Origin of the sequence: Pseudomonas sp. HMWF032, assembly GCF_003060885.1 — a bacterium.
Classification (GTDB): Bacteria; Pseudomonadota; Gammaproteobacteria; order Pseudomonadales; family Pseudomonadaceae; genus Aquipseudomonas.
In genome coordinates, this window is sequence record NZ_QAIG01000007.1 from 115344 (window position 1) to 171412 (window position 56069).

Genomic DNA, 56069 nt, shown 5'->3' on the forward strand with positions numbered 1-56069 from the left:
GTAATGAAATCACCATGCTCGGCGTGAAGAAGGCTCTTGGTGCGCGTGTCGACATGCAGTCCAAGGTGGTCGCTAGGCTAGAAAACCAGATTGCAGAAGCACGGGTTACGCCATGAACACCGTACGCGCCTCTCCCGGGGTTCGCTGACCCCATCTGTTCCAACCATCCCAGAATCCCTACCCATTCGCTGCGCCTGGCGCGGCGGGAGATTGTCATGTCCGAAATAGCCGTCAAACAAACCTTCAGCCTGATGCCGCAGAACATCGACGAGGCCCTGCGCTTCGCTGATCACCTGTCACAGGCTGACATTGTCCCGAAGGACTACCAGCGCAAGCCGGGCAACGTCCTGGTTGCCATTCAGTGGGGCATGGAGCTCGGCCTGCAACCGATGCAGGCCATGCAGAACATCGCCGTCATCAACGGTCGGCCATCGCTTTGGGGTGACGCCGTTATCGCCCTGGTTCGCAGCTCGCCGCTGTGTGAGTACGTGTACGAGAGCGACGATGGCGAGACAGCTAAGTGCCGGGTCAAACGCCGCGGCGAAGAAGAGCAGGAACGCACGTTCAGCATGGCCGACGCCAAGCTGGCTGGTTTGGCTGGCAAGCAAGGCCCCTGGAGCCAGTACCCCAAGCGCATGCGTCAGATGCGTGCCCGCGCCTTCGCCCTTCGTGACGTGTTCCCCGACGTGCTGCGCGGCATGCCCGTCGCCGAAGAGCTGATGGACACCCCTAACGAGCGTGAAGTCGGCCCGGCTCGCCAGCCGGAAGCGCCCAAAGAGCTGCCTGCCTACCCCGACAGCAAGCTCGATGAATCGGCTGACAAGTGGCGCGGAATGATCGCGCAGAACAAAACCAGCCCTGAGCACCTGATGGCAACCATCAGCAGCAAGTACACCCTCAGCGAGGCGCAAAAGGATCGCATCCGCGCACTTGCCCCCATCGACGGAGAAGTCACCAATGAAAGTGCATAACGTCCAACAGGGCACCGCCGAGTGGCACGCCCTACGAAGCAGCTACTTCACCGCTTCCGAGGCACCCGCGATGATGGGCGCTTCGAAGTACCAGAGCCGCACCGACCTGCTCACCATGAAGAAAACCGGCATTGTTCCGGAGGTAACGCCGCAGCAGCAGGTTGTCTTTGACCGTGGCCATGCGGCAGAGGAAATGGCGCGCCCATTGGTTGAAGAGCTGATCGGCGAAGAGCTGTACCCAATCGTTGGCACCAGCGGCAATCTGCTGGCCAGCATGGATGGCGCCACGATGCTGGGCGACACGCTGTTCGAACACAAACTGTGGAACGAGCGCGTCGTAGCCAGCATCCGTACCGGCGAGCTGGAGCCGCACTACTACTGGCAGTTGGAACAGCAACTGCTGGTCAGCGGTGCAGATCGCGTGATTTTCGTGTGCTCAGACGGCACCCGCGAGAAGTTCGCTCACATGGAATACCAGTCAGTCCCTGAGCGGCGCGAACAGCTAATTGCGGGCTGGAAGCAGTTCGAAGAAGAGCTGGTCGAGTTCGCCCCGCAAGAAACCAAGGTTGAAGCGGTCGGCCTGGCACCAGAGCAGCTGCCAGCTCTGCGCGTTGAAGTGACCGGCATGGTTAAGGCTTCCAACCTGGAAGACTTCAAGCGTCACGCCTTGGCCGTGCTGGGCGATATCAAAACCGATCTGCAGGACGATCAAGATTTCGCCGACGCTGACAAAACCGTGAAATGGTGCGGCGACGTTGAAGAGCGGTTGGAAATGGTGAAGAAGCAGATTCTTGGCCAAACCGCTGACATTGATCAGGTGTTCCGCACCATCGACGAAATCAGCGCCCAGACCCGCGCCAAGCGCCTGGAACTGAACAAGCTGGTTGAAAGCCGCAAGAAGTCGATCCGCGAAGACATTGTCATTGATGCAGCCAAAGCCCTGCAGACGCACATTGACCAGATCAACAGCACCCTTGGCGGGAAGATCCGTCTGCCACGGATTGCTGCTGACTTCGCCGGTGCAATCAAGGGCAAGAAGACAGTTTCAAGCCTTCAAGAAGCCGCCGACAGTGAACTGGCCCGGGCAAAAATCGAGGCCAGCCAGATCGGCGATGGCATCCGCGCCAACCTGAAAAGCCTGAACGAGCTGGCCATCAGACACCCTTTCCTGTTCCACGATGCGCCTGAGCTGGTGTTGAAAGCGAATGACGACCTGGTTGCGCTGATCAAGGTTCGCATCAGTGAGCATGAGCAGGCCGAGCAGGTGCGCCGCGAAGAGGAACTGGCCGCCCAGCAGCAGGCAGCTAAACCAGCGGAAGAGCCTCAGCAGGTAGCACCAACGCCTGCGCCTGTTGCCGCTGCTCCAGTTGTGACAGCAGCGCCGGTTACTCAGGTTGTGCAACCAGAACCCCAGCAAGCCGCTGACAACGGCCAGCGTATCAAGTTGGGCGACATTGGTTCGCGCCTCGGCTTCACCCTGACGGCTGACTTCCTGCGTTCGCTTGGCTTTGAGCCTATCGATCGTGAGCGCTCCGCGATGCTGTACCGGGAAAGCGACTTCCCGCGCATCTGCGGTGCCCTGGTCGCGCACATCCAGGGCGTGCAGCTGAATCAGGCTGCAGCCTAAGGCGGTGTTCCATGGCTATCGGCGCTCGCCAGGCATTTGTCCGCACCCTGGTCTGCGCCGAGCTAAATGCCAGCAACGACCAGGAATTCAAATTTACCAACAGCATCCGCGAACGCTTCGAGCGTGCCGGCGAGCCACCAAAACTCAGCCGGCATGAGAAGCGCGCGCTTTACCGCCTTGCCACCCACGATTAGGAAGACCCCCGATGAAAATCGAACATCGCGATGCAATAGAACGCGCCCGCCTGCACGGCGTGGAACCCATGGTGCTAGCTCACCAACTGATGGTGCACGACCTAGTAGAGGCGGCGCTTTTCGAGCTGCGCAACATCAAGACCCCGTTCAGCAAGTTGAACGAGGAAAACCAGCAGGAAGTGATTGACCGCATCACCGAGCAGGCAAACGAAGTGGTGCACACCGCCATCGGCATCATCAGCTCGCGCAGCGTCGACACCATCCCAATCAAGATTGCCGACTCGAAATTCAAGGAAAAGAGCATCACCGTCACCGGCTCGGTGGATGCCCAAGACCCGAACCGTCATGGCCTGATTGATCTGTCCGGCAAGCTGGCCTTGCTGGTGTTGGCACCGAACGACTACGCGGAAGGCGTCGACGGCATCCGGGGGGAGCGTGATCAGCGCGAGCTGCCGCTGTCTGCCGCCGAGCTGGCCGCAGGCATGGGCCTGGACCGTGAACCGGAAGAAGGCACCTGGGGAACAGCTGCTGACCCGCTCTACCAGGAAGCGGTCGCCTTCGTGATCGAGAGCCAGCGCGCCAGCATTTCCGCTGTGCAACGCAAACTCAAGATCGGCTACAACCGCGCCGCCCGCCTGATCGAGGCGCTTGAGGAAGGCGGCATTGTCACTGCGATGAACAGCAACGGCTCGCGTGACGTGTTGGTGCAGACGCCTCCTAGCGTTGTAGTGGACGAAGAACAGCCGCAATCTGCGCCAACTAGTCCACTGTCCGGAGAAGCATTTGGCGGCCACACCATCGACGACATAACCGTCATGGTGCTGCGCAAGGACAGCATCGATCTGCCCTGGCTGCAGTCGCGCTTTGCCCTGGACAGCGATCAGGTCAACAGCGTGGCCATCCAGCTGCTTGATGCCAACGTGATTGCCCTTGAAACCGAGGGCGACACACCAGACCAGAACGTCTACCGCGTCACCGCTGCCAGCCAGTAAGCAACCGGCTGACGAGTAACCAACTTCCAAGGCCGCGTAAAGCGGCCTTTCTTTTGCCCCACCAGGTACACACCATGTCCGAACTTATTTGCGTATTCGATACAGAGACAACTGGCCTTCCAAACTTCAAAGACCGCAGCGACCACCCCGATCAGCCGCATATCGTCGACATTTGCGCCCAGCTCTACACGCCTGAGGGCGAACTGTTGGACAGCTTTGAAGCGCTGGTGCGCCCTGATGGCTGGGTGATCCCTGAGGAAGTGGCCGCCATCCATGGCATCACCACTGAAATGGCACTAGCCGAAGGCATACCGGAAGCGGAGGCGCTGCTGGGGTTCCTGGCCATCTGGCGTCAAGCAGGCCTGCGTGTTGCGCACAACGTGTCGTTCGATGACCGCATTCTGCGCATCGGCTTGATGCGCTTCTTCGGCGAAGAGATTGCCGACGACTTCAAGGCCGGTCCCAACTACTGCACATGCCAGACCAGCAAGAACCTGGTGAAGTGCCCGCCCACTGAAAAGATGATCCGCGCAGGCTTCGGCAACCAGTACAAGGTGCCGACCGTGGCCGAGGCCCTGTTGCACTTCACTGGCGAAGAGCTGGTAGGTGGCCACCGCGCCCGTCCCGACACCGAAGCATGCGCCCGCATCTACTTCGCGATGAACCCCGCCGCTGCAGCCTGACCAATAGCGCCCCGCCCGGGGCGCTAATTCCCGCCGATACCGGAAAGCGCCTTGCACCAGGGCGATTTCCCGTGCCTGCAATCCAAGGAATCAACCAATGACTTCACTGAAAAAGCCTGCACCTTTTGACTTCCATACCCAGTACGGCCTGGCGCTGGACGAGATCGACGACGAGATCAACGTTGACCTGTTCGCCGGCGGCGGCGGTGCCAGTACCGGGCTTGAGATGGGCCTGGGGCGGCCAGTGCATATCGCCATCAACCACAACCCTGCGGCCATCAGCATGCATGAAGCCAACCACCCGGGCGCACTGCACCTGCAGACGGACGTGTGGGCAGTTGACCCTGTTCAGGTGCTGGCCGGTCGGCGCATTGGCTGGTTCCACGCATCGCCGGATTGCACTCACCACAGCCAGGCGGCCGGCGGGCAACCGCGCAAGAAGGAAGTGCGCGACCTGTCCTGGGTGGTGGTCAAGTGGGCTGGCATCGGGCAGCCGCGCATCATCAGCCTGGAGAACGTGAAGCAGATCCGCCAGTGGGGCCCGCTTATCGCCAAGCGCTGCAAGAAGACTGGCCGCGTGATGAAGTTGGACGGCACTGTTGCAGCACCAGGTGAACGCACCCCACGCGGTGAGCAGTTCTTGGTGCCTGACCCTAAACGTAAAGGCACTACCTGGCTCAAGTTCCTCGGCTGCCTACGGGCGTTGGGCTATACCGTTGAGCACAACATCATCAAGGCATGCGACTTCGGAGCTCCAACTAGCCGCGAACGCCTGTTCCTGGTGGCGCGGCGTGACGGCAAGCCAATTGTATGGCCAAAGCCAACCCATGCCGCTAAGCCAGGCAAGGGCCAGAAGCCCTACCGCACGGCAGCTGAGTGCATTGATTTCAGCCTGCCGAGCCAGAGCATCTTCGACCGCAAGAAGCCGCTGGCAGATGCAACAGAGCGCCGCATCGCAAAGGGCATCAAGCGCGAGGTGCTGCAGAAGGCCAAGCCTTTTATCGTGCCAATCGCCAACTGGTCACGCGATGCCATGCATCCAGTGGATCAACCGCTGAACACTGTCACAGCCTGGCCGCGCGGTGGATCGTTTGCACTGGCCTCGCCAACGCTGGTTGGCGTTGGTGGACGGGCCGGGCAAACCGAGCCGCGCAGCGCAGACAGCCCCATGTACACGATCACCAGCAAAGGCGACGCGGCTGTTGCCACCTGCTTTCTTGAGCAAGCCAATGGCGGCTTCAACACCATGCTGTCACGCGGCATGGACCAGACAGTCTCAACGGTGACGAACAGCGGCAGTCAGCAGCGGCTAGTGACTGCCAACCTTGTGCACCTGCGCGGCAACTGTGATGTACGCGATGTAGAAGACCCACTGCACACTGTTAGCGCAGGTGGCACGCACCACGCACTGGCAACGGCCTTCCTGTCTCGGCAGTTTGGTGCAAGCGTAGGCCAGGGCCTGGACGAACCTTCGCCGACGATCACCGCCGGCGGTGGCGGAAAGTCGGCGCTGGTTGAGCTGAAGCTTTCGCCGGATGCTGAAGAGGGTGCGCTGCGCTGTGCAGCCTTCCTGATGAAGTACCACGGCATCGGCGAGAACGTGATCGGCATGGATGAGCCAGTCAGCACCGTGACCACCAAGGACCGGCTGGCCCTGGTCACAGTCTGGATCGGTGGCGACCCCTACGTCATTGTGGATATCTGCCTGCGGATGCTACAGCCGCATGAGCTGTACGCCGCGCAGGGCTTCCCGCCCAGCTACATCATCACCCGCGGGCACGATGGTCGGAAGTTCACGAAGTCGGAGCAGGTGTTCATGTGCGGCAACAGCGTCAGCCCACCGCCAATGGCTGCAATCGCAGCAGCCAACGACACCTGGTCACCGCAACCACGCCAAGCGCTGGCCGCATAAACCACCACCCTACCCGCCCACTCCCTGCCTGATGCTCGGGCGGGAGGGTGGCAGGGGCATTTTAGACGGCAAGCTAAGGCGTCGCGCGGTCATTGAAGATTGCTTGCATTTTCTCGCACCAGAGCCGGCGCTTTTCGGGATCTTCCTCAGCAAAGGACTCAAGATCGCCCAACACTTCTTCGATCCTGCTTCTTGCTGGGCTTTGACCTTGCGCTAAAAAACTACTTCCGGCTGTTATGTAAGCCGCTTCGGTTATTAGCTTGGTTACAGAGCGAAGGTTGTCGCGTATCTGCTCTGCCTCTTCCTTTGCATCCCTGGCCGACTGAACGTCGCGCTTAATTGATGCGACCCCAATCGAAAGCTCTGAAATGCTTTCAGGGCCAACGATTAATAAAACTGAAACCACAAGCCAAATTGCAGTAGTCGCAGCAAATTCCGGCAAGGCAACGCACCCAAAAAAAAGCGCAATTGGCATACCAGCGCCTGCGGCAAATAAAAATGCATAGCCAAGGCTTCTAGAAACAAGCGTCCAAAATGTCTGCCTCATAAGCAATCCCTTAATCCGGCCCCATGCCGGGCCTGAACAAATACCCCACTTCCAACTTTCACGCCACTGGCGAGGGATAAGTCATGCCTGCAGTCCGACATAACCGTAAGCCAAAGCCACCACCAGCTGCCAAGTTTGCCGTTGTTCTCAACCCCGGCACCCTGTTTGAACAGGTCGATGTTTACTGCGGAACACTTCAAAGCGCAGAAGCGTGGGCGAGAGAAACCAGAGAGCCAGGCCTTGAAGTTGACGTGATGAAAGTAATGCCAAACGGCTCACTGACCACGGAGTTTTGATGCATCAGCCCCGCCCCACCTTCTGCCGCACCACCCTCAAGCCTGTCATCGAATGCCGCTGCTTGCGGTGCAGGACCATCACGCCGGAGTAACCCATGAACTGCACAGCTTTCAAACCCGCAGAACGCAAACAACTGCGCAACATGGCCAAAGACTTGGTGCGCAAGCCAACCAGCGAGCCAATCAACAAGGTGATGTTCAACGAGGGCAAGCGCGATGCCGTGGATATCGTCAACGCCTGCAAGTCCCTGCTGCGTTCGCCGGTAGGCCGTGAATCGTTGATCAACAAACTGCGGGCAGCCAGCAAAGGCCGCCCGCTAAGCATCGTAAAAGGCTTCGACCACATCATCACCATGATCGAAAACGCCCCGCTCTAACCCGCCAGCAACCAACCACCGCCAACTAATCACAGCGCCGGCCATTCCGGCGCGGAGGAATCCCCATGGCTGCCGCCGAAAAGCTTCAACCACTGATCAACCCGGCCGACTGGTTCCGGGGCAACCTCTTACCAGCTGTGTTCGGCATCACCAGTGAAGCCGCACGCAAGTACCGCGAGCGCGGTGTATGGCTGGAAGGAAAGCACTACCGTAAAGACCCCATGGGGCAGTATGTCTACAGCCGACCTGCAATTACTGATTGGATGGGGGGCAAGCCTTGAGCAAGGACAAGCTGCCGCGAGGGGTTGAAAGCCTCCCTCGCGGCGTTGAAATCAACGGTAATCAGCTGCGCATATCGTTCTATCTGCATGGCCAGCGCTGCCGCGAGCCAATTCCAGGCGTGTCGAACATCACCAAGGCATCGATTGCCTATGCGGACAACAAGCGCCGCACGATCCTTGCCGAAATCAAGGAAGGTCGATTCGACTACGCGCAGCATTTCCCTGAGTCGGCCCGCTCGGCGATGTTCTCCGGCGTGGGTGGACCCGACACCAAGCGCACTGTGGCGGATGGTGTGAAGCGCTGGCTTGAGGTGCAGCGAGCAAAGAAGGCGAAGAGCACCTACGACAACTACGCCAGCAAGGCAAAGCACGTCATAGAGTGGGCTGGACCTCGCCGCATCGTCGACACAGGCAAGACCGATCTGGAGCTATTCCAGGCCAAGCTGCTTAAGGCAGGGTTCGCGCCAAAGACTGTGAACGACATTTTCACCGTAGTGCGCGGCGTGTGGGGTGATGCTTTTCAAGACGGGATACTGCGCACCAACCCACTTGATCGCGTAAGCAACATTGAGCGCGACAGTGATGCAGAGTTCGCCAACCCGTTCAGCCGTGATGAAATCGACCTCATAGCCGCTGGTGATCCTGGGCGCATGGCTGATGTGCGCATGATCCTGTTCAACTGCTGGGCAGGCCTTTCGCTGTCGGAAATCATCGCACTGGCAGTAGAGGACGTTGATGTTGCAGCGGGTGGCGTGCACGTGCGTCGCGCCCGCGTTGGTGCTGAGTACAAGGTGCCAAAGGAGCGGTCACGCATTCGCTTCGTCGAACTGATAGCACCGGCCATGGGCCTGCTGCGGCAGATCCTGGTGGACGCCGAGTCATACCCGGCAGCAACCATCGAAATCATTCAGCGTGACAACGTGAGCCGCAAGAAAGAGCGGGTAACCCTGCTGTTTCGCAATGCTGTAAGCGGAGTTGCATGGAGTGGGCAGAACGTCAGCGAGTGGTTTACCGCTCACTTGAAGCGCAGCGGCGTACCCCACCGAGGGCCAAACCAGTGTCGGCACACCTTTGCCAGCCAGGCAATTTCGAGCTACGTGCCGCTGGAATGGGTGGCGCGGCAGCTTGGGCATGCCGACACGACAATGGTGAAGAAGCACTATGCGCGATGGATACCCACCAACACGAAGAGCATGGCCGGCATCGTTTCAGAAATGATGGGGTTTGCTGCGGACTCTGGCGGTCAATAACGGACTGCAAAACGCTGATTTGGTCCGAATTTAGTCCTAATCTTTACGCCAGAAATGAAAAAGCCCCTGAAATGTCTAATCATTTCAAGGGCTTAAGCGTGTTTCGATATGGCGGGAAGATAGGGATTTGAACCCTAGGTACCATCGCTGATACAACGGATTTCGAATCCGTCCCGTTCGGCCACTCCGGCATCTTCCCGTGGCGGCGCGCATGATAACAGCTGAAGTGCGTTTGGCGAACCCCAGTTTTGAAATTTTTCACATACTTTCAGATGCTTGCGATCAAAGGCGATGACCAGCGGCACATTCTGGCGGGTGGAGGCTAAACAATCGCCCACAAAAAGGGGCGCCGTAGCACCCCTCTGTATCGCGCTTACGCGCGCATTGCTGCGACTTAGACGGTCAGGCGCGTCAGGGCTTCGCGGTATTTGTCGGCGGTTTTCTGCGCGACGTCGGCAGGCACTGCTGGTGCTGGTGGTTCTTTGTTCCAGCCGGTGGATTCCAGCCAGTCACGCACAAACTGTTTGTCGAAGCTTGGCGGATTCTTGCCTTCTGCATAGCTGTCTGCCGGCCAGAAACGGCTGGAGTCTGGCGTCAGGGCTTCGTCCATCAGAGTTAGGGTGCCGTCTTCGTCCAGGCCGAATTCGAACTTGGTGTCGGCGATGATGATGCCGCGCGTGGCTGCGTATTCAACCGCTGCGCTGTACAGGGCAATCGAGGTGTCGCGCACTTTGGCGGCCAGCTCGGCGCCGATGATCGCTTCGCATTGCTCGAAACTGATGTTCTCGTCGTGGTCGCCCACGGCGGCCTTGGTGGAGGGGGTGAAGATCGGCTGCGGCAGTTTGGCCGCTTCTTTGAGGCCCGCAGGCAGTTGAATGCCGCAGACGGTGCCGCTCTTTTGATATTCCTTCCAACCGGAGCCAACGATGTAGCCACGAACGATGGCCTCTACCGCGACCGGCTTAAGACGCTTGGCGACGACTGCGCGGCCTTCCACCAGAGGCAGTTCGGCGGCGGGGACGATGTCTTCAACCTTGTCGCCGGTGAAGTGGTTGGGCACCAAATCCTTGAGTTTGTCGAACCAGAAGTTGGAGATGGCGGTGAGGATCTTGCCCTTTTCCGGAATCGGCTCGCTGAGGATCACGTCGAATGCCGAAAGGCGGTCGGTGGCGACCATCAGCATGCGTTTGTCGTCGATCTCGTAAAGATCACGGACTTTGCCCGAATAGATTTTCTTCAGGCTCAGGGTAGTGGCTGTGCTCATGTCGGAATTTCCGCCTTTGGTAAACAAAACAGGCGAAACCCGCCGGGTTTCGCCTATTGGTAGTGCCGGTGCAGCAGTTGCCTGCTGTCAGCCAAGGTTTTCCTGGATCAGGTCCAGCACCTTGCGCGCCACGTCGGCGGGAGCAATGGTGTTGAGGTCTTTTTCCACGGTGACCTGCACGCTGTCGCCAACAGCAGTCAGGCGTACCTGATAGCGCTCGGCACGGGCGTCGATCTCTTCCTTGCTCGGCGCGCTGCCAAACACGCTACCGAAGAAGCCAGGCTTGTCGTCCGGCTTCTGCGCACGCTCGGCCAGGTTGATGTAGTACACACCCAGGCTGCGGTTGATGTCGTCGATACGGACATCCGCCATTTCCAGTGAGCGCCCAACGCCGGACCAGGCGCGGTCGAAATCAGCACCCAGGCTCAACACCGGGTTGCCGTTGCCGTCTTCAGACAAGCTAACGCGGTTCGGTGCGTCGTAATCACGAGCAGCCAGCAAGGAGACCGAACCACCCTGCTCGGCGCTGCGCGCCAGGGTCACGAGCATTTCATCGAGCAGCGCGGCATCCAGGCTTGGGTTGCTGCTGCGGTTGGTGAACGCGACATCGGCAGTGCTGCCAGCTGGACGCTCGGCGCTGACCACGAAGATTTCGCTGGTATTGCGCTGCACACCCGGTTCGATACGCACCCGCACACGGGTTTCGGCATCCGGATTTACGCCAGATACACGGCTGCTCAGACGACGCGCCATGGATTCGGACAGTGCATCAAAACGCTGCCAAGCGGTGCTGAACTCGCCAGTCTGCGGACGCTCTTCTGCAATCTGGAAGCCGTTGTCAGCAAAGAACTGACGCGCCACAGGCCAGACTTCGGCCGGTACGCGCTGCGCCACAACCCAGCGCGACTCGCCGCTCTTCTGCAGACTGAACTCGCTGGCATCACCGGTCACAGCCAGGGCTTGCGGGCGCGGCACGATAAATTCGCCGGTATCGGTGGTGGTGGCAACCTGCTGCGGCACGGGCAACAGTGGGTCGATACGCTTGGCGTCGACGTTTGGCGGCATTTGCATCGTGGCCGTCTGACGGGCTTCGAGGTAGTCGCTACCACGGTCACGGAAATAGCCGTTTTCGCCATAGATCCAGCCGCAACCACTGGTACCAGCGATGATCAGGGCCAGGGTGGAGAGTCCGGTGAGTCGCTTCATGCGCAGTAATTCCTCAATTAAACCAATACGCCGGACTGGCGCAGGGCCTGACGCAGCGGTTCATGACAACGTGGGCTGAGCCAGGTCAGTGGCAGACGAATACCGTCTGGCATCAAACCCATTTCATGCAGAGCCCATTTCACCGGAATCGGGTTGGATTCGATAAACAGCGCCTTGTGCAGCGGCATCAGACGATCATTGATGGCGCGCGCGATGGCGGCTTCACCACGCATGGCTGCGGCGCACAGATCACTCATCGCACGCGGGGCGACGTTGGCGGTTACCGAGATATTGCCCTTGCCGCCCATCAGCATCAGTTCAACGGCAGTGGCGTCGTCACCGGAATAGACCAGGAAATCCTTGCTCACACGATCCAGTACTTCCTGGCCGCGTTGCAGGTCGCCAGTGGCTTCCTTGATACCGATGATGTTGTCGATCTTGGCCAGACGCTCAACCGTCTCCGGCAGCATGTCGCAGACGGTACGGCCTGGCACGTTGTAGAGAATCTGTGGGATGGCCACCGACTCGGCGATGTGGCGGAAGTGCAGGTACAGGCCTTCCTGGGTCGGCTTGTTGTAATACGGGGTCACCAGCAGGCAGGCATCGGCACCAACCTCTTTGGCAGCGCGGGTCAGTTCGACCGACTCGCGGGTGGAGTTGCCACCAGTACCGGCGATAACGGGGATGCGCCCGGCAACCTGATCGACCACGCGCCGGATCACTTCTACGTGTTCACCCACGTCAAGCGTGGCGGACTCACCCGTGGTGCCGACCGCGACGATGGCGTTGGTGCCCTCTTGCAGGTGGAAATCCACCAGTTTGCTCAGGCCGTCCCAATCAAGACCGCCTTGCGCATCCATGGGCGTAACCAGTGCCACCATACTGCCCGCAATCATGCAACCGCTCCTGCCGGAAAAAGAGAGCCGTAATGGTACTGGGGCCACCTGCCTTGCACAAGCGAAGTCCCGAGGCAACGCGTATACAATCTTTATCAGACAAACGCGGCAGATTCCTCATCACCAAGCCCCGCCGGCATTCCCCTTAGCGGTGCTTTTCGCTACCCTTCCGGCTTTGATCGACACTGTGCAAGCAGGTCGACCGCTTATCGTTTAGGAAGGCTGCATGTCCACCCCCCCAGTTCGCGAACAATTTCTGCTTATCAGCGCCCTTGGCCCCAATGCCATGGAGCTGACCAATGTGCTCTGCCGTACCAGTCACGAGAACCGTTGCGCCGTGGTCAGCACTCGCCTGAGCCGACACGGCGAGTACAGCGCGTTGGTCTTGCAGATATCCGGCAGCTGGGACGCACTGGCGCGCCTGGAATCGAGCCTGCCGGCACTGGCCAAGAAACACAGCTTCTCGGTCAACGTGATCCGCAGTTCCGCCTCGGATAGCCGCCCGCAGGCTCTGCCCTATGTGGCGTATGTCAGCTCGGCCTACCGTCCGGACATTCTCAACGAACTGTGCCAGTTCTTTATCGACCACCACGTCGAACTGGAGAACCTTACCTGTGACACCTACCTGGCCCCACAGACCGGCGGCACCATGCTCAACGCTACCCTGACTGTGACCCTGCCAGCCGGGACGCAGATCAGCTGGTTGCGCGATCAGTTTCTCGACTTCGCCGATGCGCTGAACCTCGATGCGTTGATTGAGCCCTGGCGTCCACAGAACCCATAAAGGAGCAGTAGATGATGGCTGTTGCACTCGACACCCCGGTTGCAGATTTCCAGGCAGAAGCCACCAGCGGTCAGACCGTCCAACTGTCCGCACTCAAAGGCCAGCAAGTGGTGATCTACTTCTACCCGAAGGACAGCACGCCAGGCTGCACCACCGAAGGTCAGGGATTTCGTGACCACTACCCGGCGTTTCAGGCTGCCAACACCCTGGTGTTTGGTGTATCCAGAGACAGCCTTAAGTCCCATGAGAACTTCAAGTGCAAACAGGCGTTTCCCTTCGAGCTGATCTCCGACAAGGACGAGGCCGTGTGCCAACTGTTCGATGTGATCAAACTGAAGAAGCTCTATGGCAAGGAGTACCTGGGCGTTGACCGCAGCACCTTCCTGATCGACAAAGACGGCGTATTGCGTCAGGAATGGCGAGCCGTCAAAGTGCCCGGCCATGTAGAGGCCGTGCTGGCCGCTGCCCAGGCACTGCACAAGGCCTGACAGTCACCAAACTAAAAAGCCGGTCACTCGACCGGCTTTTTTCTGCCTGCAATTTACGCAGCCTCAAGTGGCTCGCTGCGCGGCCAGGCATCGATCACCGCTTTAAACAGCGTGGCCAACGGAATGGCAAAGAACACGCCCCAACCCCCCCACATGCCGCCAAACAGCAACACGGCACAGATGATCGCCACCGGGTGCAGGTTGACCGCCTCGGAAAACAGCAACGGCACCAATACATTGCCATCCAGCGCCTGGATAATCCCGTAGACCACCATCAGGTAGATAAACTGGTCGCCAAAGCCCCACTGGAAGAGCCCGATCAGCGCCACCGGCACAGTGACCACCACAGCGCCGATATATGGCACTACCACCGACAGACCGACCAACAAGGCCAGCAGCGCGGCGTAGTTAAGCCCCAAGTAGGCAAACGCGATGTAGGTGACCACGCCACAGATAATGATTTCGATCACCTTGCCACGAATATAGTTGGCAATCTGCTGGTTCATCTCCTCTGCCACTTGAGTGATCAACGCACGTTCACGCGGCAGATAACCACGAAACCACGCACTGATCAGCTCGCGATCCTTGAGGAAGAAGAACACCAGAATCGGCACCAGCACGAGGTAGATCATGATGCTGACCAGCATCGGCAAGCTCGATAAGGAAAACGACAGTGCCCACTGGCCAAACTTGCCAACCTCACCCCGCACGCCCTCAATTAACTGCAACACCTGCACATCAGTAATCAGCGTCGGGTAACGCTCCGGCAGCAACAGAAACAGCGACTGCCACTCGCCAAGCATGCGCGGCAGCTCATTGAACAAAGTGCTCAACTGCTGCCAAAGCAGTGGCATCAACACCAACAGAAACAGCCCTAGCATGCTTAAAAACAGAGTAAACACCAGCCACACCGCCACCACTTGCGGCAAACGCAGACGCTCAAAGGCATTCACCAACCCCTGCATCAGAAATGCCAACACCAAGCCGGTCAGCACTGGTGCCAGCATGCCGCCCAGGGTCAAAATCGCGGCAAACCCCACCACCAGCAGAAGGCCCAGCACCAAGGCTTGCTCATCGGAGAAATAGCGATGCAACCAATTCTGTAACACTTTGAACATCGTTATTCCTCAACCAAGCATTCGAGCAGGAGCTACGCCTTGCGTAGCCAATAGCGATACACCCCCCCATCAACCTCTTCATGCAACAGACTATGCCCCGCCAGGCTGGCGAAGGCACGAAAATCCCGCTGCGAGCCGGCATCAGTGGCTTCGACCTTGAGCACCGCGCCACTGGCCAGGCGATTGAGCTCCAGCTTGGCCTTGAGCAGAGGCAGCGGACAGTTAAGCCCGCAGGCATCCAGATGCGCATCGAAATCTTCGGCGCGCCATTGCATATCAGTCATTTATTCACTCCAAGAGGGCCGCAAGGATAACCAAGGCCGCACAACCCTGGCCAGCACCGTGGCCTGGCAGCTACAGTAGCGCCTTTGTTCGACAAGAGCTTTGTGCATGAGCCTTCTGCGCCCTACCCTGTTGACGCTAGCCAGCCTACTGGCAACCCCCGGCATGGCCAGTGATCTGCCGTCCCTTGGCGACGCCAGCTCCGCCATCGTATCCCCCCAACAAGAACATCAGCTCGGCCGTGCCTGGCTGAGCCTGCTGCGAGGCCAAGTCAGCCAACTCGATGATCCGCAACTCAAGGACTTCGTCGAAACCAGCGTGTATCGCCTCAGCGAAACCAGTCAATTGCAGGATCGACGCCTGGAGTTCGTCTTGCTCAACAGCCCGCAGATCAACGCATTTGCCGCTCCGGGCGGGATTGTAGGGGTCAATGGCGGCCTGTTTCTTTACGCTCAGACTGAAGCCGAGTACGCCTCGGTCATGGCTCACGAACTGGCGCACTTGTCGCAGCGCCACTTCGCCCGCGGCCTGGAAGCGCAACAGCGCATGCAGCTCCCGGTCATGGCCGGGCTACTCGCCGGTATCGTCGCTGCGGCCGCAGGTGCCGGAGATCTGGGCATCGCAGCCATAGCTTCGACGCAGGCAGCCGCGTTGCAGGAACAACGACGCTTCTCCCGACAGAATGAGCAGGAAGCTGACCGCATCGGTCTGGTCAACCTGGAAAAGGCCGGCTTTGACCCCCGCGCCATGCCCAGCATGTTCGAACGCCTGATGCGTCAGTACCGCTATGACCGCAAACCACCTGAATTTCTGCTGACCCACCCGGTGTCGGAATCACGTATTGCCGACACCCGCAACCGCGCCGAGCAGTACACCGCCAAAGGCATTACCGACAGTGTGCGCTATCAGCTGATGCGCGCCCGCGTTCAGTTGATCTACGAGGAAACCCCTGGGGTCGCCGCCAAGCGTTTTCGCAATATGCTCGACGAAAACCCCAAGCTGGATGCGGCCCGCTATGGCCTGGCGATTGCGCAAATAAAAAGTGGTCAACACAAGGACGCCCGCGAAGCCCTGCAACCCCTGCTCGCCAGCGCCCCAAACGATGTCACTTACAACTTGGCACAGATCGAGTTGGACATGGCTGCCAACCGCTTGAGCGACGCACAAAAGCGCATTGATCACTTATTGAGCCTGTACCCGAGCAACTACCCGGTTAACCAGGCGCATATTGATCTGTTGATGAAACAAACCCGTACCCAAGAAGCCGAACGTGCCCTGAACGAGCTGCTAAAAACCCGCGGCAAGGATCCAGACGTCTGGTATCAGGTGGCGGAAGTACGGGGTCTGGCCGGTAATACCATCGGCCTGCATCAAGCTCGCGGGGAATTCTTTGCCTTGGTCGGCGATTACAACCAGGCCCTGGAACAACTCGACTTTGCCAAACGCCGAGCCAGTAACAACTTCCAATTGGCCTCGCGCATCGACGCACGGCAGCGCGAACTGATGGAAGAGAAACGCATCATCGAACAGATGTTGCGTTAAGCCCGCCCCCACACGCCTTTACTTGGCTTATGGGGGCTGAGAGGTCCGCTAATCACTGGCCTTGAGTTGGTTGCCATGCGCCATGTTCACCCACCAGCCGAAAGCCGCGGCGGTGAAGAACATGATGATGCTGTAGATCGCTGCCGGGATCGACATGGTGGCGTTATTCAACAGCATCGGGCTCAGGGCCAGGGCTATCGCCAGGGTGCCGTTGTGAATGCCGATCTCCATGCCGATGGCAATCGACTGGCGCAGGCTCAGCTTGCACAAACGCGGCACCCAGTAGCCCACCGCCAGGCTGATCAAGTTGAACGCCAGTGCCGCACCGCCCACCAGCGGTGCGTAGTCAACGAACGTCTGCCAATCCTTGACCACCGCCAGGATGATGATGATCAGCAGAAACAGCGCGGAGATGATCTTCACCGGCTTTTCCATCCGTTCCGCAAACCCGGGGAAACGGCTGCGTATCCAGATGCCGATGGCCACAGGGCCGAGCACGATGACAAACACCTGCACCACCTTGGTGAACTGCAGCGGCAGGGCCTGATCACCTTCCATAAAGTAAGCCAACGACAGGTTGACGATCAGCGGCATGGTCAGCACCGCAATCACCGAGTTGACCGCCGTCAGGGTGATATTCAGCGCCACATCGCCATGGGCCAAATGGCTGTAGAGATTGGCCGTGGTGCCGCCCGGCGAGGCCGCCAGCAGCATCAGACCAACAGCAAGCGCAGGGGCCAGACCAAAGGCCTTGGCCAGGAAGAAACACACCAGCGGCAGCAGCAACAGCTGGCACGCCAGTCCGATCAGCACCGGCTTGGGGAATTTCACCACCCGAGCAAAATCCGCCAGGGTCAGCGACAAGCCCAGACCAAGCATGATGATGCCCAGGGCAATGGGGAGAAACAGGGTCAGTAACGGATCAGCGGTCATTATTGTTTTACTCCGGGATCGGGACAGCGCGACGATTCTGGCGAGAGCGTGATGGCGTTCGCAGTGACTTTAGCGGCCAATTGCCCGACCTGGGAGGCCTATATGTAAAAAGGTGCCACAAGGGCACCTTTTTTATCGCGACAGCTGAGCGTCAGATTGCCGTTGCCCCACCGTCCACTGCCAGCGCGTGACCAGTGGTAAATGCTGCGTTGTCACAGCACAGATACAGCACGGCGGTGGCGATTTCCTCGACCTTGCCGATGCGCCCGACTGGATGCATGGCGGCCGCGAACTCGCCCTTCTTCGGGTCGGCTTCATAGGCGCGGCGGAACATGTCAGTGTCGATCACCGCCGGGCATACGGCGTTGACCCGCACTTTCTTCTTTGCGTATTCAACAGCAGCGGATTTGGTCAGGCCGATCACCGCGTGTTTGGACGCGCTGTAGATGCTCATTTTCGGCGCCGCGCCCAAGCCGGCGACCGACGCGGTATTGACGATGGCACCACCGCCTTGGGCCAGCAGCAGCGGGATCTGGTGCTTCATGCACAGCCACACGCCTTTGACGTTGACGCCCATGATGGCATCGAACTCGCTTTCGCTGCCCTCGGCCAGCTTGCCCTTCTCGATCTCGATACCAGCATTGTTGAAGGCATAATCCAGGCGGCCGTAGGCGCCCAAGGTGCGCTCCATCAGTACTTTGACCTCGGCATCGCGGGTCACGTCGCAACGGACAAACAGCGCATCGCCGCCCGCTTCGCGGATCAGCGCTACAGTCGCTTCGCCCCCGTCGATATCAACGTCGGACACCACCACCTGCAGGCCTTCGTTGGCGAATGCCAGTGCCGTTGCACGACCAATACCCGCTGCACCACCGGTGACCAGGGCAACCCGGCCGGAAAAGCTCAAGCTCATCTGCGTGTCCTCGCAAGGATTAAAAACTGCGCTGAGTCTAATCAGCTCCCCGGCCCCAAGGCAGCACTATCAAAGTGCTGGTGATAGCCCCATCGAAATAAGTGATTAACACCCCAGCACGGCTATCACTCGAATGGATTTACAAGCATTCGGCCCACGGGCAAACCTTGCCCCACTGGCCAGCACGGGCTATCAACAGTCTTTCCGTTCAGTGAGTACCTGCCATGACCGCCCCACTCAACCGCCAATTCCTGCTTGCCCGACGCCCGGTCGGCCTGCCCAGCCGTGAGACGTTCAGCTATGTCGAAAGCAGCGTCGGTGAACCCGGCCCCGGCCAGATTCTGGTGAAGAACGCCTACCTGTCGCTGGACCCGGCCATGCGCGGCTGGATGAATGATGCCAAGTCGTATATTCCGCCGGTGGGCATTGGCGAAGTGATGCGCGCCCTCGGCGTGGGTGAAGTGCTGGCCTCGCAGCACCCGGACTTTGCCGTGGGCGATTTCGTCAACGGTGCGCTGGGCGTGCAGGACTACTTTCTCGGCGAGCCGCGCGGGTTCTACAAGGTCGACCCCAAGCGCGCGCCGCTGCCGCTGTACCTCTCGGCACTGGGCATGACCGGCATGACCGCCTACTTCGCTTTACTCGATGTCGGCGCGCCGAAAGCCGGTGAAACGGTGGTAATTTCCGGTGCAGCCGGCGCGGTCGGCAGCGTCGCCGGGCAGATCGCCAAGCTCAAGGGCTGCCGTGTGGTCGGCATCGCTGGCGGCGCGGACAAATGCAAGTTCCTCATCGATGAGCTGGGTTTCGATGGCGCCATCGACTACAAAAGCGAAGACGTGATTGCCGGCCTCAAGCGCGAGTGCCCGAAAGGCGTGGATGTCTACTTCGATAACGTCGGCGGCGACATTCTGGATGCCGTGCTCACCCGCTTGGCCTTCAAGGCACGTGTGGTGATCTGTGGCGCGATCAGCCAGTACAATAACAAACAGGCGGTCAAAGGCCCGGCTAACTACCTCAATCTGCTGGTCAACAGCGCACGCATGGAAGGCATGGTGGTGATGACCTACGCCCCGCGTTTTGCCGAAGCAGCAGCGGAGATGGGCGGCTGGCTGGCCAGCGGCAAACTCAAATCCAAAGAAGACATCGTCAGCGGCCTGACCACCTTCCCGGAGACCCTGCTAAAACTGTTCAGCGGTGAAAACTTCGGCAAGCTGGTGCTGAAAGTCGGCTGATGCCGGATACGCGGCCTCACCGTCTGCTGTTAAGTCAAAGGCGGTGAGGTACCGCCTCGCCCTGTTCAGTCCAAATAAGCGCCGTAGTAAGGCAATAAACTCTCTTCCAATGCCTCAAACAGATCCTGCGTTTGCGAAGCCAGCATATCCAGCACGATCACCCCGTTCACGCCATGATCACTGTCACTCAGTGAACGCAGACGGTTGGCCATGCCCAGGTTCACCTGGCGCAAATGCCCATACAGTTCAGGCAACTCGCTGAGCACAAAGTCGGTACTCAATCCACGATTGGCCCGCAAGACCTGCCCAATCAAGTACGCCCCCACCACCCGAAACAGCGTTTCGTCGGCCTCACTGAACGGTTGATGTACAAACGCCAAGGGCAAAAACGGCCGCGTGCGCGGACAGCCACAAGTGGCCCCGATAAAGCCGATCAACGACCCCAGCACACGCTGCAAGGTGCTGCGCTGCTCAATCACCCGACCACGCCAGTGGATGGTCACCGTGAGCGCATCATAAGAGTGGTGCTGCGCCAGCGGCGTGAGGACACGCGCCAGCTCACTGGCAAAGGGGCACCAGGTCTGTTCACTGGCTTGTAGCGGGCAATTACGGCACTGCTTGTAGTCCAGGCGCGCCCAGGAAGGCGGCTCCTCGGGCTGCGGTTGTGGCGCTATACCCAGCTCAATCAAGCAGCTGGCGGGCTGGCCGGCGTCGAACTGCAACAGGTAGCTGACTTGCAGGGGGTCGCGCATACACACCTCGACTACCGCTCCAGATAATGCGACGGCTGGCTGACGTCAAAATGCCATCATTTACTTTTTAGGACTAAGCTAACCATAGACACGAATCGCCAGATCGGCTGCCCACTCAGCCATCGCCACGCGAGGTACCTGTCATGCATGACTCAACCTACACCCAAGCCGCCGTAGAACAGATCGCCGCCGGCTTCTTCGTACTCGATCAGGACACCCGCATCCTGTCCTGCAACCGCTTTATCGTCGAGCACAGCGGCCGTTCAGAGGCCAGCCTGCTTGGGCTGGCACTGCACGAGGCCTTCCCTGAGGTCGATAACCCCAACTGGCGCGCCATGCTGGAAAAAGTCCGGACCACGGGCAATGCGTTGCAGACCGTCTGGCATGACCAGCCCTACCTGATTCTGCTCGACCGCTTGCGTGGCGTACCGATGTTGCAAGCCTCCCTGCTGTATCGCTTTGAGCATGAGGGGCAGCACCTGTTTGGGCTGGCCATCTTCGACAACAGCCGGGCGGCGAAAAACAATCCTTCACTGGAAGAGGCCCTGCTGGCACTCAAGAACAAACACATCGAACTCAACACCCTGAGCGAGCAGCTGAAAATGGCCAATAGGCAACTGCTGCAATCAGAAAAAATGGCCGCCATTGGTCAGTTGGCTGCGGGTGTGGCCCATGAGATCAATAACCCGGTGGGGTTTGTCGCCTCCAACCTCAAGACGCTGGTCGGCTATGTCCGGCAGTTGCTGGAATTGGTCGACCAGATGAACGAATGGGGCGGCGTCGAGCTGCAGCAAATGAAGCAGCGCTACGACTATGACTTCATCCGTGAAGACATCAGCGGCTTGCTGGCGGAATCGGCCGAAGGCGTGGACAGGGTCAGGAAGATCATCGGTGCACTGCGTGATTTTTCCCACAGCAGTGACGAAACCTTTACCCAGGCCGACCTGCACGAGGGCATTGAAAGCACCCTGAAAGTGGTCAACAACGAGATCAAGTACAAGGCTGACGTGGTGCGCGAGTTTGGCCCCGTACCACCAGTCGAATGCATCGCCGCGCAAATCAACCAGGTGGTGATGAACCTTCTGGTCAACGCCGCCCATGCCATTGACGATTTCGGCCGCATCGTGATCCGCACCGGTGTCGAGCGTGACCTCGCCTTTATTGAGGTTGAGGACAACGGCTGCGGCATACCCGCCGAATTGCAGCGGCAGATCTTCGATCCCTTCTTCACCACCAAACCGGTGGGTAAAGGCACCGGGCTGGGCCTGGCGCTGTCATTCAACATCATCGAAAAACATAACGGACATATCAGCCTGCGCAGTGAACCCGGTCAAGGCAGTTGTTTTCGCATCAACCTGCCGTTACTCCAACCGCACGCCCGGACAAGGAGTTCGCCATGAGCACTGAAACGATTCCCGCACCCTGCGTCCTGCTGGTGGATGACGAGGAAAGCATCCTCAACAGTCTGCGCCGCCTACTGCGTGGCCAGCCCTACCAACTGCTCATCGCCACCAGCGGCGCTCAGGCTCTGGAGTTGTTTGAGCAACACAAGGTGGATCTGGTGCTGTCCGATGCACGCATGCCCGGCATGGACGGTGCCACCCTGCTGGCTGAGGTGCACAAGCGCGACCCGCAGTGCATGAACCTGCTGCTGACCGGTTATGCCGACATCGCCACCATCACCGCCGCCATCAACGAGGGGCGCATTTACCGCTACTTGAGCAAGCCCTGGGATGACGAAGAATTACTGCACGCCCTGCGCCAAGCCCTGATGCATCAGCATACCGAGCGTGAACGTAAACGTTTGCTGTTGCTCAGCCGTAAGCAGAACGATGAACTGCGTCAGCTCAATACCACCTTGGAGCAGCGCGTGCAGTCACGCACCGCCGAACTGCAGCAAACCGCCGACATGCTTGACCTGGCCTACGACGAACTGCGCCGCAGCTATGTCACCAGCACCGAGGTGTTCTCCCTGCTGATCAACCAGCGCCTGCCGCGCAACAAGCAAACCAACCAGCAGGTGATTGCCTTGGTTCGCGCATTTGCCAGCCACATTCGGCTCAGTGAGGGCGACAGCCACAACCTCAACATGGCCGCCGCGCTCTACAACATCGGCAAACTCAGCTGGCCGGATGCCCTGATCACCGCGCCGGCTGACCTGCTCTACAGCAAACACCGCGACACCTACCGCAGCTACCCCACGCAAAGTGAAACCCTGCTGATGTCGTTGGAACCTCTGCAGGATGCAGCCCGGCTGATCCGCCACCATCAGGAGCGCTGGGACGGCAACGGCTTTCCCGACCGAGTCAAAGGGGATGCCATTCCTCTGGGCTCGCGCATCCTCAAACTGGCGGTGGATTTTGTCGAATTGCAGTGCGGCCTGGTGCTGGAACGGCAGATGAACCATGACGAGGCCCTGCTGTTCATTCAGAAATACAGCGAAAAGCTTTATGACCCTGACCTGATCGAAGACTTCTGCCTGATCTGTTCACAGCAAATGCCCGATATCACCGTCACCCAAACCAATGTTCGTGCCTTGGAAACGCGCCGTCTGGAGCCGGGAATGGTTCTGGCGCGCAACCTGCACGCCGACAACGGCATGTTGCTGCTCAATGAAGGCAAAGTGTTGTCGAAATTACTGATCGACAAGCTGGTGGCCTTTGAAGCCATCGAAAGCTCGCGCTACACCTTGTTTGTGCGCGTCCCTGAACCACAACCCGCGCTCACGGAGTAGGCCCATGATCCGTCTACAAGTGGTCGATGATGAACCCTGCGTCCTCCATGCGATAAAGCGCCTGCTGCGCAAAGAGGACTGGGAGGTCGACACCTATGAAGTCCCGCAGCAAGCCCTGCAGGCACTGACCGAAGCCTCCTACAACCTGATCTTGTGCGACCTGCACATGCCCCATCTGGACGGCATTACCTACCTGCAGTTCGCCCGGCAGCGGCAACCGGACGCCCTGCGCCTGCTGTTTAGCGGCCATGGCGACCGCGACAGCCTGGTCCAGGCCATCAACAACGCTCAGGTGCAGCGCTTTATCAGCAAACCCTGGGACGACTACGAGTTGCTGGAAACCCTGCGCAACGCGGTGCAGGTGCAGCACCTGCAAGCCGAACAACACCGTTTACTGACGCAGATACAACAGCAACAGCAGCAGCTAAACAGCCACCGCCACGCCTTGCTGGAGATGCAGCGCCAGCATCCGCAACTGTTTCAGCTCAAGCTCGGCGAAGACGGCAGCATTCTCTTGTACGAAGAGCCCTAAGCCCTTCTCTTACGGAGAGCACTCAGCCCTGCGCTGCCTCAGTCGGCAACGGCTGCCAACGGCGCAGCAGCATGTACAGCGTGGGGATGACAAACAGGGTGAATACGGTGCCGACCAACAGGCCGCCCACAATCACCCAACCAATCTGCTGACGGCTTTCCGCCCCTGCCCCAGTGGCTATCGCTAACGGCAGCGAACCCAGCACCATCGCCCCGGTGGTCATCAGAATCGGCCGCAGGCGCTGCACCGACGCCTCGATCACCGCGCCGCGTAGCTCATGGCCCTGACGCAACAGCACGTTGGCGAACTCCACAATGAGAATGCCGTGCTTGGTGATCAGACCAATCAGCGTCACCAACCCAATCTGCGAATAGATGTTCAAGGTGCCGCCAAACAGCGTCAGCGCCAGTAAGGCGCCAGCCATCGACAGCGGCACGCTGAACAGGATGATCAGCGGGTCAGTAAAGCTCTCAAACTGCGCCGCCAGCACCAGGAAGATAAACGCCAGGGCCAGGGCAAAGATCAGCGCAATGCCGGCGCTGGACTCCTTGAAATCCCGCGAGGTGCCGGTGTAATCGTACTGCGTCTCCGGCGGGAACACCGCGCGCGCCTTAGTCTCCAGATGCGCCAGGGCTTCACCCAGGGTGTAGCCGGCGCCGACGTTGGCGCTCACCGTTACCGCGCGCAGCTGGTTGAAGTGGTTAAGCTCGCGCGGCGCCACGGTCTCGCGCACCTCGATCAGATTGGACAGTTGCACCATGCTCTCATCGCGGCCACGCACATAAACCCGGTCGAGATCTTGCGGGTTGCTGCGGTCCACGCCCTGCAACTGCACCAGCACGTCGTACTGCTCACCGTTCTGCTTGAAGCGCGTCACCTGACGGCTGCCAAACAGGCTTTCCAGGCTACGGCCAATGGTCGCCACATCAGTACCCACGGCCACGGCCTGCTCGCGGTTGACCGCGACTTTCAGCTGCGGCGCATTGAGCTTGAGGTCGCTGTCCAGGCTTTCCAGCCCCGGATAATCGCGCAGCGAGTTGAGCAATTCATCGACATAACCCTGCAGCTCGCTGTACTCCATCGACGAGCGAATCACGAAGTTCACCGGCTGGTTACGCGCGCTCTGCCCCAGCGGTGGGCGATTGACCGGGAAGGCGCGCACCCCGGCGATGTCCTGCAGTTTGGGCAGCAACTCGTTACGAATCTCGAACTGGCTGCGCGAACGGTCGGCCCAGTCCTCCAGCTTCATAAAGGAGATGCCTTGGGCCACCGTCGGGAAGCCGGCAATCACCATATAACGGTTGGTCTCGGCGATACTGGCGTAGGCGGCCTCTACCTCGCGGGCATAGCGTCCGGTGTAGTTGATGGTGGCACCATCCGGGCCATTGAACACGCCGATGATGGTGCCGGTGTCTTCGGTGGGCGCCAGCTCGGATTTAAGCCCTGAGAACAGCAGCACGCAGGCCAGCATAGCCAGCAACAACACGCCCACCACCCACACCCAGGCACTCAGTGCTTTGGCCAATAGATGCTTGTAGCTGTACGTCAGGCCATTGAGGAAATTCTCGATCAGGTTGTACACCCGGTTACGCCGCTCGCCGACCTGATGCGGCTTGAGCAGCAGCGCACACATCATCGGGGTCAGGGTCAGGGCGACAAAACCGGATACCAGCACCGCGCCGGCCAGGGTCCAGGCGAACTCGGTAAACAGCTTGCCGGTGGTGCCCTGCATAAAGCCGATGGGGGCAAATACCGCGGCCAGGGTCAGGGTCATGGCGATCACCGCAAAGGCAATCTCACGGCTGCCCTTGAACGCGGCCTGCATGGGCGACATGCCGTCTTCGATGTGCCGGTGAATGTTCTCCAGCATGACGATGGCATCGTCCACCACCAAGCCGATGGCCAACACCATCGCCAACAGCGTCAGGGTGTTGATGGTGAACCCCATCAACGACATCATGGCAAATGCGCCGATCAGTGATACCGGAATGGTCACCAGCGGAATGATGGTGGCGCGCAGCGAACGCAGGAAGATAAAGATGATCAGGATGACCAGCCCTACCGCTTCCCAGATAGTGACGAAGACGTTGTTGATCGACTCACGGATAAACTGCGAGTTGTCGTTGGCCACCGCCATTTCCATGCCTTCCGGCAACAGCAAGCGGATATCCGGCATCGCCTCAGCCAGGCCATCGGAGATGTCCAGCGGGTTGGCCGTGGCCTGCTTGATCATGCCCATCGACACCGCAGGTTTACCCTTATAACGGACGATGCTGCGTTCATCCTTGGCGCCGATTTCGGCATAGCCCACATCGGCCAGGCGCAGCAGGTAACCACGCGAATCATCGAGAATCAGTTGGTTGAACTGCTCCGGGGTGTTCATGTCGGTTTCCGAGAGCACGGTAAATTCGCGTTGCTGCGATTCGATACGCCCGGCAGGAATCTCGACGTTCTGCCGGCGCAGGGCGTCTTCCACACCCTGTACGGTGAGGTTATGCGCGGCAAGCTTTTCCGGGTCCAGCCAGATGCGCATGGCAAAGGTGCGCGCGCCGCGAATCTGCACTTCGGAAACGCCAGGGATGGTCTGCAGGCGATCCTTGATCACCCGCTCCAGCACATCGGTGATTTCCATGGCGCTGTAACGTTCACTGTAGAAGGCAATCCAGATCACCGGCTGGGCGTCGGCCTCAACCTTCTGCACGATGGGCTCGGCGATTTCATCCGGCAGCAGGCCGCGCACCCGGCCCAGTCGATCGCGCACATCGTTGGCAGCCTCATCGGAGTTGCTGCCCAAGCGAAATTGCGCAGTGATCTGGGTATTTTCCGAACGGCTGATCGAGCTGACGAAATCCAGCCCATCGATGCCCGACAGCACATCCTCGATCGGCTGCGCGACCTGGGACTCCATGATCTCGGGGCTGGCCCCCGGGTAAGTGACGTTGACCGTGACAATCGGTACGTCGATATTCGGGTACTCGCGCACGGCCAGACGGTCATAGGCCATCAGCCCGAGCAGCACCACAATCAGCGAGAGTACGGTGGCAAATACCGGCCGACGGATGCAGATGTCCGACAGGGTCATGGCGCTTGCTCCACCACCTTGGTGCGTACCGGCGCACCGGCTCGAACCTTCTGCCAGCCAGCGCTGATCAGGGTTTCATCACCCTGCAGGCCTTCCAGCACCTCAACCATGCCAGCCAGGCGCTTGCCCAGTTTGACCTCGCGCACCTCGACCTTACCCTCGACCACCAGGTTGACCAGCAGCTTATCGCCCACCGGCATGATGGCCTCTTCTGGAATCACCAGGGCATTCGGCCGTTCGGCGAGGATTACCGAGACCCGCACGAACTGCCCTGGGCTCAGGCGGCCATCGCTGTTGCTGATATGCGCGCGAATCGCCTGGCTGCGTCCGACTTCGTCCAGACGTGGGTTGATGGCGAAAATCTCACCGGTGAAGTGCTCGCCCGGATAGGCATCCAGACTTATTTCAATGAGCTGCTTAAGGCGGATCTGGCTGACGGCATTTTGCGGAATGCGGAAATCCACCTTGAGTGGATCGAGTACTTCCAAATTGACGATGTCCTGGCCTTCGCTGAGGTAATCACCGGGGCTGACGGCGCGCAAACCCAGCACGCCATCGTAGGGAGCGACAATGCGCGTCTTGTCCAGGCGTGCCTGGGACAGCGCCAGGCTGGCACGTGAGGCCTGCTGCTGGGCGCTGGCTTCATCCAGCGCCTGGGCGTTACTGGCACCGCGCTTGAACAGCATCTGCGCGCGCTGAAAGTTCTTTTCCGCAAGGTTCAGATTGGCCTGAGCCTGCGCCAGTTCGGCACGGGTGATCGCATCATCCAGGCTGACCAGCAGCACCCCCGCTTCGACACGCTGGCCTTCGCGAAAATGCAGTTGCGCCACGCGCCCGGCGATTTCCGGACGAATCATCACCGACTCGTCAGGCCGCAGCGAACCGAAAGTCACCAGCTCATCACGCACCAGGCGTCGCTCAACGTTGACCGCCTCGACCAGCGGCCCTTCATTGGCGTGCGCTTGCACACTGACAAGCGAACACAAGAGAAAGACGGTACCGAGCAAAGCAGGTGCGCGGGCAAACATATACAACCCCTAATTCGTTTTAGAGGCCGAGCCTAACGGCCGAGCCGCGCAGATCAGCCGTTAAAAATGTTTCCCGATGTTGGCTGCCGCTTACTGGCGCATGCCCCGACCGCTAACCAGTAAGCGAATGCACACGCCATAAAGCACGGCGGTGGCGACCAGCATAAAACCGATGGCCACACCGATACGGATATCGGAAACGCCGAGAATGCCATAACGAAAGGCGTTGACCATATGCAGCACGGGGTTGGCCAGCGACACCGTCTGCCAGAACGGTGGCAACAGGTTGATCGAATAGAACACCCCGCCCAGGTAGGTCAGTGGCGTCAGCACGAAGGTCGGGATGATCGAAATATCATCAAAGTTGCGCGCATACACGGCGTTGATAAAGCCACCCAAGGAAAAGATGGTGGCCGTCAACAGCACCACCAGCACGGTGACACCGAGGTGATGCACCTGCAGATGAGTGAAGAACAACGACAGCACGGTGACGATCACACCCACTGCCAGGCCGCGCAGTACGCCACCGATCACATACCCCGTGAGGATGATGTGCGGCGACACCGGCGAGACCATCAGTTCCTCGATGGAGCGCTGGAACTTGCTGCCGAAGAAGCTCGACACCACGTTGCCGTAGGAGTTGGTGATCACCGACATCATGATCAGCCCCGGCACGATGTACTCCATATAAGTGAAGCCACCCATGTCGCCGATCTGACTGCCGATCAGGTTGCCGAAGATCACGAAGTACAGAACCATGGTGATTGCCGGCGGCAGCAGGGTCTGCGGCCAGATGCGGGTAAAGCGGCGTATCTCGCGGTAGACGATGGTGCGCAGCGCCACCATGTTGGCGGTGAATTCAGAGTTCAAATATGCCGTGCTCATACCGCCACCTTCGCCAGGTTCTTTTCCACCAGGGAGACAAACAGCTCCTCCAGGCGATTGGTTTTATTGCGCAGGCTCAGCACCTCCACCTTCTGCTGCGCCAGTTGGCGGAACAACTCGGTAATGCCCTGCGCCTTGTCCACCTGCACTTCCAGGGTATGCGCATCGAGCAGTTGTGCGGGATAGCCGATCAGCTGCGGCGGTACCAGTTGGGCATCCTTGAGGTCGAGCAGGAAGGTTTCCACATGCAGTTTTTTCAGCAGGTCCTTCATGCTGGTGTTCTCGACAATCCGCCCGTGGTCGATAATGCCGATGTTGCGGCACAGTTGTTCGGCTTCTTCCAGGTAATGGGTGGTGAGAATGATGGTGATGCCCTGCTCATTCAGCTCGCTGAGAAAGCTCCACATCGAGCGGCGCAGTTCGATATCAACCCCAGCCGTCGGCTCATCGAGAATCAGCAGACGCGGCTGATGCACCAGCGCGCGAGCAATCATCAAGCGGCGTTTCATCCCACCGGACAGCTCGCGTGACGGCACATTGTGCTTGCCCCACAGACCAAGCTGGTTGAGGTACTGCTCAGCGCGCTCCTTGGCGATTTTTGCCGGGATACCGTAATAACCGGCCTGGGTCACGACGATGTCGAAGGCCTTTTCGAACTGGTTGAAGTTGAACTCCTGCGGCACCACACCCAGGCAGCGCTTGAGCGCCGAAGGCTGTTTGTCCAGATCGTGGCCAAACACATTGACCGTGCCGCTGCTCTTGGTCACCAGGGTCGAGAGGATGCCGATGGTGGTGGATTTGCCGGCACCGTTGGGGCCGAGCAAAGCGAAGAAATCACCTTCAGCCACGTCAAGGTCGATGCCATGCAGCGCCTGGAAGCCGTTGCCGTAGGTCTTGGTCAACTGGCGAATGGACAGAGCAGTACTCATAAAAATGCGCACACCTGATCAGATAAAAGAAATTCAAGAGGGGCTGCGCCTGCAGCGCGAAGTGGCCCAAGTCTAGCGCCTGGAACCTCTCCACCACAGCATCTTTGCGCAAAACTGCCGCCCCCACGGCTGGGCAGCAGCCTACCAGCGCCAGGGGCAGATTAAACCCGGCCGTTTCCGATGGTGCATATCAGCCCTGTCGATAGATCAGCCGGGCACGGCCTCGGCGGCGAAGTCGCCACTGATCAACAGCGCGTCATCGGCAAACAGATGTGGGTAGCATGCAGCCAGATGATCGAAGAACAGCGGCTCCGGCACATCGGCAAACTGGCCGTGGTCATGCAGGTATTCCATATAACGCTCGCCCTGCTGGTTGAACGGGTGAAATACGCTGTCGCTTAGGCCATCGAATTCCAGCGGCGCCACCTTGAATACCCGGCACAGCGCCAGGTTGAACGCGGGCGTGGCCTTGACCCAGCGACCCGCGAGGTACAACTCGGTATAGCCGTGCATGGCAAATACTTCACTGCGCAGCATCTCCAACAGCCGTTGAGTGGCCAGGTGGTTGCGCACATCGGCCAGGCCGATGCGCGCCGGAATGCCGCAATGGCGGGCGCAGGCGGCGAGTAAGGTGGCCTTGGGTACGCAGTAACTCTCCCCAGCCTGCAATGCGTAGCTGGCCTTCAACGTCTCGGCATCACGGCTGAATACGTAGGGGTTGTAACGGATTTCATCGCGTACCGCGTAGTAGAGGCTGACGGCCTGTTCGCGCGGGTCCCGACTGGCGCCACGAAATTTTTCTGCGAACTCCACCAGCGCGGGGTGGTCACTATCGATGAAGCGGCCGGGCTCGAGGTATTCACGCATCAGGGTTCTCCATGACTGAGAAACCAGTCTACCGACGCGAGTCCGACCAATGCCACGACGATTCGGCCAAGCTCACCGCTCTTGTCGCCATCAATGACGCTACGCTCGTGATGGTGCGTAACAACGCATCGTCATCATGGAGGATTCCGCATGCTCGCTCTCTGGTTACTCGCCCTGCTGCTTGGCACGGCCTTACTCGCTCACCGCCGCACCGCGCCTCTGCCCGCACTGGGCATCGTGACCGGCTTGCTGATTCTGATGGGCGTGTTCAGCCATGCACCGGTCTGGCTGATGGGCCTACTCTGGTTACTCCTGCTAGCCGTGGCCTTGCCTCTGCTGCTGCCGCAACAACGCCGCAGCCTGTTCACTGCACCGCTGTTTGCCTGGTTCAAGCGCGTGCTGCCGCCGATGTCGACCACCGAACGCGACGCCATCGAAGCCGGCACAGTGTGGTGGGATGGCGAGCTGTTCAGCGGCCGCCCGGACTGGGACACCCTGCTCGCCTACCCCAAGGCGCAGCTCACCGAAGAAGAGCAGGCGTTTATCGATGGCCCCACAGAAGCGCTCTGCGCCATGGTCAGTGACTGGCAGATCGGCCAGCAGATGGACTTGCCCGCCGAGGCCTGGGGGCATATCAAGCAACACGGCTTCTTCGCCCTGATCATCCCCAAGCAATACGGCGGCAAGGGCTTTTCCGCCTATGCCCACTCCCAGGTGGCCATGAAGCTGGCCACCCGCTCCGGCGATCTGGCCTCCACCGTGATGGTGCCCAACTCTCTCGGCCCGGCCGAACTGCTGCTGCACTACGGCACCGAGGCGCAGCGCGACCATTACCTGCCGCGCCTGGCCCGCGGTGAAGACATCCCCTGCTTCGCCCTCACCGGCCCCCTGGCTGGCTCCGACGCCGGCGCCATGCCGGATACCGGAATCATCTGCAAAGGCCAGTGGCAAGGCGAGGAAGTGATCGGTCTGCGTCTGAACTGGGAAAAGCGCTATATCACCCTCGGCCCGGTCGCCACCCTGCTCGGCCTGGCCTTCAAAGCCTACGATCCCGAGCATCTGCTGGGTGAAGAGGACGACCTGGGCATCAGCCTCGCTCTGGTACCCACCGAAACGCCTGGTGTCGAAATCGGCCGCCGCCACCTGCCACTCGGCGCCGCCTTTATGAACGGCCCGAACTCAGGCAAGGATGTGTTTATCCCGCTGGATTACTTGATCGGTGGCCAGGAGATGCTCGGCAAAGGCTGGATGATGCTGATGAACTGCCTGTCCGTGGGCCGCTCCATCTCCCTGCCGGCAGTCGGCACCGGCGCAGCCAAGTTCACCAGCCTGACCACCGGCCAGTACAGCCAGATACGCGAGCAGTTCAACGTGCCGCTTTCAGCCTTCGAAGGCATTCAGCAAGCCCTGGCGCGTATCGGCGGTAACGCCTGGCTGATGGACAGCGCACGCATCCTTACTGCCAATGCGGTGGATCTGGGCGAAAAACCCTCAGTGCTCTCGGCCATCCTCAAGTACCACCTGACCGAACGCGGCCGCGAATGCATCAGCCACGCCATGGACGTGCACGGCGGCAAGGGCATCGTCATGGGCCCCAACAATTATCTGGCCCGCTCCTGGCAGGGTGCGCCGATCTTTATCACCGTGGAGGGGGCCAATATCCTTTCGCGTAACCTGATGATCTTTGGTCAGGGCGCGATTCGCTGCCACCCCTACGTGCTCAAAGAAATGACCCTGGCCAGCCACGCCGATCAGGATCAGGCACTGCAGGAATTCGATGAGCTGCTGCTGCAACATATCGGCTTTGCCGTCAGCAACGCCGCCAGCAGCCTGCTGCTCAGCCTCGGCTTTGGCGTGTTCAGTCAGGTGCCGGGTGACCGCATCAGCCGCCCTTATTTCCGCGCGCTCAACCGCCTGGCAGCGTCCTTCGCCCTGCTCGCCGACACCAGCATGGTGCTGCTCGGCGGCGAACTGAAACGCCGCGAACGCCTGTCAGCGCGCCTGGGTGATGTGCTCAGCCATCTGTACTTGGCATCGGCGGCCCTCAAGCGCTACCACGACCTCGGTTATCCGGAGCATGCACAACCCATGCTGCGCTGGGCCATGGAAGAAAGCCTGGGCAAGGCCGAACAAGCACTGGAAGAGCTGCTCAGCAACTTCCCCAGCAAACTGCTCGGCTGTGCTCTGCGCGTACTGGTATTGCCGCTGGGCCGCCGTCACAAAGGCCCACGCGATGAACTGGACGCCGAAGTAGCCAGCATTATCGGCCGTAACAGCGGCGATCCGGCGCTGGAGGAATTGCTCGAAGGCTGCTATCGCCCACAAGCTGAACAGGACCCGGTGGGTGCTCTGCAATATGCGATGAACCTGCTGCAAGACGTACAGGGGCTGCAGAAGAAACTGCACAAGGCCGTCAAAGCCGGCCAGCTACAGGAACTGCCAGAGCAAAGCCTGATCGATGCCGCGCTGGCTGCTGGGGTTCTCAACCCGGAAGAGGCGCACAGCCTGCAGCAGGCCGAAGCGGCGCGGCGGGTGGTGATCGATGTCGACGACTTCGCCAAGGAGGAACTGACCTTAGGCTCCGGCAAGGTGCGTTAAACCGACGGGACAGCGGGCGGCGTGAGCCTTATACTTGCGCGCCCGTTTTACCTACAGGATTGCCCCATGGCCAACACTCACATCGACCATCACCTCGCCCTGCTGCAGCACCTGCGCACCATCCTGGTCGCCTTGGGCGAAGCCGAGCAGATTCTCGATGACAGCCATGCCATGTACCTGGAGCGCTACGACGAACTGCTTAGCGACCTGCCGAGCGATCCGGAGGCCAGCCTCTACTTGGGCCAGGACCTGATCAGTCAGATCTTCCAGCGCTACCCGCAGATAGCCCACCTGGTACCGCGCGACCTGCTGTGGTTCTTCGGCGGTGACTGCCTGCACTTCATGCCGGACGAAGAAATCGAGATGTACCAGACCCTCGAAGAACGCCGCTTCTACGCCGAAGAAAACGACGCACCCTTCGACTGGAATCAGGAAAAGCAGCTGCTGAGCATGCCCGCTCAGGGCGGCAAGCACTGAGCCTCAGCCAGAAACAAAAAGCCCGCACGGCATAACCGGCGGGCTTTTTTACATGCATCAAAAACAGTAGAAACAAAAACGCCGCTCAGTGAGCGGCGTTTTTGATGCTTTCTATCGAAAGAAAATGGAGCGGGAAACGAGACTCGAACTCGCGACCCCGACCTTGGCAAGGTCGTGCTCTACCAACTGAGCTATTCCCGCATACAACTTGGTACAACAAAAATGGCGTCCCCTAGGGGACTCGAACCCCTGTTACCGCCGTGAAAGGGCGGTGTCCTAGGCCACTAGACGAAGGGGACCTTGGAACTTGTCGGCTACCTGCCTGAGCAGATCACCTTAATTTGGAGCGGGAAACGAGACTCGAACTCGCGACCCCGACCTTGGCAAGGTCGTGCTCTACCAACTGAGCTATTCCCGCATAAAACTTGGTTTCAGCACACTTCATTAAGAAGTGGCGTCCCCTAGGGGACTCGAACCCCTGTTACCGCCGTGAAAGGGCGGTGTCCTAGGCCACTAGACGAAGGGGACGCTGCCCGGAAAATACAACTTGTCCGGCTTTCATGCGCTTCGCTGTTTGGCTTTGCGCGATGAAGTGGCGCGCATTCTATGGAGCCTTTCAAGGCTCGTCAACCTCAATGTAAAAAATTTTATAAATCAACGACTTCAGCCCTTAATGTGATGCAGATCTATGAGGCCTTTGCCTAAGGCACTACACTCGGACGAAAAACCGGGAACGAGAGGCTCCATCATGTCCCCACTCGTGATTACCATTTTGATTGTGACGGGCATCGTCATCCTGATTGGCATTGCCTACATCAATCATATGATCGAGAGCAGCAAGCTGGAGAAGTCGCGTATCAAAGCTGAATTGAATGATCGCCTTCGCCGTTGTGAAGTGCTGAGCGAAACTCTGCCCGGCCAGTTCATGACCCCCGCACTCAAACAGCTTCTCAACCGCCTGCAGCTGCATTTTGCGGAAAAAATTCTACCGCTGGATAAAAGCAACAGCACGTTGAAAGCTCGTGTGGAAGAGTTGCGCCTGATGCTCACACAGGGCGAAGCCATTTCCATTGCCAACCCCGCTCAACCAATCATTAACGAAGTCAAAGCCAAAGAGGTGCGCTTCCAGCTGGAGAGCCTGCACGCTCAACTGACACGTTGCGCCAAAGAAGGGAGCATCAGTACCAATGAAGCCAGGCACTGGTTGAAGGAAATACGCCAGATGCTGACCCAAGTACACATTGAATTTTTTAGCAATATCGGCCAGCAGGCACTGCATCAAAATCAACCGGGTCAAGCCCGTCTGGCCTTCGAGCGCGGGGTACAGTATCTGCGTAAACAGCCCGATCCTGCGCCTTACCAAGGTGCACTCAAAAAATTCGAAGAACAACTGGCACGTGCCAATGCACTGGTACTGGAAACCAGCAAACCCAGCATTGATCTGCCCAGTGAACTGGATGCTGGCCTTGAGTCGATGAATAGCGATAACGAGTGGAAGAAGAAAAATATCTACGACTGACAGACTGCAGTCATTTTACTCAGTGAGCATGCTTCATGAGCCTGACCCTCTATGGTGCCCCCCTGTCCCCTTTCGTAAGAAAGGTTCGCCTGTTCCTGGCCGAAAAGGCCCTCGACTATCAACTAGAAATCATCCTGCCCTTCGGCCAGCCCGCCTGGTACCGCGAGCTAAGCCCCCTGGGACGCATTCCATCATTCAAAGATGGCGATTTCAGCCTGGCTGACTCCAGCGTTATCTGTCAGTACTTGGATGATAAATACCCACACAACTCAAGCCTATTGGGGCGCACAGCCGAACAGCGTGCGCAGGTTCGCTGGCTGGAAAAGTATGCTGACTACGAACTGGCTCCACTCTGCACCTTCAGCGTATTCCGTAATCGTGCCTTGAAACCCAGCATGGGCCAGCTCTGTGATGAGGAGTCAGTCCAGAAAGCATTGACCGAAAAGCTGCCCGCGCATTTCGACTACCTGGAAAAGACTCTCGGTAACGCAGAGTATTTTCTCGGCGACTACCTGACGCTCGCGGATCTGGCCGTGACCTGTCAGCTGATCAACATGGAGCATGGTGCCGAGATACTGGATCCGCAGCGCTGGCCTAACCTCAGTGCCCACTACACACGAATCAAGTCTCGCGCATCAGTACAGGGGGTATTGCCGGGCGAACTGAAGATGCTCGCCAAAATGAGCGCCAATGCCTGAGTCATCGCCATCTACCTATAAAAAGCCCGGCGATTGCCGGGCTTTTTATTCCTGCATTGAGGCCTGACTCAGCAATCAGTCAGCTCGACAAATACCTCGACCAGTCTCTCGATGCCGGCCTGATCCGCTGCGCTAAACCGCGCCAGCCGTGGGCTGTCGAGGTCCAACACACCGAGCAGGCGTCCATCCTTGAACAACGGCACCACCAGCTCGCTATTGGAGGCACTGTCACAGGCAATATGCCCGGCAAAGGCATGCACATCTTCAACGCGCTGGGTCTGCCCAGTAGCCGCTGCTGCGCCGCACACACCACGCCCAAAGGGAATCCGCACACAGGCGACTTTGCCTTGGAACGGCCCGAGCACCAACTCCTCACCACGAGCCAAGTAGAAACCCGCCCAGTTCAGATCGCTCAGTTCCTGAAACAGAAACGCCGAAAACTGCGCCGCATTGGCAATAAAATCTCGCTCATCGGCCAGCAATGCCTGCAGTTGCGCCACCAGCAGTGGATAGCCGTCAAGCCCTTGCCCGCTTTGTTGTAAATCAATCATCCGCCTTACTCACTAATTGCAGTCCAACCCAGTCACGGGCGAATTGATAGGCGCAGCGGCCATTTCGGTTACCGCGGCCCAAGGCCCAACGTAGTGCAGCCTTCTCCAGTTCTTCATGCCACTTCCAGACCAGCCCAGCCGGGGCAGCGTGCACCTCCACCCAATGTCTGACCACATCAAGAAAATGCTCCTGACTAAAGGGATAGAACGACAACCACAAGCCGAAACGATCGGACAGCGCGATCTTGTCCTCCACCGCCTCGTTGGGATGCAGCTCGCCTTCCACCCGTTGCCAGTTCTCGTTATCGCTTTGTTTTTCCGGCAGCAGATGACGACGGTTAGACGTGGCATACAGCAGCACATTGTCCGGTGCACGCTCCAGAGAGCCATCGAGCACGGTTTTCAACATGCGGTAATCACCCTCACCGGCTTCGAACGACAGGTCATCGCAGAACAGCACAAAACGCTGCGGCAAGCCGCTCAACTGTTCGACGATACGCGGCAGATCGGCCAGGTGATCGCGCTCGACTTCAATCAAGCGCAAACCCGCCGAGGCATATTCGGCCAGCAGAGCACGTATCAGCGAGGACTTCCCTGTACCGCGCGCGCCCCAAAGCAAGGCATGGTTGGCCGGTAACCCCTGAATAAACTGCCGGGTGTTGCGCGCCAACTGTTCACGCTGCCGGTCCACCCCAATCAGGTCACTTAACCGCATATCCAGACTGACGTTGAGCGGACTCAGAAAACCGCTACGCCCTTCACGCTGCCACCGGGCAGCCAGACTTTGCGGCCAATCGATTGGCGCATGCACAGCTGGCAATAAAGGATCAAGGCGCATCAGAAGTGCCTCGGCACGCACTAAAAAATCACCTAAACGCGAATCCACAACACACTCCAGAGTTTCCGGCAGCCCAGACACTGCCGTGTGGTAAATCACTTGGGCTATGCTTGGCCTGCGACTCAACATGAGAATGACCGGCCCCATATGGATATAGCGCTAACCCAACGTCTGTCATTCAAACAGGCCGGCTTGACCGTTTTGGTGGCTTTTATCCTTGGCACGGTGCTCAGCTTGGTGCAGGTGGGCGTCGATTATGCCAGCGAAGACGCGTCCATCAACCGCGAGATCAATGCACTGATGGAAATCAGCCATAACCCGGCTGCGCGTATCGCCTACAACATCGACGCCGAACTGGCTCAGGAACTGGTGCTGGGACTGTTGCGCTCACCTGCAGTGATCAACGCGCAAATCATCGACAACAACCAAATGACCCTCGCCAGCGTCAGCCGCCCAGCCTTGGAAAGCCGCTACCGGATACTCAGCGACTTGATGTTTGGTCAGCGCCGACACTTTGAAACTGCCCTGTTCGTCAGCCACGCCCCCGAAGAGGCACTGGGAAAGCTCATCCTGGAAGTGGATACCTATGCGTTTGGCAGCCACTTCCTCAATCGTTCGCTGCTGACACTGCTGACCGGTTTTGCCCGCAGCCTGCTGCTGTCGCTGATCCTGCTGGTTCTTTTCTATTTCATGCTAACCAAGCCTCTGACCAGTTTTATCCGTGCCCTCAGTGAACGTGACTTGCGCACCACCAGTAATGCCAAGCTGCCCTATCCGCGCGGTCATAATCGCGATGAGATCGGCGTACTGGTTGATGTGACCAACCGCCAGCTAACCAGCATTGCCAGCGAAATCGAGCAACGCCAACAGGCTGAATCACGCCTGACCCGATACCTAGGTGAACTGGAAGACATGGTTTCAGCACGAACGGAACAACTGGAGGCAGCCAATAGCCGATTGCTCGATTCCAACCGCGAACTAGAAGAGGCCAGGCGTACCGCGCTGGACATGGCTCAAGCGCGCTCAGCCTTCCTGGCCAACATGAGCCATGAGATTCGCACCCCACTGAACGGCTTGCTGGGCATGCTGGCGCTATCACTGGATGGACCGCTGAGCAACGAGCAGCGCCAGCAACTGTCGATCGCACACGACTCCGGCAAGGTACTGGTCGAATTGCTCAACGATATTCTTGACCTGTCGAAGTTCGAGGCTGGCCAGCTTGAACTTGAGCAGATTCCTTTCGATCTCGGCAGCATGATTGAGGAAACCGCCAGCCTGCTGTCACAGAATGCTGCCCCCGGAGTAGAACTGACCACCCTGATCGACCAACACTTGTCAGGACAACTGCTAGGCGACCCGACCCGGGTCAGACAGATCGTCAGCAATCTACTGTCCAATGCCCTGAAATTCACCCGTTACGGTCGCGTCGACATCAGTGTCAGCGCTCAGCCCAACGGGGTCAGGATCATCGTGCGCGACACTGGAATTGGCATCGCCGAGGACGCACAAAGCCGTATCTTCCATCCGTTTGCGCAGGCCGCAGTTGGCATCACCCGCCAGTTTGGTGGTACCGGACTGGGGCTGGCACTGACTCGCCGGCTCTGTGAGGCCATGCGCGGGCAGCTCAGCCTGGAAACCCGCGAAGGATTTGGCAGCACCTTTCGCGTCGACCTGCCCCTTCCCAGCCTGGGTGGAAAACCGCAGCCAGCGCAACTGCATGGGCGTATTGTCGGGCTGATCACTGCCAGCTCAGGACTCAATGCGCAACTGACCAGCCTGCTGCCGAACTGGGGGCTGGACTATCGGCAACTGGATATCGACAGCTCACTGCAGGACCTGCACGCCGACCTGCTGATCAGTGATTGCCCGCAGCGCCTGCAGGAATTGCGGCAGACCTACAGCCTGCCCATCCTGCTTGTTAGCGCCTACGGCAATTTCCTCAGCAGCGAGCAAGTAGAAAATCTAGCCCCCATCGAACAACTGGCCAGGCCGGTATCACGCCACACACTAGTGCGAGCGTTGCGCCATAACCTGAACCAGGGCGACAACCTGCCAAACCTGACGGCCAGCGAACCACCGCGCAGCCGGCAAGCGCGCATTTTGTTAGTGGAAGACAACCCGGTCAATCAACTGGTGGCCAAGGGCATGCTGGGCAAACTCGGCTGCGAGGTGCTGCTGGCCAACCATGGGGCTGAGGCCCTGAGCCTGCTGGAAACGCAGAACGTCGATCTGATCCTGATGGACTGCAACATGCCGGTCATGGACGGCTACGAGACCACTCGCCGGATTCGCCAGAAAGAGGCAATTGCTAAATTGCCAATCATCGCCCTGACAGCCAATGCCCTGGCCGACGAGCGCGACCGCTGCCGCGCGGCCGGGATGGACGACTACCTGGCCAAGCCCTTCCGCAAGGATGAGCTGGCGGCACTGCTTGATCAGTGGTTAAGCGTCATAAAATGATCCAATAGCCCGCCAACCTGGCTGCGCAACGCCGCAAGTGCATCCAGGTCGACACCCCGCTCACACAGCAACTGGCTTTTCAACGGCAGTACCTGTTCACGCAGAGCCCAGCCAGCGTCCGTCAGGGCCAGGTGCACCTCACGCTCATCGCTGAGCGATCGCTTGCGCTGCAACAGCCCTTGCAACTCCAGACGCTTGAGCAGCGGCGTCAGCGTGCCGGAATCCAGCAACAGTCGCTCACCCAGCGCTTTGACCGTCGGCAGTGCCGGCGGTTGCTGCTGCCATTCCCACAGCACCAGCATGGCCAGGTACTGCGGGTACGTCAGGCCGAGCTGATCAAGCATCGGCTTGTAAGCACGGATTACTGCCCGTGAAGCGGCGTACAGCTTGAAGCACAGCTGCTTGTCCAGCTGCAGCCCTTCATCATCCGCGTACAGACTGGCCTGAGTCATTTCAGCAGCGCTTCGATCTCGGCTGTCAGGTCTTCAGGTTTAGTGGTCGGAGCGAAGCGCTTGATCACCTTGCCATCGGCACTGACCAGGAACTTGGTGAAGTTCCACTTGATGCCCTGGCTGCCCAGCAGTCCTGGCGCACTTTTCTTCAAGTTGACGAACAGCGGATGGGCATCGCTGCCATTCACATCGACCTTCTTGAACAGCGGGAAGCTGACGCCGAAGTTCAGCTCACAGAACTCGCTGATCGCGCCCTCATCGCCCGGTTCCTGCTTGCCGAACTGATTGCAGGGGAAGCCCAGCACCACCAGCCCCTGGTCCTTGTACTGTTGCCAGACGTTTTCCAGCCCCTTGTACTGCGGCGTAAATCCACACTTGCTGGCGGTATTGACCACCAGCACGGCCTTGCCACCGAAGTCGGCAAGGGTTTTCTGCTCGCCCTTGATGGTGGTAACCGGAATATCGAAGAGTGCGTTGCTCATGCTGGCCATCCTGGAAAGTGGGAGTAGACGTAAGATAGCGAGCAATTAAATTGCATGCAATTTAATTAAACCAAAATAAGGCCCGCTAATGCAGGCCTATGCGATGGCCTTAAGCTTTCGGCACCAGCTTGAGCGAAGCAGAGTTGATGCAATAACGCAGCCCTGTTGGCGCCGGCCCATCGGGAAACACATGCCCCAGGTGGGCATCACACTTGACGCACTTCACTTCGATGCGGTGCATGCCGTGGCTGAAGTCGTCCAGGCTGGCGATGGCCTCACTGCTGACCGGCTGAAAATAGCTGGGCCAGCCGCTACCGGAATCGTACTTGGCATCGGAGTCAAACAACGCGGCCTGACAGCAGGCACAGTGATAAATACCCGGCACCTTGCTGTCATGGTATTGGCCGGTGAAGGCACGCTCGGTACCGCCCAGGCGACATACATGAAACTGTTCCTCAGAAAGCTCCTCGCGCCAGACGTCCAGGGGTTTTTCCAGCTTATCCATGGTCACAATCCTCAATAAAAATGCCCAAAACGATCGTCAACATCACGTGGCAGCGCTCCGATGGAAGCTGCGGCGGCGCACGTTAGCGTGCATGGGTGACACACCACAAAAACGCCGGTGCGTAACTTTTGTGCACAAGCCCCAAAGGGTGAAGCACCGGGATGGGCTGAGCACAAAAAAGCCCAACCAGTACCTTTGCCAAGGTCGGGCTGGCACGTATCATTCGACCCCAGTCTGTCACCGGCGTTACAACCTGCCAAGGCGCGTCATATCGCGACTGCTTACAGGGTAATTCAGCGACGTTTCTCCATTCGGGATCACTTACATGCAGTTCAGCAAATCGAACAAGCTCGCCAACGTCTGCTACGACATCCGCGGGCCCGTGCTCAAGCACGCCAAGCGCCTGGAAGAGGAAGGTCACCGCATCCTCAAGCTGAACATCGGCAACCCGGCACCGTTCGGTTTTGAAGCGCCTGAAGAAATTCTTCAGGATGTGATCCGCAACCTGCCCACCGCTCAGGGCTACAGCGACTCCAAAGGTCTGTTCAGCGCACGCAAGGCGGTGATGCAGTACTACCAGCAAAAGCAGGTAGAAGGTGTTGGCATCGAGGACATTTACCTGGGCAACGGCGTGTCCGAGCTGATCGTGATGGCCATGCAGGCGCTGCTCAATAACGGCGACGAAGTGCTGATCCCGGCACCGGATTACCCACTGTGGACTGCTGCCGTGGCCTTGGCTGGCGGCAAGCCAGTGCACTACCTGTGCGACGAGCAGGCGGGCTGGTTCCCCGATATCGCCGACATGAAGGCCAAGATCACCCCGAACACCAAGGCCCTGGTGCTGATCAACCCGAACAACCCAACCGGCGCGGTGTATTCCAAAGAAGTGTTGATGGACATCGTCGAACTGGCGCGCCAGCACAATCTGGTGCTTTTCTCCGACGAAATCTACGACAAGATCCTCTACGACGAAGCCCAGCACATCTCCACCGCGTCTCTGGCCCCGGACGTGCTGTGCCTGACCTTCAACGGCCTGTCGAAATCCTACCGGGTGGCCGGCTTCCGCTCTGGCTGGGTCGCGATTTCCGGGCCGAAACACCGCGCACAAAGCTACATCGAAGGCCTGGATATCCTCGCCAACATGCGCCTGTGCGCCAACGTACCGAGCCAGCATGCCATCCAGACCGCCTTGGGCGGCTACCAGAGCATCAATGACCTGGTATTGCCCAATGGCCGCCTGCTGGAGCAGCGCAACCGCACCTGGGAGCTGCTCAACGACATTCCCGGCGTGAGCTGCGTCAAGCCGATGGGCGCGCTGTATGCCTTCCCGAAGATTGACCCGAAAGTCTGTCCGATCCACAACGACGAGAAATTTGTGCTGGATCTGCTGCTCTCGGAAAAACTGCTGATCGTCCAAGGCACCGCCTTCAACTGGCCGTGGCCGGATCACTTCCGCGTAGTCACCCTGCCGCGTGTGGATGAACTGGAAATGGCCATCGGCCGCATCGGCAGTTTCCTCAAGACCTACCAACAGTAAGCGGAGATCGCCATGCGCCAGGGCAAACGCTACCTGCTGACCGGAGCCAGTTCTGGCATCGGTGCCGCCCTGGCCCGCGAGCTGGCCAGCCGAGACTATGACTTGGCCTTGGCCGCACGCCGCGAAGAAAGCCTGCACCTGCTGGCCGCCGAACTGCAGGCGCGTTTTGCCCGCAAGGTAGTGGTATTGCCACTGGATGTAACCGACTACGACGCCTGCCAGGATGCCGTAGGCTTGGCGGCCAATGCACTCGGCGGACTGGACGGGATTATTGCCAACGCCGGCATCGCCCTAACTGGAAAAGCCGGCGGTGGCCACTTCAAGCGCGCTCGACTGACCGTGGAAACCAACCTGATCGGCGCCATTGCCTGCCTGGATGCCGCCTGCGCGCTGTTTCGCCAGCAAGGTCACGGCCATCTGGTTGCCGTCGCCTCGGTCGCCGGCAAACGCGGCCTGCCGCATACGGCGGCCTACTCGGCAAGCAAGGCCGGCCTGATCAGCTACATGGAAGCCACCCGCGCCGAACTGTTGGGCAAGAACATCGATACCACGCTGCTGCTGCCGGGCTTTATCGACACGCCACTGAACAGCGATATGGCCAGTCGGCCATTCCTGATTGGCGTGGAACGCGGCGCAGCGCTGATCGCCAAGCACATCGACAAACGCCGTGTCAGCGCCTACGTGCCTGGCTGGCCCTGGGCGCTACTAGGCCGTGTGCTGCCCTACCTTCCCACCTCAATGATTGGCAAATTCTGATGGACCTGCAGATCGACGACTTCTACAAAGATGCCGCTGCTGGCCTGCTGGCGCTGTATCAGGCATTTCCCAGCAAAGTCGCGCTGTATGTTGAAGACCTGATCGGCCGTGAAGAGCCGGACGAGTTCGGCCTGCCCACACCACGTCATCAAAGCTGCCTGGGCGCCCTGCTGTGGCTGGCCGAGGAAGGCTATATCCGCTTTGACTCCACCATCGGTTACGACGCCCTTGATCAAGCCGTACTCAGCGAAAAAGGTTTCCTGCGCCTGACTCGCGGCGTACCTCACGCCCTGCGCGAGGGCGAAGCATTACCACCCAGCGTGCGCCGCGTGCATGCCACCCTGGCCTTTCAACTGCGCGAAGCGCTGGGCCAACGTCATGGCGAACGCGTCGCTCGCCTCACCCGCCTGCTATTCGAATCCAACCTGAACAGCGCAAACGACATAGTTTGAAATAGTCGCCAGGTTGAAGTGCCTGGGCGCGCGCCCTTATATAGCCGTCATAACCGTCAATGGCCGTTGAAAACTAGGTGAAACAGCCAAAACAAGGTTTTCAGCGGCCTGACAGATCGTTCCCCGTGAGGAGTCTCAATACACCATGATGCGCATTATGCTGTTCCTGGCCACCAACATTGCGGTGTTGATCATCGCCAGCATCACCCTGAAACTGCTCGGGGTTGACCGCTTTACCGGCCAGAACTATGGAAGCCTGCTGGTTTTCTGCGCCGTGTTCGGTTTTGCCGGTTCGCTGATTTCGCTGTTCCTCTCCAAGTGGATGGCGAAGATGAGCACCAAAACCGAAATCATCACCCAACCGCGCACCCGCCACGAACAATGGCTGCTGCAGACAGTCGAAGAGCTGTCCCGTGAAGCCGGGATCAAGATGCCAGAAGTGGGCATCTTCCCGGCCTACGAGTCCAACGCCTTCGCCACTGGCTGGAACAAGAACGACGCTCTGGTCGCCGTCAGCCAGGGCCTGCTGGAACGTTTCTCGCCTGATGAAGTGCGTGCCGTACTGGCTCACGAAATCGGCCACGTAGCCAATGGCGACATGGTCACCCTGGCGCTGATCCAGGGCGTGGTGAACACCTTCGTGATGTTCTTCGCACGGATCTTCGGCAACTTCGTTGACCGCGTGATTCTGAAGAACGAGGGCGAAGGCCACGGTATCGGCTACATCATCGCGACCATCTTCGCCGAGCTTGTTTTGGGCATCCTGGCCAGCATCATCGTCATGTGGTTTTCGCGTAAGCGCGAATTCAAGGCCGATGAAGCCGGCGCCCGCCTGGCTGGCACTGGCGCAATGATCGCCGCCCTGCAACGCTTGCGCGCCGAGCAGGAAGTACCGGTCACCATGCCCAGCAGCCTGACTGCTTTCGGCATTAACGGTGGTCTGAAGAATGGCCTGGCTGGCCTGCTGATGACCCACCCGCCACTGGAAGTACGTATCGAAGCCCTGCGCCAGCGTGGCTAAGTACTGCAGCAACGCAAAAGGCGGCCACAGGCCGCCTTTTTCTTTTCAGGTTTCAGTCTTACACACGCGATAGACCCGCTCATCCAAACGCTCAAGACCGTGCTTGAGGAACTTCCAGTTCTCACCCAGTACATCGATGCACTCCAGCACGTGCAACTGCCAGCGCTCTGCCAACAACTGCTGCACCTCGGCATCACCCACGGCGAAGGGCGGTCCTGGCATCTTCTCCTGATCATAATCCAGGGTCACCAGCAGCCCCTGGCAACCGCTCGGCAAAACCTGCGCCAGGTGCGCCACATAACGGGCGCGCATCTCGGCAGGCAAGGCGATCAGCGCGGCGCGGTCATATAGTGCGGCGCAACCAGCCAGCTGCTGCGCGCTGAGGGCAAAGAAGTCCCCGCAATAGATCTCCAGATTGCCCGCCTGGTAATGCCTGAATACGCCAACATCACTGACCAACGGTTGCAGCCCATGCTCCGTGAAAAAATCCTCGACCGCACGCTGCGCCAGCTCCACCCCCACCACCTGATGACCCTGACCTGCCAACCAGGCCAGATCCAGGCTCTTGCCACATAACGGCACCAGCACCCGTGCGCCTTCGGGTACCCCCAACGCTGGCCAGTAACGCTGCAGGTAAGGATTGACCTCGGGCAGATGAAAACCAATTTCACTGCGCGCCCATCGCGCCTGCCAGAACTCTGCGTGCATACCGCCTCCTGTAGAAACTGAGCCGCTGATCCTGCCGCAAAGCGGCTGCAAGGCCAAGGACTTCGTCCTGCGAGAATACATCTACAAAGACGATAAAAAATCCCTGATATTTCCGCTTTTATATGCAACTTACCTGATTAAAAATTGCGGGCAATCGCTCAGGAGTCCGTCATGCCCCTACCCAGCCTGTTTATCTCCCACGGCTCACCCATGCTGGCACTGCAACCCGGTGCCAGTGGCCCCGCCCTCGCCCACCTGGCTCAGCAACTGCAGCGCCCGCGAGCCATCCTGGTGGTTTCTGCGCACTGGGAAAGTCAGGACTTGCGGGTAGGCGGCGCGGTAAAACCCGAAACCTGGCATGACTTCCGCGGCTTTCCGGCCGAGCTCTACCGGGTGCAATACCCCGCGCCGGGTGCCCCGCAACTGGCGGCCGAGATTGCCGAGCGACTGACGCAAACCGGCCTGCCCACCCAGCTTGATGCCGAACGCCCGTTGGACCACGGCGCCTGGGTACCCCTGACATTGATGTACCCGCAGGCCGATATTCCGGTGCTGCAGCTTTCGCTGCCCAGCCGACAAGGCCCAGCCTTGCAGCGCAGGGTCGGTCAGGCACTGGCGGGGTTGCGCGAGGACGGCGTGCTGCTGATCGGCTCCGGCAGCATCACCCACAACCTCGGTGAGCTGGACTGGCAAGCCGGTCCGGAACAGGCCGCCCCCTGGGCCAAGGCCTTTCGCGACTGGGTGGTGGAGAAACTGGCCGCACAGGACAATGCAGCCCTCGACGACTATCGCCGGCAGGCCCCCTACGCCACACGCAGTCATCCCAGCGACGAACACCTGCTACCGCTTTTCTTTGCCGCAGGTGCAGGCGGGCAATTCAAGGTCGAGCACAGCGGCTTTACCTTGGGAGCACTGGGAATGGACATCTACAGCTTCAGCTGATTCACCCTTGAGCGAACCAATCCGCCCCTACCCAGCTCGCATACCGCAAAAAACTGAACTCATCGCGACAGCAAAAACTCAACGAATAAAAAAGCCCCGCATTAAGAGGGGCTTTTTTATTCAACGAAGAATCAATCTTCGCGGTAACGACGCAGCTTCAGCGGCTTACCACCTACGCGGGTATCCTTCAGCTTACCCAGCAGACGCTCAAGACCCTCTTCCGGTAGCTCGACCAGGCTGAAGCTCTCGCGTACCTGAATACGGCCGATGTCCTCACGAGCCAGACCACCTTCATTGAGGATGGCGCCGAGTAGGTTCTTCGCAGCGATACCATCGCGCGCGCCCAATGCGGTGCGGCAACGCGCACGGCCTTCGGCCAGCGGTACCGGCGCACGACGCTCGCGGCTGCCGTCACGCTCAGGACGATCGCCACGGTCACTGCGCTCGCTACGTTCACGCGGCGCGCTGCTGCCGCTACCCGGCACCAGCGGCTGATCGCGCTCCACTTCCGCCAAGGTCAGGGCCTGACCATTGGTGGCTTTGCGCAACAGCGCGGCGGCCAAGGCACGCGGGCTGCAGCCGATGTCAGCGGTCAGGCGATCCAGCAGGTCACCGTGGCTGGCTTCAGCATCGGCCACCAGCGGTGCCAGGCTGTTGGTCAGTTTCTTGATGCGCGCGTCCAACACTTGCTGAGCGTTCGGCAGCTTCACTTCACCCACTTTCTGCCCGGTCACACGCTCGATCACTTGCAGCATGCGGCGCTCACGCGGGGTGACCAGCAGCAGCGCACGACCGGTACGGCCCGCACGGCCGGTACGACCGATACGGTGCACGTAGGATTCCGGGTCATACGGCATGTCCACGTTCATCACGTGGGTGATACGCGGCACGTCAAGACCACGGGCAGCGACGTCGGTGGCGATGACGATGTCCAGACGGCCATCTTTCAGCGAGTCGATCACGCGCTCACGCTGGTTCTGCGCAATGTCACCGTTCAGGGCAGCAGCCTTGTAGCCTTTGGCTTCCAACGCGGCGGCCAGATCCAGGGTGGCTTGTTTGGTGCGTACGAAACCGATCAAGGCATCGAACTCTTCGACTTCCAGCAGACGCAGGACGGCGGCGTGCTTCTGGTCGGCGTGAACCATCAGGTGCGCCTGCTCAATCGCCGTTACGGTCTGGGTCTTGGAGGCGATCTTGATGTGCTGCGGCTCACGCAGGTGCTTTTCTGCGATGGCGCGGATCGAGTGCGGCAGGGTCGCGGAGAACAGCACGCTCTGACGGCTGGCCGGCATGGCTTCGAAGATTACTTCGAGGTCATCCATAAAGCCCAGCTTGAGCATTTCGTCGGCTTCATCGAGTACCAGGTACTGAATGGTCGACAGCACTTTCTCATCGCGACGCAGGTGGTCAACCAGACGACCCGGCGTGGCGACAATCACTTGCGCACCCTGACGAATGGCTTTGAGCTGCGGGCCCATCGGCGCGCCGCCATACACGGCAACGACGTTCAAACCCGGCATCTGCTTGGAATAGGTTTCAAACGCGGTGGCCACTTGCAGGGCCAGCTCACGGGTTGGCGCGAGGATCAGCGCCTGCGGCTCACGCTTGGCCGGGTCGATTTTCGACAGAATCGGCAGGGCGAATGCCGCGGTTTTACCGGTGCCGGTCTGGGCCTGGCCGATCATGTCCTGGCCGGACAGAATCACGGGAATGGCTTGTGCCTGAATTGGCGACGGCTCTTCGTAACCAACAGCGGTCAGTGCAGCGAGAATATTGGAATTGAGTCCGAGTGCGGCGAAGCCGCCGGTTTCCTGGGTCATGGGTCTGCCTCTAGTGCATCCGCAAAGACCCATGTTCCAAAGCTGCGCATGCCGTGTAAGACCCGAAAGTCACCCTGGCAGCTCTGTCGGCGGGGATTTGCGAAAACATGGTGATAAATGAATCGTCAAGGATAGCCCGCGCTGGGCGGACTGGCTGCCGAAGTCAAGCTTCGGGCGATTTGCACTACCTGAACGTGGCCAAAAATTGACCGGCGCGCACTATACCGGAAAACCTGGCCGATGTGCTGGTTTTTCCATAAATAGCGCTTGGCCCACGCCAAATCGTCATGCTCTGGTAGCCTGCAGATGGCACGCTGTAGTAGCACAGCGCTTACCCATAACCTGCCTACAAGGACTCACCACCATGACCCAAAGCACCAGCGGCCGCGTGAGCCGCGAAAAACGCGACCAGATCATGTTGATCGGCCTGGGCCGATCGAGCAAGCGCAATGCCTTCGACATGCCCATGCTCGATGACCTGTGCCGGGCCTACGGTGAGTTCGAACGCGACAGCGAGGCACGGGTGGCACTGGTATTTGCCCATGGTGAACACTTCACCGCAGGCCTGGACCTGGCCAATGTGGCCGCACAGTTTGCCGCCGGCTGGAAGATACCTGAAGACGGCTGCGATCCCTGGGGCGTGTTTGGCGGACCGCGCGTCAGCAAGCCGGTGATCGTGGCCGCACAAGGTTACTGCTACACCATCGGCATCGAACTGATGCTCGCTTCAGACATCAACCTGTGTGCCAGCAACACCCGCTTCGCGCAGATGGAAGTGCAGCGTGGCATCTTCCCGTTCGGCGGCGCCACCTTGCGCATGCACCAGAGCGCCGGTTGGGGCAATGCCATGCGCTGGCTGCTGACCGGGGATGAGTTTGACGCCCACGAGGCCTATCGCCTGGGACTGGTGCAGGAAGTGGTGGCCAGCGAAGAGTTGCTGCCCAAGGCGCTGTGGCTGGCCGAACGCATCGCCGCACAAGCGCCACTGGGTGTTCAGGCCACCCTGGCTTCCGCCCGTCAGGCGATAGTGGAAGGCCCGAATGCTGCTGCCGCCAGCCTGCATAAAACCGTCACACGACTGATGGCCAGTGAAGATGCGCAGGAAGGTGTGCGAGCCATGCTGGAGCGCCGTCCGGGCGACTTTAAAGGGCGTTGAGCTTGATCAAGTCGCCGGACGTACCGCTTTGATCAACGACTCCAGCGAATAACCGAACTGTGGCGCCAGCAGCTCATTACGGCGCCGCAGTTCGGCAAAGTCGATGTCCTGCTCCAGATCCGCCGGCACCAGCAATACCACATTGCCCTCTTTTACTGGGCACTCCCAGTAATGCCGATGGTAGAGGCCGCGCAGCAGCGGCGCGCCGAGGGGTTTGCCGTCATTGCCGGCCCACTGATTGATGATCAGCCAGCCACCAGGGTTGAGCTGCTTCTGGCAGTTTTCCAGGAAGCGCCAGGCCAGATGCCCGGTCGCCGGACCATGATCGGTGTACAGGTCGACAAACAGCAGGTCGGTTTTCTCGGCACTTTCCAGAAGATCCAGCGCATCGCCGATACGGATGGTCAGGCGCGCGTCATCGGTCAGCCCCATATGCTCCATGGCCAGGCGCGGCACATCGGCACGCAGTTCGATCACCTCAACATCATCCAGCGGCAGAAACTTCAGGCAGGCCTGCGTCAGGTTGCCGGCACCAAGACCGAGAAACAGCGCGCTTTCCGGCTGTTCATGGCACAGTGCACCAAGCAGCATGGCGCGGGTGTAGTCATACTCCAGCCAGCTGGGATCCGGCATATAGACGCAGCTCTGCTCAATCGCTTCACCGAATTCAAGAAAGCGGTAAGCGCCCATTTCGACCACCTGAATCACCCCGAAGGCATCGTGCACTTCGGCGATCAACAGCGGGTCCGGCATCTGCCCAACCGGAGGTAAACCTGGCATCCCGCACACTCCACCGTGACATCCCCGACCATTTCGGTCAGAGGAAAGGCGCTAATTGTCATTGAGGCACCCTCCCCTGGTCACGCGATAATTTGCCGCAGTCGGGGACGCCGAGTTCGTCGCTATACGGCTACAACAATAAAAACGATTATCGAGGTTTGCCATGTACGCGATCATCGGTGCCGGCCCCATGGGGCTGTGTACAGCACGTCAACTGCACAAGCACGGCATCGACTTTGTCGGTTTCGAACAGCACTGCGATGTTGGCGGCTTATGGGATATCGATAATCCGCACAGCACCATGTATGACTCGGCGCACCTGATTTCCTCCAAGGGCACCACCCAGTTCAGCGAGTTCCCGATGCGCGACGAGGTGGCCCCTTACCCGCATCACAGCGAAATGCGCCGCTACTTCCGCGACTATGCCGCGCATTTCGGCCTGTATGCGCACTACCAGTTCAACACCCGGGTGGTCGATATCCAGCGTCTGAACAAGGGCTGGAAGCTGATCAGCGAACAGCACGGCGTGCAGCGTGAATGGCACGTCGATGGCGTACTGATCGCCAATGGCACCCTGCACACGGCCAACCAGCCGGCGCTTCCAGGCAACTTCAGCGGCGAACTGATGCACTCCAGCGCCTACCGCTCGGCAGCCGTGTTCGACGGTAAGCGCGTGCTGGTGATCGGCTGTGGCAACTCCGCCTGCGATATCGCCGTAGACGCCGTGCACCGAGCGGCCTCGGTAGATATCTCGGTACGCCGTGGTTACTACTTCCTGCCCAAGTTCACCTTGGGCCGCCCCACCGACACGCTGGGTGGGGCGATCAAGCTACCGCGCCCGCTCAAGCAGCTGTTCGACGGCCTGCTAGTGCGTGCACTGGTCGGCAAGCCGTCGCACTACGGCCTGCCGGACCCTGATTACAAACTTTACGAATCACACCCGGTGATGAACTCCCTGGTGCTGCATTACCTCGGCCATGGCGATATCAAGGCACGCCGGGATGTGGCCAAGGTTGATGGCCTGCAGGTGACCTTCAGCGATGGTGAACAGGCCGAATACGACCTGATTCTGCAAGGCACCGGCTATACGCTCAACTACCCCTTTATCGACCGCGCTCACCTCAACTGGCCGAGCCAGGCCGGCGCGCCGCAGCTGTACCTGAACGTGTTCCACCCCGAGTACGACAACCTGTTCATGATGGGCATGGTCGAGGCCTCGGGCCTGGGCTGGCAGGGCCGCGACGAGCAGGCCGAGCTGGTGGCATTGGTGATTCGCCAACAGCAGCAAGGCAGCGTCGCCGCCCGCGACTTCCGCCGCCTGGTGCAGGCGCGCAGTGCACAACGCCTGGATGGCGGCTATAGCTACCTGAAGCTGGAGCGCATGGCCTATTACGTGCACAAGGACAGCTACCGCGCGAGTGTGAAGCAGCACATCGCTGAACTGCAGCAGAACCTGCCGCCACTGAACTCAATCACTGCCCAGGAAAACCACGATGCCTGCCGTCAATCTTGAGTTTTCCCCCAGCGCGATGATTGCCCTGAACGCGATCATCGCGCTGATGATGTTCGGCGTGTCGCTGGAACTGCGTGCCGATGATTTCAAACGCATCCTGCGCGCCCCCAAAGCCCCGCTGATCGGCATGCTGGTGCAGTTTATCCTGCTGCCGGCGTCGACCTGCCTGCTGACCATCCTCCTGCCGATCGACCCAAGCCTGGCCCTGGGCATGATCCTGGTCGCCACCTGCCCCAGCGGCACCTTCTCCAACATCATGACCTGGTTGGGGCGCGGCAACGTCGCGGTGTCGGCCAGCGTCACCGCAGTGTCGAGCGTGACGGCGGGGATCTTCACCCCGCTCAATTTCGCCCTGTATGCCGGCCTCAATCCCAGCACCCGCGCACTGCTCACGGAAATCAGTGTCGACCCGGTCGAGCTGCTGCTGATGGTGCTGCTGGTACTGGTGCTGCCCATGGTGCTCGGCATGCTGCTGGGCAAGCGCCATCCGCAACTGGCGCACAAACTGGAAAAACCGCTGCGCCACTTCTCCCTGCTGGTGATGCTGGCCTTTGTCGGCGGTGCATTCGCCAAGAACTTCACGCAGTTCATCGATTACTTCCACCTGTTCTTCTGGCTGGTGGTGGGCCTCAACTGCATGGCGCTGCTGCTGGGCTACCTCTGTGCACGGCTGTGGCGCTTGCCCGAGGCGGATGTACGCGCCGTCACCCTGGAAACCGGCATCCATAACTCGGCACTGGGCATGGCGCTGATCTTCACCTTCTTCCCGCAAGCTGGCGGCATGCTGCTGATTGCCGCCTTCTGGGGCTGCTGGCAGCTGCTGTCCGGGCTGATTCTGGCGCTCTACTGGTCACGCACCCCACCCGCCAGTGCACCGGCCAGGGCTCTCGGCGAAGGCACTCACTGATGCGTATTGCACTGATCACCGGTGCCGCCAGCGGCCTCGGCTGGGCACTGGCGCGCGCCTATCATGCGGCGGGCTACGCCCTGCTGCTGACCGACATCAATGCTGACGGTCTGGCCGAGCGCGTCCGCGAGTTGGGGACTGAGTGTGTACTGGGCCTGCCCGGCGACATCACCGATCCGGCCCTGCACCGACAATTGCTGAACGCCTGCCGTGAGCGTTTCGGCCGGCTTGATGTGCTGATCAACAACGCGGGCATCACCCATCGCTCACCCACAATGCAGACCGACCCCGCCGTATTTCGCACGGTCATGGCCGTCGATTACCAGGCGCCCGCAGAGCTGACCCTGAGCGCCCTGCCGCTGCTGCGCCAGAGCCGTGGGCAGATCATCGCCATCGGCTCCATGGCAGGCTGGATGCCGGTGCTGGGTCGCGCCGGTTATTGCGCCGCGAAAAGCGCCCTGGCCCAGTTTTTTGAGGTGCTGCGCGCCGAGGTCGCCCGTGATGGCATTGGCATGCTGCTGGTGTACCCGAGCTTTCTCGACACTCCCATTGATCTCAACGCCCTCGGGGCTGACGGCAAACCTGCCGGCCATGCCCGCTCCACCATCGGCCGCATACGCGGTGCCGACTGGATGGCCAAGCAGATTCTCCAGGCCCAGACCCTAGGCCGCGAACGCCTGTTCCCCGACCGCGGCAGCTGGCTGGCCAGCCTGCTGTGGCGCATCGCACCGGGTTTCTACTACCGCAAGATGAGCGCGCGTTTCGCGGCAGAGATGGACTGATGGAATTGGCCTGGCTAGCCCTGGCGGGCTTTATCCTGCTGGCCTACACACTGGAAGCGATCACCGGCTTCGGCAGTATCGTCATCGCCCTGTCGCTGGGCGCCCTGCTGCTGCCGATTGATCAGTTGCTGCCGGTGTTGGTGCCGCTGAACATCTGCATGACGGGTTATCTGGTCTGGCGCCATCGGCAGATGATCGACCGCCGCCTGTTGCTGGGCATGATCCTGCCGGGCATGGTCGGCGGCACCCTGATCGGCTATGCCCTGTTGCCCTTCCTCGATGCAGCCCTGGCCAAGCGCCTGTTTGGTGCCCTGGTCCTGTGGTTTGCTGCCCGCGAGCTGTGGCGTTTGCGCCATGCAACCATGCAGCCCGCGCGCCCCCAGTGGCTCAGCCGCCTGCTCAGCCTCTGCGCGGGTGTCAGCCACGGCTTGTTTGCTTCCGGCGGGCCGCTGCTGGTGTTCGCCCTGGCCGGCACGCAACTGGATAAGGCGCGCCTGCGCGCCACCCTGGTCACCGTGTGGTTCACCCTCAACAGCCTGCTGACCCTGGCCTTCCTGCTCGACGGGCGGCTGCTGCCCGCCCTGCCGCAGGTCGCCAGTTATGCGCCGTTGTTGCTGATCGGCGTGTGGCTGGGTGAGCGCCTGCACCAACGCTTCAACGAACAGCATTTCCGCATTGCCATCTACCTGTTGCTGCTGGTCACCGGCGGCCTGCTACTCGCGCCCTGGAGTCTGCGATGAACTACGACGTGATTATTAAAAACGGCCTGTACTTCGACGGTAGGAACCAGCCAGGGCAGCTGCGGCATGTCGGCATCAAGGATGGACGCATTGATGTGCTGAGCCTCAGCCCGCTGGATGAACGCGGCTGCCCCAAGGTGCTGGATGCCGCCGGCAAGTGGGTCACGCCGGGCTTTCTGGAAATTCATTCGCACTACGACGCCGAAGTGATCGCCGCCCCCGCCTTGAAAGAATCCGTGCGCCACGGCGTCACCAGCGTAACCATCGGTTCCTGCTCGATCAGCATGGTGCTGGCCGATGCCGAGGACTGCTCCGACCTGTTCACCCGTGTTGAAGCCGTACCGCGTGAATACGTGCTGCCGATTCTTAAAGAGAAAAAGACCTGGCGCGATGCGGCCGGCTACCGCGCCTTTTACGACCAGCATCCGCTGGGGCCGAATGTCAGCTCCTTCCTCGGCCACTCGGAACTGCGCGTGGCGGTGATGGGCCTGCAGCGGGCCACCAGCAAAATCAAACCCACTGAGGCCGAATTGCAACGCATGGAGCAACTGCTGGAAGAGGCGCTGGACGCCGGTTGCATCGGCTTGTCGGTGATGACCACCAAACTGGACAAGATGGACGGCGACCGCGCCTGGTCCAGCCCGCTGCCGTCGACCTTCGCCAGTTGGACCGAGTTCTCCCGGCTGTTCGCCGTTCTGCGCCGGCGTGGCGCGGTGCTGCAAGGCGCGCCGGATGCGGTGACCAAGGTCAATGTGTTTGCCTTCCTCTACCAGGCTCACGGCTGGTTCAGAAAACCGCTGAAGTGCTCGATGCTCACCGCGCTGGACCTGAAATCCCAACCACTGCTGCACCGCTTCACCCGTCTCTCCGGCTGGCTGGCCAACACCGTCTTGCGCGGCCATTTCCGCTGGCAGACGCTGCCTGCGCCCTTCACCCTGCGCTTGGAAGGGCTGAACGTGAACGCCTTCGAGGAGTTTGGTGCGGGCGAGATCCTGCGCAATATCAAAGACCCGGACGCGTTGTACGCCAAGGTGCAGGAGCCAGAGTTCCGCACGCTGTTCAAAAAGCAGGTCAAGGCCATCCTCACCAAAGGCCTGTGGCACCGCGATTTCTCCGACTGCTGGGTGACCGAGTGCCCGGATGCCAGTCTGGTTGGCCAGAACTTCAAGCAACTCGGCACTACTCGGGGGCTGGACCCGGTGGACGCCTACTTCGAGCTGGCCTGCCAGTACCGCGAAGCGCTGAAGTGGACCACCTGCTACGGCAATCAGCGCGAGGCCGTCATGCACGCACTGCTGGCCAGCCCCTGGACCCAGCCGGGCTTTGCCGACTCCGGCGCGCACCTGCGCTCCATCGCTCAGTACAACTTTCCGCTGCGCTTCCTCAAGTACGTGCGCGATGCCGAACTGGCCGGCACCCCGTTCATGGAGATGGGCCGCGCCATCCACCGCCTGACTGGCGAGCTGGCGGACTTTATCGGCGTCGACGCTGGCTATATCCGCGTCGGCGACCGTGCTGATCTGGTGATCGTCAACCCGGCCGGGCTGACCGATGAACTGGACGCCATCCACGAAGCGCCAATGGAGGTGCTCGGCCTGGAGCGAGTGGTGAAACGCAATGATAAGGCCGTGGAGGCGACACTGATCAACGGCCTTATCGCCTACCACCGCAGCCGCGAGTTCCCTGAGGCGCTGGGCAAACAGCCGGGCTTTGGCCGCTTTCTGCCGGGGCGTGACGTATTGCCGCGCACAACACCAACAGCAGGTTTCAAACCCGTC

Annotated in this window: 55 protein-coding genes and 5 tRNA genes (2 of these 60 cut by a window edge); 33 read left to right on the top strand and 27 right to left on the bottom strand. The window is 59.8% G+C overall.

The features are described 5' to 3' along the window. From DBR00_RS11585 to DBR00_RS11615, 7 genes are all read left to right on the top strand, one after another. On the top strand, positions 1 to 116 hold the 3' portion of the coding sequence (locus DBR00_RS11585) for a hypothetical protein (protein WP_108486487.1). Its footprint begins 199 nt before the window's first position; 116 of the gene's 315 nt are visible here — the last part of the coding sequence; the start codon falls outside the window, past its left edge; the stop codon is at positions 114 to 116. 99 nt (positions 117 to 215) lie between these two features. Then, positions 216 to 971 carry a hypothetical protein gene (locus tag DBR00_RS11590; RefSeq protein WP_108486488.1) on the top strand — a complete coding sequence of 252 codons (756 nt, stop codon included), beginning with the start codon at positions 216 to 218 and terminating at the stop codon, positions 969 to 971. Then, the gene (locus tag DBR00_RS11595) at positions 958 to 2598 is read left to right on the top strand and encodes a YqaJ viral recombinase family protein (protein WP_108486489.1); all 1641 of its coding nucleotides are present in this window, start codon (positions 958 to 960) and stop codon (positions 2596 to 2598) included. Before DBR00_RS11590 ends, DBR00_RS11595 begins: the two co-directional genes overlap by 14 nt. An 11-nt stretch (positions 2599 to 2609) precedes the next feature. After that, complete coding sequence (locus DBR00_RS11600) at positions 2610 to 2792, top strand: hypothetical protein (protein WP_108486490.1); 183 nt, start codon at positions 2610 to 2612, stop codon at positions 2790 to 2792. An 11-nt stretch (positions 2793 to 2803) separates the two neighbouring features. Beyond that, positions 2804 to 3784 carry a DNA translocase FtsK gene (locus DBR00_RS21275; protein ID WP_108486491.1) on the top strand — a complete coding sequence of 327 codons (981 nt, stop codon included), beginning with the start codon at positions 2804 to 2806 and terminating at the stop codon, positions 3782 to 3784. A 74-nt stretch (positions 3785 to 3858) separates the two neighbouring features. After that, complete coding sequence (locus tag DBR00_RS11610) at positions 3859 to 4467, top strand: 3'-5' exonuclease (RefSeq protein WP_108486492.1); 609 nt, start codon at positions 3859 to 3861, stop codon at positions 4465 to 4467. 97 nt (positions 4468 to 4564) lie between these two features. Continuing rightward, positions 4565 to 6379, top strand: a complete 1815-nt coding sequence (locus DBR00_RS11615) for a DNA cytosine methyltransferase (RefSeq protein ID WP_108486493.1) — start codon at positions 4565 to 4567, stop codon at positions 6377 to 6379. A gap of 73 nt (positions 6380 to 6452) precedes the next feature. Here DBR00_RS11615 and DBR00_RS11620 read toward each other — a convergent pair whose 3' ends face one another. Continuing rightward, on the bottom strand, positions 6453 to 6926 hold the full coding sequence (locus DBR00_RS11620) for a hypothetical protein (RefSeq protein ID WP_146180691.1): 474 nt from the start codon (positions 6924 to 6926) through the stop codon (positions 6453 to 6455). A gap of 391 nt (positions 6927 to 7317) precedes the next feature. Between DBR00_RS11620 and DBR00_RS11625 the strand changes: the two genes are divergently transcribed. The 3 genes from DBR00_RS11625 to DBR00_RS11635 all read left to right on the top strand — a co-directional run bounded on the left by DBR00_RS11625 (position 7318) and on the right by DBR00_RS11635 (position 9130). Beyond that, entirely contained in the window at positions 7318 to 7599 is a 282-nt protein-coding gene (locus DBR00_RS11625; protein ID WP_108486495.1) for a hypothetical protein, read from the top strand. Between the two features lie 65 nt (positions 7600 to 7664). Beyond that, positions 7665 to 7880 (top strand): excisionase family protein, encoded by a 216-nt coding sequence (gene xisR, locus DBR00_RS11630; RefSeq protein ID WP_108486496.1) that lies wholly within the window; start codon positions 7665 to 7667, stop codon positions 7878 to 7880. Further along, positions 7877 to 9130 (top strand): Arm DNA-binding domain-containing protein, encoded by a 1254-nt coding sequence (locus DBR00_RS11635; protein ID WP_108486497.1) that lies wholly within the window; start codon positions 7877 to 7879, stop codon positions 9128 to 9130. The genes xisR and DBR00_RS11635 overlap by 4 nt, the downstream gene beginning before the upstream one ends. 109 nt (positions 9131 to 9239) lie before the next feature. Here DBR00_RS11635 and DBR00_RS11640 read toward each other — a convergent pair. The 4 genes from DBR00_RS11640 to dapA form a co-directional block, all read right to left on the bottom strand. After that, positions 9240 to 9329, bottom strand: a tRNA-Ser gene (locus DBR00_RS11640). 195 nt (positions 9330 to 9524) lie between these two features. Continuing rightward, positions 9525 to 10394 carry a phosphoribosylaminoimidazolesuccinocarboxamide synthase gene (locus tag DBR00_RS11645; RefSeq protein ID WP_108486498.1) on the bottom strand — a complete coding sequence of 290 codons (870 nt, stop codon included), beginning with the start codon at positions 10392 to 10394 and terminating at the stop codon, positions 9525 to 9527. 87 nt (positions 10395 to 10481) lie between these two features. Further along, a complete protein-coding gene (gene bamC / locus DBR00_RS11650) occupies positions 10482 to 11600 on the bottom strand; it encodes an outer membrane protein assembly factor BamC (RefSeq protein ID WP_108486499.1) in 1119 nt (372 codons plus the stop codon). A 17-nt stretch (positions 11601 to 11617) separates the two neighbouring features. After that, entirely contained in the window at positions 11618 to 12496 is an 879-nt protein-coding gene (gene dapA, locus DBR00_RS11655; RefSeq protein WP_108486500.1) for a 4-hydroxy-tetrahydrodipicolinate synthase, read from the bottom strand. A gap of 226 nt (positions 12497 to 12722) precedes the next feature. On the opposite strand from dapA, the gene DBR00_RS11660 reads away from it, so the two are divergent. Together DBR00_RS11660 and DBR00_RS11665 are read left to right on the top strand one after the other, a co-directional pair. Further along, positions 12723 to 13280, top strand: coding sequence for a glycine cleavage system protein R (locus DBR00_RS11660; RefSeq protein ID WP_108486501.1), 558 nt, complete (start codon positions 12723 to 12725; stop codon positions 13278 to 13280). Positions 13281 to 13294: 14 nt separating this feature from the next. After that, positions 13295 to 13768, top strand: a complete 474-nt coding sequence (locus tag DBR00_RS11665) for a peroxiredoxin (protein WP_108486575.1) — start codon at positions 13295 to 13297, stop codon at positions 13766 to 13768. Positions 13769 to 13821: 53 nt separating this feature from the next. On the opposite strand, the gene DBR00_RS11670 is transcribed toward DBR00_RS11665, so the two are convergent. Then, the gene (locus tag DBR00_RS11670) at positions 13822 to 14886 is read right to left on the bottom strand and encodes an AI-2E family transporter (protein ID WP_108486502.1); all 1065 of its coding nucleotides are present in this window, start codon (positions 14884 to 14886) and stop codon (positions 13822 to 13824) included. 32 nt (positions 14887 to 14918) lie between these two features. Next, entirely contained in the window at positions 14919 to 15170 is a 252-nt protein-coding gene (locus tag DBR00_RS11675; RefSeq protein ID WP_108486503.1) for a sulfurtransferase TusA family protein, read from the bottom strand. Between the two features lie 106 nt (positions 15171 to 15276). On the opposite strand from DBR00_RS11675, the gene DBR00_RS11680 reads away from it, so the two are divergent. Further along, a complete protein-coding gene (locus DBR00_RS11680) occupies positions 15277 to 16710 on the top strand; it encodes a M48 family metalloprotease (RefSeq protein WP_108486504.1) in 1434 nt (477 codons plus the stop codon). Between the two features lie 48 nt (positions 16711 to 16758). Here the strand turns inward: DBR00_RS11680 and DBR00_RS11685 are convergent, their stop codons facing one another. Both DBR00_RS11685 and DBR00_RS11690 read right to left on the bottom strand, forming a co-directional pair. Continuing rightward, positions 16759 to 17643: a bile acid:sodium symporter family protein gene (locus DBR00_RS11685; protein ID WP_108486505.1), complete on the bottom strand. Its 885-nt coding sequence runs from the start codon at positions 17641 to 17643 to the stop codon at positions 16759 to 16761. A 151-nt stretch (positions 17644 to 17794) separates the two neighbouring features. Beyond that, on the bottom strand, positions 17795 to 18556 hold the full coding sequence (locus DBR00_RS11690; RefSeq protein ID WP_108486506.1) for an SDR family oxidoreductase: 762 nt from the start codon (positions 18554 to 18556) through the stop codon (positions 17795 to 17797). Positions 18557 to 18780: 224 nt separating this feature from the next. On the opposite strand from DBR00_RS11690, the gene DBR00_RS11695 reads away from it, so the two are divergent. Then, positions 18781 to 19788, top strand: a complete 1008-nt coding sequence (locus DBR00_RS11695; protein WP_108486507.1) for an NADP-dependent oxidoreductase — start codon at positions 18781 to 18783, stop codon at positions 19786 to 19788. A 65-nt stretch (positions 19789 to 19853) separates the two neighbouring features. Here the strand turns inward: DBR00_RS11695 and DBR00_RS11700 are convergent, their stop codons facing one another. Further along, positions 19854 to 20540: a hypothetical protein gene (locus DBR00_RS11700; RefSeq protein ID WP_108486508.1), complete on the bottom strand. Its 687-nt coding sequence runs from the start codon at positions 20538 to 20540 to the stop codon at positions 19854 to 19856. A 143-nt stretch (positions 20541 to 20683) separates the two neighbouring features. On the opposite strand from DBR00_RS11700, the gene DBR00_RS11705 reads away from it, so the two are divergent. From DBR00_RS11705 to DBR00_RS11715, 3 genes are read left to right on the top strand one after another with little or no spacing between them, the layout of a single operon-like run. Then, the gene (locus DBR00_RS11705; RefSeq protein ID WP_108486509.1) at positions 20684 to 21940 is read left to right on the top strand and encodes an ATP-binding protein; all 1257 of its coding nucleotides are present in this window, start codon (positions 20684 to 20686) and stop codon (positions 21938 to 21940) included. After that, positions 21937 to 23274, top strand: coding sequence for an HD domain-containing phosphohydrolase (locus DBR00_RS11710; protein ID WP_108486510.1), 1338 nt, complete (start codon positions 21937 to 21939; stop codon positions 23272 to 23274). Before DBR00_RS11705 ends, DBR00_RS11710 begins: the two co-directional genes overlap by 4 nt. Before the next feature lie 4 nt (positions 23275 to 23278). Next, complete coding sequence (locus DBR00_RS11715; protein ID WP_108486511.1) at positions 23279 to 23806, top strand: response regulator; 528 nt, start codon at positions 23279 to 23281, stop codon at positions 23804 to 23806. 22 nt (positions 23807 to 23828) lie between these two features. Here the strand turns inward: DBR00_RS11715 and DBR00_RS11720 are convergent, their stop codons facing one another. The 5 genes from DBR00_RS11720 to DBR00_RS11740 all read right to left on the bottom strand — a co-directional run bounded on the left by DBR00_RS11720 (position 23829) and on the right by DBR00_RS11740 (position 30597). After that, positions 23829 to 26888, bottom strand: coding sequence for an efflux RND transporter permease subunit (locus DBR00_RS11720; RefSeq protein WP_108486512.1), 3060 nt, complete (start codon positions 26886 to 26888; stop codon positions 23829 to 23831). Further along, positions 26885 to 27916 (bottom strand): efflux RND transporter periplasmic adaptor subunit, encoded by a 1032-nt coding sequence (locus DBR00_RS11725; RefSeq protein WP_108486513.1) that lies wholly within the window; start codon positions 27914 to 27916, stop codon positions 26885 to 26887. The genes DBR00_RS11720 and DBR00_RS11725 overlap by 4 nt, the downstream gene beginning before the upstream one ends. A 90-nt stretch (positions 27917 to 28006) precedes the next feature. Continuing rightward, positions 28007 to 28786: an ABC transporter permease gene (locus tag DBR00_RS11730; protein WP_108486576.1), complete on the bottom strand. Its 780-nt coding sequence runs from the start codon at positions 28784 to 28786 to the stop codon at positions 28007 to 28009. Between the two features lie 11 nt (positions 28787 to 28797). After that, positions 28798 to 29730, bottom strand: coding sequence for an ABC transporter ATP-binding protein (locus tag DBR00_RS11735; protein ID WP_108486514.1), 933 nt, complete (start codon positions 29728 to 29730; stop codon positions 28798 to 28800). Positions 29731 to 29937: 207 nt separating this feature from the next. Continuing rightward, complete coding sequence (locus DBR00_RS11740) at positions 29938 to 30597, bottom strand: transglutaminase family protein (RefSeq protein ID WP_108486515.1); 660 nt, start codon at positions 30595 to 30597, stop codon at positions 29938 to 29940. Positions 30598 to 30747: 150 nt separating this feature from the next. Here DBR00_RS11740 and DBR00_RS11745 point away from each other — a divergent pair, with 150 nt between their 5' ends. Both DBR00_RS11745 and DBR00_RS11750 read left to right on the top strand, forming a co-directional pair. Then, a complete protein-coding gene (locus DBR00_RS11745) occupies positions 30748 to 33195 on the top strand; it encodes an acyl-CoA dehydrogenase (protein WP_108486516.1) in 2448 nt (815 codons plus the stop codon). Positions 33196 to 33261: 66 nt separating this feature from the next. Beyond that, entirely contained in the window at positions 33262 to 33672 is a 411-nt protein-coding gene (locus DBR00_RS11750) for a PA2817 family protein (protein ID WP_108486517.1), read from the top strand. Positions 33673 to 33797: 125 nt separating this feature from the next. Here the strand turns inward: DBR00_RS11750 and DBR00_RS11755 are convergent. The 4 genes from DBR00_RS11755 to DBR00_RS11770 all read right to left on the bottom strand — a co-directional run bounded on the left by DBR00_RS11755 (position 33798) and on the right by DBR00_RS11770 (position 34200). Then, positions 33798 to 33873, bottom strand: a tRNA-Gly gene (locus DBR00_RS11755). A 22-nt stretch (positions 33874 to 33895) separates the two neighbouring features. Further along, positions 33896 to 33971 (bottom strand) — tRNA-Glu (locus DBR00_RS11760). Positions 33972 to 34014: 43 nt separating this feature from the next. Continuing rightward, positions 34015 to 34090: transfer RNA gene (locus tag DBR00_RS11765), tRNA-Gly, on the bottom strand. 34 nt (positions 34091 to 34124) lie between these two features. Continuing rightward, positions 34125 to 34200 (bottom strand) — tRNA-Glu (locus DBR00_RS11770). Positions 34201 to 34420: 220 nt separating this feature from the next. Between DBR00_RS11770 and DBR00_RS11775 the strand changes: the two genes are divergently transcribed. Together DBR00_RS11775 and DBR00_RS11780 are read left to right on the top strand one after the other, a co-directional pair. Continuing rightward, positions 34421 to 35191 carry a hypothetical protein gene (locus DBR00_RS11775; protein WP_108486518.1) on the top strand — a complete coding sequence of 257 codons (771 nt, stop codon included), beginning with the start codon at positions 34421 to 34423 and terminating at the stop codon, positions 35189 to 35191. A 35-nt stretch (positions 35192 to 35226) separates the two neighbouring features. Then, a complete protein-coding gene (locus DBR00_RS11780; RefSeq protein WP_108486519.1) occupies positions 35227 to 35889 on the top strand; it encodes a glutathione S-transferase family protein in 663 nt (220 codons plus the stop codon). A 68-nt stretch (positions 35890 to 35957) separates the two neighbouring features. Here the strand turns inward: DBR00_RS11780 and DBR00_RS11785 are convergent, their stop codons facing one another. Together DBR00_RS11785 and DBR00_RS11790 are read right to left on the bottom strand one after the other, a co-directional pair. Beyond that, entirely contained in the window at positions 35958 to 36440 is a 483-nt protein-coding gene (locus tag DBR00_RS11785) for a GAF domain-containing protein (protein ID WP_108486520.1), read from the bottom strand. Further along, positions 36433 to 37326: an ATP-binding protein gene (locus tag DBR00_RS11790; RefSeq protein ID WP_108486521.1), complete on the bottom strand. Its 894-nt coding sequence runs from the start codon at positions 37324 to 37326 to the stop codon at positions 36433 to 36435. The genes DBR00_RS11785 and DBR00_RS11790 overlap by 8 nt, the downstream gene beginning before the upstream one ends. 99 nt (positions 37327 to 37425) lie before the next feature. On the opposite strand from DBR00_RS11790, the gene DBR00_RS11795 reads away from it, so the two are divergent. Then, a complete protein-coding gene (locus DBR00_RS11795; protein ID WP_108486522.1) occupies positions 37426 to 39738 on the top strand; it encodes a response regulator in 2313 nt (770 codons plus the stop codon). Here the strand turns inward: DBR00_RS11795 and DBR00_RS11800 are convergent. From DBR00_RS11800 to msrB, 3 genes are all read right to left on the bottom strand, one after another. After that, positions 39714 to 40190, bottom strand: coding sequence for a MarR family winged helix-turn-helix transcriptional regulator (locus DBR00_RS11800; RefSeq protein ID WP_108486523.1), 477 nt, complete (start codon positions 40188 to 40190; stop codon positions 39714 to 39716). The two genes, DBR00_RS11795 and DBR00_RS11800, sit on opposite strands and share 25 nt — an antisense overlap. Next, entirely contained in the window at positions 40187 to 40672 is a 486-nt protein-coding gene (locus DBR00_RS11805; RefSeq protein WP_108486524.1) for a glutathione peroxidase, read from the bottom strand. Before DBR00_RS11805 ends, DBR00_RS11800 begins: the two co-directional genes overlap by 4 nt. Positions 40673 to 40781: 109 nt before the next feature. Then, positions 40782 to 41177: a peptide-methionine (R)-S-oxide reductase MsrB gene (gene msrB / locus DBR00_RS11810; RefSeq protein ID WP_108486525.1), complete on the bottom strand. Its 396-nt coding sequence runs from the start codon at positions 41175 to 41177 to the stop codon at positions 40782 to 40784. A 325-nt stretch (positions 41178 to 41502) separates the two neighbouring features. Between msrB and DBR00_RS11815 the strand changes: the two genes are divergently transcribed. The 4 genes from DBR00_RS11815 to htpX all read left to right on the top strand — a co-directional run bounded on the left by DBR00_RS11815 (position 41503) and on the right by htpX (position 44943). Beyond that, positions 41503 to 42714: a pyridoxal phosphate-dependent aminotransferase gene (locus tag DBR00_RS11815; protein WP_108486526.1), complete on the top strand. Its 1212-nt coding sequence runs from the start codon at positions 41503 to 41505 to the stop codon at positions 42712 to 42714. 12 nt (positions 42715 to 42726) lie between these two features. Further along, positions 42727 to 43470 carry an SDR family NAD(P)-dependent oxidoreductase gene (locus DBR00_RS11820; protein ID WP_108486527.1) on the top strand — a complete coding sequence of 248 codons (744 nt, stop codon included), beginning with the start codon at positions 42727 to 42729 and terminating at the stop codon, positions 43468 to 43470. Continuing rightward, complete coding sequence (locus DBR00_RS11825) at positions 43470 to 43922, top strand: hypothetical protein (RefSeq protein WP_108486528.1); 453 nt, start codon at positions 43470 to 43472, stop codon at positions 43920 to 43922. Before DBR00_RS11820 ends, DBR00_RS11825 begins: the two co-directional genes overlap by 1 nt. Before the next feature lie 145 nt (positions 43923 to 44067). Continuing rightward, positions 44068 to 44943 carry a protease HtpX gene (htpX, locus tag DBR00_RS11830; RefSeq protein ID WP_108486529.1) on the top strand — a complete coding sequence of 292 codons (876 nt, stop codon included), beginning with the start codon at positions 44068 to 44070 and terminating at the stop codon, positions 44941 to 44943. 45 nt (positions 44944 to 44988) lie between these two features. Here htpX and DBR00_RS11835 read toward each other — a convergent pair whose 3' ends face one another. After that, positions 44989 to 45651, bottom strand: a complete 663-nt coding sequence (locus tag DBR00_RS11835; protein WP_108486530.1) for a thiopurine S-methyltransferase — start codon at positions 45649 to 45651, stop codon at positions 44989 to 44991. Positions 45652 to 45822: 171 nt separating this feature from the next. Here DBR00_RS11835 and DBR00_RS11840 point away from each other — a divergent pair, with 171 nt between their 5' ends. Next, a complete protein-coding gene (locus DBR00_RS11840; RefSeq protein ID WP_108486531.1) occupies positions 45823 to 46593 on the top strand; it encodes a class III extradiol ring-cleavage dioxygenase in 771 nt (256 codons plus the stop codon). 131 nt (positions 46594 to 46724) lie between these two features. Here DBR00_RS11840 and DBR00_RS11845 read toward each other — a convergent pair whose 3' ends face one another. After that, the gene (locus tag DBR00_RS11845) at positions 46725 to 48446 is read right to left on the bottom strand and encodes a DEAD/DEAH box helicase (RefSeq protein WP_177479975.1); all 1722 of its coding nucleotides are present in this window, start codon (positions 48444 to 48446) and stop codon (positions 46725 to 46727) included. A 331-nt stretch (positions 48447 to 48777) separates the two neighbouring features. On the opposite strand from DBR00_RS11845, the gene DBR00_RS11850 reads away from it, so the two are divergent. Continuing rightward, entirely contained in the window at positions 48778 to 49569 is a 792-nt protein-coding gene (locus DBR00_RS11850; RefSeq protein ID WP_108486533.1) for a crotonase/enoyl-CoA hydratase family protein, read from the top strand. Positions 49570 to 49575: 6 nt separating this feature from the next. Here DBR00_RS11850 and DBR00_RS11855 read toward each other — a convergent pair whose 3' ends face one another. After that, positions 49576 to 50349: a spermidine synthase gene (locus DBR00_RS11855; protein WP_108486534.1), complete on the bottom strand. Its 774-nt coding sequence runs from the start codon at positions 50347 to 50349 to the stop codon at positions 49576 to 49578. A 163-nt stretch (positions 50350 to 50512) separates the two neighbouring features. Between DBR00_RS11855 and DBR00_RS11860 the strand changes: the two genes are divergently transcribed. The 5 genes in view from DBR00_RS11860 to DBR00_RS11880 are tightly spaced (each overlapping or abutting the next) and all read left to right on the top strand, a layout consistent with a single transcriptional unit that may run on beyond the window. Continuing rightward, entirely contained in the window at positions 50513 to 51862 is a 1350-nt protein-coding gene (locus DBR00_RS11860; protein ID WP_108486535.1) for an NAD(P)/FAD-dependent oxidoreductase, read from the top strand. Then, a complete protein-coding gene (locus tag DBR00_RS11865) occupies positions 51843 to 52769 on the top strand; it encodes a bile acid:sodium symporter family protein (RefSeq protein ID WP_108486536.1) in 927 nt (308 codons plus the stop codon). The genes DBR00_RS11860 and DBR00_RS11865 overlap by 20 nt, the downstream gene beginning before the upstream one ends. Then, complete coding sequence (locus tag DBR00_RS11870; protein WP_108486537.1) at positions 52769 to 53551, top strand: SDR family NAD(P)-dependent oxidoreductase; 783 nt, start codon at positions 52769 to 52771, stop codon at positions 53549 to 53551. Before DBR00_RS11865 ends, DBR00_RS11870 begins: the two co-directional genes overlap by 1 nt. Continuing rightward, on the top strand, positions 53551 to 54291 hold the full coding sequence (locus DBR00_RS11875) for a sulfite exporter TauE/SafE family protein (protein ID WP_108486538.1): 741 nt from the start codon (positions 53551 to 53553) through the stop codon (positions 54289 to 54291). Before DBR00_RS11870 ends, DBR00_RS11875 begins: the two co-directional genes overlap by 1 nt. Beyond that, positions 54288 to 56069, top strand: partial view of an amidohydrolase family protein gene (locus DBR00_RS11880; RefSeq protein ID WP_108486539.1) — the 5' portion only. It continues 9 nt past the right edge of the window; the window shows 1782 of its 1791 coding nt (coding positions 1-1782); the start codon lies at positions 54288 to 54290; its stop codon lies beyond the right edge, outside the window. Before DBR00_RS11875 ends, DBR00_RS11880 begins: the two co-directional genes overlap by 4 nt.

Coding starts and splice junctions, on each gene's coding strand:
- DBR00_RS11700 (WP_108486508.1), bottom strand. CDS start 20,540: ATGCGCGACCCCCTGCAAGTCAGCTACCTGTTGCAGTTCGACGCCGGC.
- DBR00_RS11600 (WP_108486490.1), top strand. CDS start 2,610: ATGGCTATCGGCGCTCGCCAGGCATTTGTCCGCACCCTGGTCTGCGCC.
- DBR00_RS11840 (WP_108486531.1), top strand. CDS start 45,823: ATGCCCCTACCCAGCCTGTTTATCTCCCACGGCTCACCCATGCTGGCA.
- DBR00_RS11690 (WP_108486506.1), bottom strand. CDS start 18,556: ATGAGCTTGAGCTTTTCCGGCCGGGTTGCCCTGGTCACCGGTGGTGCA.
- DBR00_RS11860 (WP_108486535.1), top strand. CDS start 50,513: ATGTACGCGATCATCGGTGCCGGCCCCATGGGGCTGTGTACAGCACGT.
- DBR00_RS11740 (WP_108486515.1), bottom strand. CDS start 30,597: ATGCGTGAATACCTCGAGCCCGGCCGCTTCATCGATAGTGACCACCCC.
- DBR00_RS11645 (WP_108486498.1), bottom strand. CDS start 10,394: ATGAGCACAGCCACTACCCTGAGCCTGAAGAAAATCTATTCGGGCAAA.
- DBR00_RS11595 (WP_108486489.1), top strand. CDS start 958: ATGAAAGTGCATAACGTCCAACAGGGCACCGCCGAGTGGCACGCCCTA.
- DBR00_RS21275 (WP_108486491.1), top strand. CDS start 2,804: ATGAAAATCGAACATCGCGATGCAATAGAACGCGCCCGCCTGCACGGC.
- DBR00_RS11705 (WP_108486509.1), top strand. CDS start 20,684: ATGCATGACTCAACCTACACCCAAGCCGCCGTAGAACAGATCGCCGCC.
- DBR00_RS11865 (WP_108486536.1), top strand. CDS start 51,843: ATGCCTGCCGTCAATCTTGAGTTTTCCCCCAGCGCGATGATTGCCCTG.
- DBR00_RS11715 (WP_108486511.1), top strand. CDS start 23,279: ATGATCCGTCTACAAGTGGTCGATGATGAACCCTGCGTCCTCCATGCG.
- DBR00_RS11815 (WP_108486526.1), top strand. CDS start 41,503: ATGCAGTTCAGCAAATCGAACAAGCTCGCCAACGTCTGCTACGACATC.
- DBR00_RS11805 (WP_108486524.1), bottom strand. CDS start 40,672: ATGAGCAACGCACTCTTCGATATTCCGGTTACCACCATCAAGGGCGAG.
- DBR00_RS11675 (WP_108486503.1), bottom strand. CDS start 15,170: ATGACTGATATGCAATGGCGCGCCGAAGATTTCGATGCGCATCTGGAT.
- DBR00_RS11820 (WP_108486527.1), top strand. CDS start 42,727: ATGCGCCAGGGCAAACGCTACCTGCTGACCGGAGCCAGTTCTGGCATC.
- DBR00_RS11710 (WP_108486510.1), top strand. CDS start 21,937: ATGAGCACTGAAACGATTCCCGCACCCTGCGTCCTGCTGGTGGATGAC.
- DBR00_RS11795 (WP_108486522.1), top strand. CDS start 37,426: ATGGATATAGCGCTAACCCAACGTCTGTCATTCAAACAGGCCGGCTTG.
- DBR00_RS11845 (WP_177479975.1), bottom strand. CDS start 48,446: ATGGGTCTTTGCGGATGCACTAGAGGCAGACCCATGACCCAGGAAACC.
- DBR00_RS11735 (WP_108486514.1), bottom strand. CDS start 29,730: ATGAGTACTGCTCTGTCCATTCGCCAGTTGACCAAGACCTACGGCAAC.
- DBR00_RS11695 (WP_108486507.1), top strand. CDS start 18,781: ATGACCGCCCCACTCAACCGCCAATTCCTGCTTGCCCGACGCCCGGTC.
- DBR00_RS11800 (WP_108486523.1), bottom strand. CDS start 40,190: ATGACTCAGGCCAGTCTGTACGCGGATGATGAAGGGCTGCAGCTGGAC.
- DBR00_RS11875 (WP_108486538.1), top strand. CDS start 53,551: ATGGAATTGGCCTGGCTAGCCCTGGCGGGCTTTATCCTGCTGGCCTAC.
- DBR00_RS11835 (WP_108486530.1), bottom strand. CDS start 45,651: ATGCACGCAGAGTTCTGGCAGGCGCGATGGGCGCGCAGTGAAATTGGT.
- DBR00_RS11615 (WP_108486493.1), top strand. CDS start 4,565: ATGACTTCACTGAAAAAGCCTGCACCTTTTGACTTCCATACCCAGTAC.
- DBR00_RS11825 (WP_108486528.1), top strand. CDS start 43,470: ATGGACCTGCAGATCGACGACTTCTACAAAGATGCCGCTGCTGGCCTG.
- bamC (WP_108486499.1), bottom strand. CDS start 11,600: ATGAAGCGACTCACCGGACTCTCCACCCTGGCCCTGATCATCGCTGGT.
- xisR (WP_108486496.1), top strand. CDS start 7,665: ATGGCTGCCGCCGAAAAGCTTCAACCACTGATCAACCCGGCCGACTGG.
- DBR00_RS11745 (WP_108486516.1), top strand. CDS start 30,748: ATGCTCGCTCTCTGGTTACTCGCCCTGCTGCTTGGCACGGCCTTACTC.
- DBR00_RS11680 (WP_108486504.1), top strand. CDS start 15,277: ATGAGCCTTCTGCGCCCTACCCTGTTGACGCTAGCCAGCCTACTGGCA.
- htpX (WP_108486529.1), top strand. CDS start 44,068: ATGATGCGCATTATGCTGTTCCTGGCCACCAACATTGCGGTGTTGATC.
- DBR00_RS11870 (WP_108486537.1), top strand. CDS start 52,769: ATGCGTATTGCACTGATCACCGGTGCCGCCAGCGGCCTCGGCTGGGCA.
- msrB (WP_108486525.1), bottom strand. CDS start 41,177: ATGGATAAGCTGGAAAAACCCCTGGACGTCTGGCGCGAGGAGCTTTCT.
- DBR00_RS11750 (WP_108486517.1), top strand. CDS start 33,262: ATGGCCAACACTCACATCGACCATCACCTCGCCCTGCTGCAGCACCTG.
- DBR00_RS11725 (WP_108486513.1), bottom strand. CDS start 27,916: ATGTTTGCCCGCGCACCTGCTTTGCTCGGTACCGTCTTTCTCTTGTGT.
- DBR00_RS11780 (WP_108486519.1), top strand. CDS start 35,227: ATGAGCCTGACCCTCTATGGTGCCCCCCTGTCCCCTTTCGTAAGAAAG.
- DBR00_RS11785 (WP_108486520.1), bottom strand. CDS start 36,440: ATGATTGATTTACAACAAAGCGGGCAAGGGCTTGACGGCTATCCACTG.
- DBR00_RS11610 (WP_108486492.1), top strand. CDS start 3,859: ATGTCCGAACTTATTTGCGTATTCGATACAGAGACAACTGGCCTTCCA.
- DBR00_RS11665 (WP_108486575.1), top strand. CDS start 13,295: ATGGCTGTTGCACTCGACACCCCGGTTGCAGATTTCCAGGCAGAAGCC.
- DBR00_RS11855 (WP_108486534.1), bottom strand. CDS start 50,349: ATGCCAGGTTTACCTCCGGTTGGGCAGATGCCGGACCCGCTGTTGATC.
- DBR00_RS11685 (WP_108486505.1), bottom strand. CDS start 17,643: ATGACCGCTGATCCGTTACTGACCCTGTTTCTCCCCATTGCCCTGGGC.
- DBR00_RS11720 (WP_108486512.1), bottom strand. CDS start 26,888: ATGACCCTGTCGGACATCTGCATCCGTCGGCCGGTATTTGCCACCGTA.
- DBR00_RS11670 (WP_108486502.1), bottom strand. CDS start 14,886: ATGTTCAAAGTGTTACAGAATTGGTTGCATCGCTATTTCTCCGATGAG.
- DBR00_RS11775 (WP_108486518.1), top strand. CDS start 34,421: ATGTCCCCACTCGTGATTACCATTTTGATTGTGACGGGCATCGTCATC.
- DBR00_RS11625 (WP_108486495.1), top strand. CDS start 7,318: ATGAACTGCACAGCTTTCAAACCCGCAGAACGCAAACAACTGCGCAAC.
- DBR00_RS11590 (WP_108486488.1), top strand. CDS start 216: ATGTCCGAAATAGCCGTCAAACAAACCTTCAGCCTGATGCCGCAGAAC.
- DBR00_RS11660 (WP_108486501.1), top strand. CDS start 12,723: ATGTCCACCCCCCCAGTTCGCGAACAATTTCTGCTTATCAGCGCCCTT.
- DBR00_RS11620 (WP_146180691.1), bottom strand. CDS start 6,926: ATGAGGCAGACATTTTGGACGCTTGTTTCTAGAAGCCTTGGCTATGCA.
- dapA (WP_108486500.1), bottom strand. CDS start 12,496: ATGATTGCGGGCAGTATGGTGGCACTGGTTACGCCCATGGATGCGCAA.
- DBR00_RS11850 (WP_108486533.1), top strand. CDS start 48,778: ATGACCCAAAGCACCAGCGGCCGCGTGAGCCGCGAAAAACGCGACCAG.